66 protein-coding genes and 5 tRNA genes are annotated in these 56,463 nt (G+C 35.2%); 62 read left to right on the top strand and 9 right to left on the bottom strand.

Annotated features, from left to right (window positions below; genetic code table 11):
• Window positions 1–14: 14 nt before the first annotated feature.
• The 48 genes from HOG71_09420 (at window position 15) to HOG71_09185 (ending at window position 32,058) form a co-directional block, all read left to right on the top strand.
• Window positions 15–97, top strand: a tRNA-Tyr gene (locus tag HOG71_09420).
• Window positions 98–309: 212 nt separating this feature from the next.
• Window positions 310–382, top strand: a tRNA-Gly gene (locus tag HOG71_09415).
• Window positions 383–422: 40 nt separating this feature from the next.
• Window positions 423–495: transfer RNA gene (locus tag HOG71_09410), tRNA-Thr, on the top strand.
• Window positions 496–538: 43 nt separating this feature from the next.
• Window positions 539–1,726, top strand: a complete 1,188-nt coding sequence (gene tuf, locus HOG71_09405; protein ID MBT5991061.1) for an elongation factor Tu — start codon at window positions 539–541, stop codon at window positions 1,724–1,726.
• Between the two features lie 25 nt (window positions 1,727–1,751).
• Window positions 1,752–1,824 (top strand) — tRNA-Trp (locus HOG71_09400).
• A gap of 17 nt (window positions 1,825–1,841) precedes the next feature.
• Window positions 1,842–2,039, top strand: a complete 198-nt coding sequence (gene secE / locus HOG71_09395) for a preprotein translocase subunit SecE (GenBank protein ID MBT5991060.1) — start codon at window positions 1,842–1,844, stop codon at window positions 2,037–2,039.
• 9 nt (window positions 2,040–2,048) lie between these two features.
• Window positions 2,049–2,585, top strand: a complete 537-nt coding sequence (nusG, locus tag HOG71_09390; protein ID MBT5991059.1) for a transcription termination/antitermination factor NusG — start codon at window positions 2,049–2,051, stop codon at window positions 2,583–2,585.
• 4 nt (window positions 2,586–2,589) lie between these two features.
• Complete coding sequence (gene rplK, locus HOG71_09385; protein MBT5991058.1) at window positions 2,590–3,033, top strand: 50S ribosomal protein L11; 444 nt, start codon at window positions 2,590–2,592, stop codon at window positions 3,031–3,033.
• 11 nt (window positions 3,034–3,044) lie between these two features.
• Window positions 3,045–3,740, top strand: a complete 696-nt coding sequence (locus HOG71_09380) for a 50S ribosomal protein L1 (protein ID MBT5991057.1) — start codon at window positions 3,045–3,047, stop codon at window positions 3,738–3,740.
• 8 nt (window positions 3,741–3,748) lie between these two features.
• A complete protein-coding gene (locus HOG71_09375) occupies window positions 3,749–4,267 on the top strand; it encodes a 50S ribosomal protein L10 (GenBank protein MBT5991056.1) in 519 nt (172 codons plus the stop codon).
• Window positions 4,268–4,308: 41 nt separating this feature from the next.
• The gene (rplL, locus tag HOG71_09370) at window positions 4,309–4,689 is read left to right on the top strand and encodes a 50S ribosomal protein L7/L12 (GenBank protein MBT5991055.1); all 381 of its coding nucleotides are present in this window, start codon (window positions 4,309–4,311) and stop codon (window positions 4,687–4,689) included.
• 118 nt (window positions 4,690–4,807) lie between these two features.
• Window positions 4,808–8,620, top strand: coding sequence for a DNA-directed RNA polymerase subunit beta (gene rpoB / locus HOG71_09365; protein MBT5991054.1), 3,813 nt, complete (start codon window positions 4,808–4,810; stop codon window positions 8,618–8,620).
• A 22-nt stretch (window positions 8,621–8,642) separates the two neighbouring features.
• On the top strand, window positions 8,643–12,944 hold the full coding sequence (gene rpoC / locus HOG71_09360; protein ID MBT5991053.1) for a DNA-directed RNA polymerase subunit beta': 4,302 nt from the start codon (window positions 8,643–8,645) through the stop codon (window positions 12,942–12,944).
• Between the two features lie 16 nt (window positions 12,945–12,960).
• The gene (locus tag HOG71_09355; GenBank protein ID MBT5991052.1) at window positions 12,961–13,278 is read left to right on the top strand and encodes a DUF3467 domain-containing protein; all 318 of its coding nucleotides are present in this window, start codon (window positions 12,961–12,963) and stop codon (window positions 13,276–13,278) included.
• Window positions 13,279–13,371: 93 nt separating this feature from the next.
• Complete coding sequence (locus HOG71_09350; protein MBT5991051.1) at window positions 13,372–13,746, top strand: 30S ribosomal protein S12; 375 nt, start codon at window positions 13,372–13,374, stop codon at window positions 13,744–13,746.
• Between the two features lie 19 nt (window positions 13,747–13,765).
• Window positions 13,766–14,236: a 30S ribosomal protein S7 gene (gene rpsG, locus HOG71_09345; GenBank protein ID MBT5991050.1), complete on the top strand. Its 471-nt coding sequence runs from the start codon at window positions 13,766–13,768 to the stop codon at window positions 14,234–14,236.
• A 6-nt stretch (window positions 14,237–14,242) separates the two neighbouring features.
• Window positions 14,243–16,360, top strand: coding sequence for an elongation factor G (gene fusA, locus HOG71_09340; GenBank protein MBT5991049.1), 2,118 nt, complete (start codon window positions 14,243–14,245; stop codon window positions 16,358–16,360).
• An 8-nt stretch (window positions 16,361–16,368) separates the two neighbouring features.
• On the top strand, window positions 16,369–16,677 hold the full coding sequence (gene rpsJ, locus HOG71_09335) for a 30S ribosomal protein S10 (protein ID MBT5991048.1): 309 nt from the start codon (window positions 16,369–16,371) through the stop codon (window positions 16,675–16,677).
• Window positions 16,678–16,679: 2 nt separating this feature from the next.
• Window positions 16,680–17,315 carry a 50S ribosomal protein L3 gene (gene rplC, locus HOG71_09330; GenBank protein ID MBT5991047.1) on the top strand — a complete coding sequence of 212 codons (636 nt, stop codon included), beginning with the start codon at window positions 16,680–16,682 and terminating at the stop codon, window positions 17,313–17,315.
• A gap of 4 nt (window positions 17,316–17,319) precedes the next feature.
• Entirely contained in the window at window positions 17,320–17,949 is a 630-nt protein-coding gene (gene rplD, locus HOG71_09325; protein ID MBT5991046.1) for a 50S ribosomal protein L4, read from the top strand.
• A 7-nt stretch (window positions 17,950–17,956) separates the two neighbouring features.
• Window positions 17,957–18,247: a 50S ribosomal protein L23 gene (gene rplW, locus HOG71_09320; GenBank protein MBT5991045.1), complete on the top strand. Its 291-nt coding sequence runs from the start codon at window positions 17,957–17,959 to the stop codon at window positions 18,245–18,247.
• A gap of 4 nt (window positions 18,248–18,251) precedes the next feature.
• On the top strand, window positions 18,252–19,073 hold the full coding sequence (gene rplB, locus HOG71_09315) for a 50S ribosomal protein L2 (protein MBT5991044.1): 822 nt from the start codon (window positions 18,252–18,254) through the stop codon (window positions 19,071–19,073).
• A 3-nt stretch (window positions 19,074–19,076) separates the two neighbouring features.
• A complete protein-coding gene (rpsS, locus tag HOG71_09310) occupies window positions 19,077–19,340 on the top strand; it encodes a 30S ribosomal protein S19 (protein MBT5991043.1) in 264 nt (87 codons plus the stop codon).
• Window positions 19,341–19,344: 4 nt separating this feature from the next.
• The gene (rplV, locus tag HOG71_09305; GenBank protein ID MBT5991042.1) at window positions 19,345–19,734 is read left to right on the top strand and encodes a 50S ribosomal protein L22; all 390 of its coding nucleotides are present in this window, start codon (window positions 19,345–19,347) and stop codon (window positions 19,732–19,734) included.
• A 5-nt stretch (window positions 19,735–19,739) separates the two neighbouring features.
• Window positions 19,740–20,459 (top strand): 30S ribosomal protein S3, encoded by a 720-nt coding sequence (gene rpsC / locus HOG71_09300; GenBank protein MBT5991041.1) that lies wholly within the window; start codon window positions 19,740–19,742, stop codon window positions 20,457–20,459.
• Between the two features lie 23 nt (window positions 20,460–20,482).
• Entirely contained in the window at window positions 20,483–20,902 is a 420-nt protein-coding gene (rplP, locus tag HOG71_09295; protein MBT5991040.1) for a 50S ribosomal protein L16, read from the top strand.
• A 14-nt stretch (window positions 20,903–20,916) separates the two neighbouring features.
• Complete coding sequence (rpmC, locus tag HOG71_09290; protein ID MBT5991039.1) at window positions 20,917–21,111, top strand: 50S ribosomal protein L29; 195 nt, start codon at window positions 20,917–20,919, stop codon at window positions 21,109–21,111.
• Window positions 21,112–21,120: 9 nt separating this feature from the next.
• On the top strand, window positions 21,121–21,387 hold the full coding sequence (gene rpsQ / locus HOG71_09285; GenBank protein MBT5991038.1) for a 30S ribosomal protein S17: 267 nt from the start codon (window positions 21,121–21,123) through the stop codon (window positions 21,385–21,387).
• Window position 21,388: 1 nt separating this feature from the next.
• Window positions 21,389–21,757: a 50S ribosomal protein L14 gene (gene rplN, locus HOG71_09280; GenBank protein ID MBT5991037.1), complete on the top strand. Its 369-nt coding sequence runs from the start codon at window positions 21,389–21,391 to the stop codon at window positions 21,755–21,757.
• Window positions 21,757–22,101 (top strand): 50S ribosomal protein L24, encoded by a 345-nt coding sequence (gene rplX / locus HOG71_09275; protein ID MBT5991036.1) that lies wholly within the window; start codon window positions 21,757–21,759, stop codon window positions 22,099–22,101. Before rplN ends, rplX begins: the two co-directional genes overlap by 1 nt.
• Window positions 22,098–22,658 carry a 50S ribosomal protein L5 gene (gene rplE, locus HOG71_09270; GenBank protein MBT5991035.1) on the top strand — a complete coding sequence of 187 codons (561 nt, stop codon included), beginning with the start codon at window positions 22,098–22,100 and terminating at the stop codon, window positions 22,656–22,658. Before rplX ends, rplE begins: the two co-directional genes overlap by 4 nt.
• A 1-nt stretch (window position 22,659) precedes the next feature.
• The gene (gene rpsN, locus HOG71_09265; protein MBT5991034.1) at window positions 22,660–22,929 is read left to right on the top strand and encodes a 30S ribosomal protein S14; all 270 of its coding nucleotides are present in this window, start codon (window positions 22,660–22,662) and stop codon (window positions 22,927–22,929) included.
• An 8-nt stretch (window positions 22,930–22,937) separates the two neighbouring features.
• Complete coding sequence (gene rpsH / locus HOG71_09260) at window positions 22,938–23,336, top strand: 30S ribosomal protein S8 (protein MBT5991033.1); 399 nt, start codon at window positions 22,938–22,940, stop codon at window positions 23,334–23,336.
• Window positions 23,337–23,348: 12 nt separating this feature from the next.
• Complete coding sequence (gene rplF / locus HOG71_09255) at window positions 23,349–23,903, top strand: 50S ribosomal protein L6 (GenBank protein MBT5991032.1); 555 nt, start codon at window positions 23,349–23,351, stop codon at window positions 23,901–23,903.
• 12 nt (window positions 23,904–23,915) lie between these two features.
• Complete coding sequence (locus HOG71_09250) at window positions 23,916–24,278, top strand: 50S ribosomal protein L18 (protein ID MBT5991031.1); 363 nt, start codon at window positions 23,916–23,918, stop codon at window positions 24,276–24,278.
• Between the two features lie 14 nt (window positions 24,279–24,292).
• Window positions 24,293–24,811, top strand: a complete 519-nt coding sequence (gene rpsE / locus HOG71_09245; GenBank protein MBT5991030.1) for a 30S ribosomal protein S5 — start codon at window positions 24,293–24,295, stop codon at window positions 24,809–24,811.
• Complete coding sequence (gene rpmD, locus HOG71_09240; protein MBT5991029.1) at window positions 24,804–24,998, top strand: 50S ribosomal protein L30; 195 nt, start codon at window positions 24,804–24,806, stop codon at window positions 24,996–24,998. Before rpsE ends, rpmD begins: the two co-directional genes overlap by 8 nt.
• 2 nt (window positions 24,999–25,000) lie before the next feature.
• Window positions 25,001–25,450 carry a 50S ribosomal protein L15 gene (gene rplO, locus HOG71_09235; protein MBT5991028.1) on the top strand — a complete coding sequence of 150 codons (450 nt, stop codon included), beginning with the start codon at window positions 25,001–25,003 and terminating at the stop codon, window positions 25,448–25,450.
• Window positions 25,451–25,453: 3 nt separating this feature from the next.
• The gene (secY, locus tag HOG71_09230) at window positions 25,454–26,818 is read left to right on the top strand and encodes a preprotein translocase subunit SecY (GenBank protein MBT5991027.1); all 1,365 of its coding nucleotides are present in this window, start codon (window positions 25,454–25,456) and stop codon (window positions 26,816–26,818) included.
• Window positions 26,819–26,836: 18 nt separating this feature from the next.
• Window positions 26,837–27,055, top strand: coding sequence for a translation initiation factor IF-1 (infA, locus tag HOG71_09225; protein MBT5991026.1), 219 nt, complete (start codon window positions 26,837–26,839; stop codon window positions 27,053–27,055).
• A 4-nt stretch (window positions 27,056–27,059) separates the two neighbouring features.
• Window positions 27,060–27,176 (top strand): 50S ribosomal protein L36, encoded by a 117-nt coding sequence (gene rpmJ / locus HOG71_09220; protein MBT5991025.1) that lies wholly within the window; start codon window positions 27,060–27,062, stop codon window positions 27,174–27,176.
• Window positions 27,177–27,179: 3 nt separating this feature from the next.
• Window positions 27,180–27,560, top strand: coding sequence for a 30S ribosomal protein S13 (gene rpsM, locus HOG71_09215; protein MBT5991024.1), 381 nt, complete (start codon window positions 27,180–27,182; stop codon window positions 27,558–27,560).
• A 7-nt stretch (window positions 27,561–27,567) separates the two neighbouring features.
• Window positions 27,568–27,960, top strand: a complete 393-nt coding sequence (gene rpsK / locus HOG71_09210) for a 30S ribosomal protein S11 (GenBank protein MBT5991023.1) — start codon at window positions 27,568–27,570, stop codon at window positions 27,958–27,960.
• A 35-nt stretch (window positions 27,961–27,995) separates the two neighbouring features.
• The gene (gene rpsD, locus HOG71_09205; protein MBT5991022.1) at window positions 27,996–28,589 is read left to right on the top strand and encodes a 30S ribosomal protein S4; all 594 of its coding nucleotides are present in this window, start codon (window positions 27,996–27,998) and stop codon (window positions 28,587–28,589) included.
• Between the two features lie 17 nt (window positions 28,590–28,606).
• Complete coding sequence (locus HOG71_09200) at window positions 28,607–29,596, top strand: DNA-directed RNA polymerase subunit alpha (GenBank protein ID MBT5991021.1); 990 nt, start codon at window positions 28,607–28,609, stop codon at window positions 29,594–29,596.
• A gap of 4 nt (window positions 29,597–29,600) precedes the next feature.
• Window positions 29,601–30,320, top strand: coding sequence for a 50S ribosomal protein L17 (gene rplQ, locus HOG71_09195; GenBank protein MBT5991020.1), 720 nt, complete (start codon window positions 29,601–29,603; stop codon window positions 30,318–30,320).
• Window positions 30,321–30,479: 159 nt separating this feature from the next.
• Window positions 30,480–30,896, top strand: a complete 417-nt coding sequence (locus HOG71_09190) for a hypothetical protein (protein ID MBT5991019.1) — start codon at window positions 30,480–30,482, stop codon at window positions 30,894–30,896.
• 313 nt (window positions 30,897–31,209) lie between these two features.
• Window positions 31,210–32,058: a hypothetical protein gene (locus tag HOG71_09185; protein ID MBT5991018.1), complete on the top strand. Its 849-nt coding sequence runs from the start codon at window positions 31,210–31,212 to the stop codon at window positions 32,056–32,058.
• A gap of 35 nt (window positions 32,059–32,093) precedes the next feature.
• On the opposite strand, the gene HOG71_09180 is transcribed toward HOG71_09185, so the two are convergent.
• Both HOG71_09180 and HOG71_09175 read right to left on the bottom strand, forming a co-directional pair.
• Entirely contained in the window at window positions 32,094–35,024 is a 2,931-nt protein-coding gene (locus tag HOG71_09180) for a serine hydrolase (GenBank protein MBT5991017.1), read from the bottom strand.
• Window positions 35,025–35,030: 6 nt separating this feature from the next.
• Window positions 35,031–36,446, bottom strand: a complete 1,416-nt coding sequence (locus HOG71_09175; protein ID MBT5991016.1) for a tetratricopeptide repeat protein — start codon at window positions 36,444–36,446, stop codon at window positions 35,031–35,033.
• A 290-nt stretch (window positions 36,447–36,736) separates the two neighbouring features.
• Here HOG71_09175 and gdhA point away from each other — a divergent pair, with 290 nt between their 5' ends.
• The 3 genes from gdhA to HOG71_09160 all read left to right on the top strand — a co-directional run bounded on the left by gdhA (window position 36,737) and on the right by HOG71_09160 (window position 39,164).
• Window positions 36,737–38,074 carry an NADP-specific glutamate dehydrogenase gene (gene gdhA, locus HOG71_09170; protein ID MBT5991015.1) on the top strand — a complete coding sequence of 446 codons (1,338 nt, stop codon included), beginning with the start codon at window positions 36,737–36,739 and terminating at the stop codon, window positions 38,072–38,074.
• Window positions 38,075–38,187: 113 nt separating this feature from the next.
• A complete protein-coding gene (locus HOG71_09165) occupies window positions 38,188–38,637 on the top strand; it encodes a GatB/YqeY domain-containing protein (protein MBT5991014.1) in 450 nt (149 codons plus the stop codon).
• Complete coding sequence (locus tag HOG71_09160; protein ID MBT5991013.1) at window positions 38,634–39,164, top strand: CvpA family protein; 531 nt, start codon at window positions 38,634–38,636, stop codon at window positions 39,162–39,164. The genes HOG71_09165 and HOG71_09160 overlap by 4 nt, the downstream gene beginning before the upstream one ends.
• Here the strand turns inward: HOG71_09160 and HOG71_09155 are convergent, their stop codons facing one another.
• The gene (locus HOG71_09155) at window positions 39,165–40,115 is read right to left on the bottom strand and encodes a GNAT family N-acetyltransferase (GenBank protein ID MBT5991012.1); all 951 of its coding nucleotides are present in this window, start codon (window positions 40,113–40,115) and stop codon (window positions 39,165–39,167) included.
• Window positions 40,116–40,137: 22 nt separating this feature from the next.
• Window positions 40,138–40,989, bottom strand: a complete 852-nt coding sequence (locus tag HOG71_09150) for a glycerol acyltransferase (protein ID MBT5991011.1) — start codon at window positions 40,987–40,989, stop codon at window positions 40,138–40,140.
• 143 nt (window positions 40,990–41,132) lie between these two features.
• Between HOG71_09150 and HOG71_09145 the strand changes: the two genes are divergently transcribed.
• The 10 genes from HOG71_09145 (at window position 41,133) to HOG71_09100 (ending at window position 50,902) form a co-directional block, all read left to right on the top strand.
• Window positions 41,133–42,017, top strand: coding sequence for an NAD kinase (locus tag HOG71_09145; GenBank protein ID MBT5991010.1), 885 nt, complete (start codon window positions 41,133–41,135; stop codon window positions 42,015–42,017).
• 83 nt (window positions 42,018–42,100) lie between these two features.
• Entirely contained in the window at window positions 42,101–42,994 is an 894-nt protein-coding gene (locus tag HOG71_09140; GenBank protein ID MBT5991009.1) for a hypothetical protein, read from the top strand.
• Window positions 42,995–43,013: 19 nt separating this feature from the next.
• Complete coding sequence (locus tag HOG71_09135) at window positions 43,014–43,862, top strand: outer membrane beta-barrel protein (GenBank protein MBT5991008.1); 849 nt, start codon at window positions 43,014–43,016, stop codon at window positions 43,860–43,862.
• A gap of 101 nt (window positions 43,863–43,963) precedes the next feature.
• Window positions 43,964–44,794: a hypothetical protein gene (locus tag HOG71_09130; protein MBT5991007.1), complete on the top strand. Its 831-nt coding sequence runs from the start codon at window positions 43,964–43,966 to the stop codon at window positions 44,792–44,794.
• 60 nt (window positions 44,795–44,854) lie between these two features.
• Window positions 44,855–45,649 (top strand): hypothetical protein, encoded by a 795-nt coding sequence (locus tag HOG71_09125; GenBank protein ID MBT5991006.1) that lies wholly within the window; start codon window positions 44,855–44,857, stop codon window positions 45,647–45,649.
• 30 nt (window positions 45,650–45,679) lie between these two features.
• Window positions 45,680–46,435: an isoprenyl transferase gene (locus HOG71_09120; GenBank protein ID MBT5991005.1), complete on the top strand. Its 756-nt coding sequence runs from the start codon at window positions 45,680–45,682 to the stop codon at window positions 46,433–46,435.
• On the top strand, window positions 46,422–48,902 hold the full coding sequence (gene bamA / locus HOG71_09115; protein MBT5991004.1) for an outer membrane protein assembly factor BamA: 2,481 nt from the start codon (window positions 46,422–46,424) through the stop codon (window positions 48,900–48,902). Before HOG71_09120 ends, bamA begins: the two co-directional genes overlap by 14 nt.
• A gap of 52 nt (window positions 48,903–48,954) precedes the next feature.
• Complete coding sequence (locus HOG71_09110; protein ID MBT5991003.1) at window positions 48,955–49,488, top strand: OmpH family outer membrane protein; 534 nt, start codon at window positions 48,955–48,957, stop codon at window positions 49,486–49,488.
• A 62-nt stretch (window positions 49,489–49,550) separates the two neighbouring features.
• A complete protein-coding gene (locus HOG71_09105) occupies window positions 49,551–50,066 on the top strand; it encodes an OmpH family outer membrane protein (GenBank protein MBT5991002.1) in 516 nt (171 codons plus the stop codon).
• A gap of 5 nt (window positions 50,067–50,071) precedes the next feature.
• The gene (locus HOG71_09100) at window positions 50,072–50,902 is read left to right on the top strand and encodes a glutamate racemase (GenBank protein ID MBT5991001.1); all 831 of its coding nucleotides are present in this window, start codon (window positions 50,072–50,074) and stop codon (window positions 50,900–50,902) included.
• On the opposite strand, the gene clpX is transcribed toward HOG71_09100, so the two are convergent.
• The 5 genes from clpX to glmM form a co-directional block, all read right to left on the bottom strand.
• Window positions 50,884–52,098, bottom strand: coding sequence for an ATP-dependent Clp protease ATP-binding subunit ClpX (gene clpX, locus HOG71_09095; GenBank protein ID MBT5991000.1), 1,215 nt, complete (start codon window positions 52,096–52,098; stop codon window positions 50,884–50,886). The genes HOG71_09100 and clpX overlap by 19 nt on opposite strands.
• Window positions 52,099–52,103: 5 nt before the next feature.
• Window positions 52,104–52,784, bottom strand: a complete 681-nt coding sequence (gene clpP / locus HOG71_09090) for an ATP-dependent Clp endopeptidase proteolytic subunit ClpP (GenBank protein ID MBT5990999.1) — start codon at window positions 52,782–52,784, stop codon at window positions 52,104–52,106.
• Window positions 52,777–54,156, bottom strand: coding sequence for a hypothetical protein (locus HOG71_09085; GenBank protein MBT5990998.1), 1,380 nt, complete (start codon window positions 54,154–54,156; stop codon window positions 52,777–52,779). Before HOG71_09085 ends, clpP begins: the two co-directional genes overlap by 8 nt.
• 35 nt (window positions 54,157–54,191) lie before the next feature.
• A tRNA-Leu gene (locus HOG71_09080) sits at window positions 54,192–54,273 on the bottom strand.
• A 114-nt stretch (window positions 54,274–54,387) separates the two neighbouring features.
• Window positions 54,388–55,770, bottom strand: coding sequence for a phosphoglucosamine mutase (gene glmM / locus HOG71_09075; protein MBT5990997.1), 1,383 nt, complete (start codon window positions 55,768–55,770; stop codon window positions 54,388–54,390).
• A gap of 234 nt (window positions 55,771–56,004) precedes the next feature.
• Here glmM and HOG71_09070 point away from each other — a divergent pair.
• Window positions 56,005–56,463 (top strand): phosphatase PAP2 family protein (locus HOG71_09070; protein ID MBT5990996.1); only part of this gene is annotated, 459 nt, incomplete at its 3' end.

Genomic DNA, 56,463 nt, shown 5'->3' with positions numbered 1-56,463 from the left:
ATTTATAATAGTTTGGGGAGATTCCAGAGTGGCCAAATGGGGCAGACTGTAAATCTGTTGGCGTACGCCTTCGGAGGTTCGAATCCTCCTCTCCCCACATCGATCATCGAAGCCTTGGCATAGATGATCATTGACTTCCCCAGCCTTGGCAGAGGGAGTCATTGACTTTCAAGGCTTAGGCCAAGATGGTCATTTACTTTCATAGCTTTTGCTAAGAAAGTCGTTAGTTTTCCAAGCCTAGGCAAGGAAATTAGTATCGTTGACAAGGTTGGTGCATTTTGTACCTTATCCAAGGCTTCGGTGCACTATGCGGGAGTAGCTCAGCTGGTAGAGCGGCAGCCTTCCAAGCTGCAGGTCGCGGGTTCGAACCTCGTCTCCCGCTCAATCGTTGTTTGAGGCGGTTTGGGCTACAAACAGCATTTGCCGATGTAGCTCAGATGGCAGAGCGCGTCCTTGGTAAGGACGAGGTCACGGGTTCAAGTCCCGTCATTGGCTCGTTTTGTATTTAATGATTCGTAAATAATATAAGAAGTAAATTATGGCAAAAGAAAAGTTTGAACGGGGTAAACCACATGTTAATATTGGTACCATCGGACACGTTGACCATGGAAAAACTACATTAACTGCTGCTATTACAATGATTTTAGCAGAAGCAGGTGGTGCTGAGTTTAGGTCATTCGATTCAATTGACAATGCTCCGGAAGAAAAAGAGAGAGGTATCACTATCAACACAGCTCACGTTGAATATGCTACTGCAAACAGACATTATGCTCACGTTGACTGTCCAGGTCACGCTGACTACGTTAAAAACATGGTTACTGGTGCTGCCCAAATGGACGGTGCTATCCTTGTTGTTGCTGCTACTGATGGACCTATGCCTCAAACTAGAGAGCATATCCTTTTAGCACGTCAGGTTGGTGTTCCTGAATTAGTTGTATTCATGAATAAAGTGGATATGGTTGATGATGAAGAATTACTCGAACTTGTAGATATGGAAATCAGAGATCTCCTTACATTTTATGAGTTTGATGGTGATAATACACCTATTATTCAGGGTTCAGCATTAGGTGGATTAAATAATGAGCCAAAGTGGGTTGAGAAAGTTCTTGAACTGATGGCTGCAGTGGATTCATACATTCCTGTTCCTCCACGTGCTATTGACAAGCCTTTCTTAATGCCTATTGAAGATGTGTTCTCCATTACAGGAAGAGGTACTGTTGCTACAGGTAGAATTGAAAGAGGTGTTGTAAATGTTGGCGAAAAAATTCAAATCGTTGGCTTTATGGACAAACCACTTGAAACAACTTGTACAGGTGTTGAAATGTTTAGAAAATTATTGGATCGCGGTGAAGCTGGTGATAATGCCGGTTTACTTCTTAGAGGAATCGATAAAGATGAAATCAAAAGAGGTATGGTTATCGCAGCTCCAGGTTCTATAACACCACATACCAAATTCAAGGGTGAAGTTTATATCCTGAAGAAAGAAGAAGGTGGACGTCATACTCCATTCTTCACCAATTACCGTCCACAATTCTATCTGAGAACAACTGACGTAACAGGTGTTGTTCATTTACCAGAGGGTGTTGAAATGGTAATGCCAGGTGATAACATCACAATTTCTGTTGAACTTATTATGCCAGTTGCTATGGATAAAGGTTTACGTTTCGCTATTCGCGAAGGTGGACGTACTATTGGTGCTGGTCAGGTAACAGAAATAGTTGAATAGTTAGTTTCCGTAATCATTAAAGGACACGGGTGTAGCTCAATTGGCAGAGCATTGGTCTCCAAAACCAAAGGCTGGGAGTTCGACTCTCTCCACCCGTGCTTTAGGAGTTAATATTATGTTCTTAAGAATTAAAAATGCATTAGTAGTTACAGTGGATGAATTAGTTCACAAAGTAACTTGGCCTACGTGGGAAGAATTGCAATCAAGTGCTGTAATTACATTGGTTACATCATTGATTTTTGCCTTGATCGTTTTTGTCATGGATTCGGTTTTTAAGAACCTTTTCGAAATTTTTTACGAGCTTTTTCAATAAAAATCAAAAATGTCTGACTTTAAGTATTACGTAGTTAGAGTGATCAGCGGAAGAGAAATTAAGATCAGAGAGCATATTTTGTTCGAGATCGAAAAAAGTAATCTTCAGCATATGGTCAGGCAAATATTGGTGCCTGTTGAAAAGGTAGTTCAATTGAAAAATGGGAAAAAAGTTACGAAAGAAAAGAATTTTTATCCTGGTTATGTCATTATTGAAGCCCGACTTCAAAGCGAAGTTCAGCATGCAATAAGAAATGTAACCGGAGTATTTGATTTCTTGGGTTCGAAAGATGGAGCTGTGCCACTAAGGCAGGCAGAAATTAATCGCATATTGGGTAAGATTGAGCAAGCTACTGATATGGGCGAGCAAATTGAAGTTCCATTTTTGGTTGGTGAACCTGTCAAAATTATTGATGGACCATTCACTGGCTTTAATGGAATTATTGAAGAAATCAACGAAGAGAAGAAAAAACTTAAGGTAGTAGTTAAAATATTTGGAAGGAGAACACCTGTAGAGTTGAATTACATGCAGGTTGAAAAAGGTTAATTTTATGGCAAAAGAAGTAACAGGCTTTATTAAGCTTCAGATAAGAGGAGGAGCTGCTAACCCATCTCCACCGGTTGGCCCAGCATTGGGTTCTAAAGGTGTGAATATTATGGAGTTTTGCAAGCAGTTTAATGCCAGAACTCAGGCTATGGCAGGGAAATTAGTTCCTGTGGTGATTTCTGTATATGGAGACAAATCATTTAGTTTTGAGATCAAAACACCTCCTGCTGCAGCACAAATATTAGAAGTTACCAAATTAAAGAAAGGTTCTCCTGAGTCAAACAGAGCCAAAGTTGGTAGCATTAGCTGGGATCAAATTAAGGGAATTGCTGAAAGCAAGATACCTGATTTGAATACTGAAAAAGTTGAATCAGCAATGAGAATGGTAGCCGGTACGGCTAGAAGTTTAGGGGTTACTGTAAAAGGGAAAGCTCCCTGGGAAAATTAAAAAATAAGGCTGTGAAACTTACAAAAAACACAAAAGCATCTGCTGCTAAAATAGAAGCAGAGAAGTTATATGATCTTAAAGAAGCGTCACAATTAGTAAAAGATGTTACTTTTACGAAATTTGATGCATCCGTAGATATGGATGTCAGATTAGGAGTCGATCCTAAGAAAGCCAATCAAATGGTGAGAGGTATTGCAACGCTTCCTCATGGTACTGGTAAAGAATTGAAAGTTCTGGTCCTTTGTAATCCCGAAATAGTTGATGCCGCTATTGAAGCAGGCGCTGACTATGCCGGTTTAGATGAATATCTTGAAAAAATCAAAGGAGGATGGACCGATATTGATACAATTATCACTAGTCCTGATGTAATGCCGAAATTAGGTCGATATGGAAAAGTTTTGGGACCGAGGGGTTTGATGCCCAATCCAAAAGCAGGTACAGTTACAACTGATATCCCTAAAGCTGTGAAAGAAGTGAAAAGTGGAAAAATAGACTTCAAGGTAGATAAGTTTGGTATTATTCATACGCCTATCGCAAGAGCCTCTTTTGAAGCAATTCAAATAAGTGAAAATTGCGCAGAGTTATTACGCGTAATTAATAAACTTCGTCCAGCTTCAGCAAAAGGTACCTATTTCAAGGGCGTCACGATTTCAAGTACGATGAGCCCGGGCATTGATATTGACATTAAATCTGTTCCCGGATTATAAACAACGACATGAAAAGAGAAGAGAAAATAGAGTTAGTAGAACGGATTAGTGAGCGAGTTAAAGCTAGTGGCAACTTCTATTTGGCCGATGTTTCCGATTTAACAGTTAATCAAACAACTGAGCTGAGGAAGCTATGCCAGAAAAAAGGGATTGAACTAAGTGTTTCTAAAAATACATTTATCAGAAAAGCCTTGGAGAAAATAGGATTTACTGACGAAGAATTGTTAGACTCATTAAAAGGACCATCTTCTTTGATGTTTGCTGAGAGTATTAATGCTCCTGCTAAACTGATTAAGGAATTCAGAAGAACACATAAAAAACCATTGTTAAAGGCTGCTTATGTGGAAGATTGCATTTATATTGGTGATGATAAACTCGATGCTTTAGTTAATCTGAAGTCACGCGATGAATTAATTGCTGATGTATTGGCATTACTGAGTTCTCCAATGCACAATCTGATTGGTGCTTTGAATAGCGGTAAAAATAATATAACCGGTGTTCTAAAAACGTTATCAGAAAAAGAATAATTAATTAAGTAATTTAATAAACACCACTAAAAATTGGTATAATGGCAGATATTAAGGCAATAGCCGAAGAGCTAGTAAATCTTACAGTAAAGGAAGTAAATGAATTGACAGGTTTACTAAAAGACGAGTACGGAATAGAGCCTGCAGCAGCAGCTGTAGCTATAGCCGCACCGGGAGCTGGCGCAGGTGATGGCGCTGAAGTTGAAGAGCAAACCGAATTTGATGTAGTGCTTAAAGCTGCTGGAGGACAAAAACTTCAGGTAGTTAAAGTAGTTAAAGACATCACAGGTTTAGGCCTCAAAGAAGCAAAAGAAATAGTAGATTCAGCACCTAAAGCAGTTAAAGAAGGTGTTTCTAAAGAAGAAGCTGAAAGTTTCAAGTCCAGATTAGAAGAAGTAGGTGCAGAAGTTGAACTTAAGTAATTAAGTGACTTTTGTTCTGGCAAACATATTAGCCCTACATTACATACCTTTTACTGTTTTTTACAGTAAAAGGTATGCTTTATCTATTGAGCATCAAAATTCATTAAATTGATTTGTCTTGAAAGAGAATAATAAACGTATCAATTTCGGGACTATAGAAAGTCCCATTCCATATCCAGATTTTCTTGAAATACAGTTAAAGTCTTTTCAGGACTTCTTCCAGATTGAAACATTATCGGATGAGAAGAAAGAAGAGAACTTATATAAAGTTTTTCAGGAAAATTACCCTATAACTGATTCCAGGGGAATTTTTGTATTGGAATTTCTCGACTATTTTATCGATCCTCCGAAGTATTCTATTGAAGAATGCATTGAAAGAGGTTTGACCTATAGTGTAGCATTAAAGGCTCGCCTGAAGCTATATTGTACCGATGAAGAACACGAGGAATTCGAAACCACTGTTCAGGATGTGTATTTAGGAACCATTCCATACATGACCGTAAGAGGATCTTTTGTTATTAATGGTGCGGAAAGAGTAATTGTTTCTCAATTACACAGATCGCCAGGAGTATTCTTTAGTCAGAGTTATCATACTAGTGGTGTGAAGCTTTATTCAGCCAGGGTAATACCGTTTAAAGGTAGTTGGATGGAATTTGCTACAGATGTAAACAACGTTATGTTTGCTTACATCGATCGCAAGAAGAAGTTCCCAGTAACTACTTTGTTACGTGCCATTGGTTACGAAACTGACAAAGATATTTTGGAACTGTTTAACCTAGCTGAAGAAGTAAAGGTTAAAAAAACAGAACTGAAAAAAATCATCGGTCGCAGACTCGCTGCACGTGTATTGCGTAAGTGGGTTGAGGATTTTGTTGATGAAGACACTGGAGAAGTTGTTTCTATTGAAAGAAATGAGATTATTCTTGAACGTGATACCATCATTCAGGATGAACATATTGACTTAATCTTAAATGCAAATGCAAAAGTGGTTATTCTGCATAAAGAAAATACCAATACGCATGAGTATGAGATTATCTACAATACACTGCAGAAAGATCCATCGAACACAGGAAAAGAAGCGTTAGAATATATCTACCGACAATTGCGTAATGCTGATCCACCGGATGAAGAAACTGCCCGTGGAATTATTGAAAAGCTGTTCTTTTCAGATAAGCGTTATGACCTCGGAGATGTAGGGCGTTATAGACTGAACAAAAAGTTAAACCTCAACACTGATGAGGAAACGAAAGTTCTGACACAAGAAGATATTATTCAGATTATCAAATATCTGATTTTACTTAGTAATTCTAAGCAAGATGTCGATGATATTGACCATTTGAGTAACAGAAGGGTTAAAACAGTTGGAGAGCAACTGTATTCTCAGTTTGGAGTTGGATTATCCAGAATGGCTCGTACTATTCGCGAAAAGATGAATGTACGAGACAATGAGGTGTTTAAACCAGTTGATTTGGTTAACGCCAGAACATTGACTTCCGTTTTAAATTCCTTCTTTGGAACCAACCAATTATCTCAATTTATGGATCAAACCAATGTTTTGGCAGAGGTTACTCATAAAAGGAGATTATCAGCTTTAGGCCCTGGTGGTTTGTCAAGAGAAAGAGCTGGTTTTGAGGTACGTGACGTTCACTATACACATTATGGCCGTTTATGTACTATTGAAACACCTGAAGGTCCGAATATTGGACTTATCTCTACCTTATCGGTTTATGCAAAAATCAACAGCATGGGTTTCATTGAAACACCATATAAAAGAGTTGAAAAGAGTATCGTTAAGTCAGGAAAAGAAAATGTAGAGTATTTATCTGCTGAAGAAGAAGACTTGCATATTATTGCTCAGGCAAATGCACCTTTGGATATGAAAACTGGAAAATTCCAGAATGATAAAGTTAAAGCTCGTGAAGGTGGTGAATTTGTTATAACTGATACGGATAATATTCATTTCATGGATGTTTCTCCGAATCAGATTGTATCTATTGCTGCTTCACTGATTCCTTTCCTTGAGCATGATGATGCAAACAGAGCTTTGATGGGATCAAACATGCAACGTCAGGCAGTTCCTTTAATTCGTCCAGAATCGCCTATTGTAGGTACAGGAATCGAAGAAAGGCTTGCACACGATTCACGCATGTTCTATATTGCCGAATACGATGGTGTTATTGAGTATGTTGATGCCAATGAAATTGTTGTAAAGTATAACAGAAGCGAAGAAGATAAAATTGTTGACTTTGATGGCGATGTTAAAAAGTACAAATTAATTAAGTTCAAACGTACCAATCAAAATACCTGTATTAATATTACACCTATTGTTGCAAAAGGCGAAAAGGTTAAAAAAGGACAGATATTGTGTGATGGTTTCTCCACTGAAAAAGGAGAAATTGCACTAGGTCGAAACTTGATGGTTGCTTTTATGCCTTGGCAGGGTTATAATTTTGAGGATGCTGTTGTTATTTCAGAAAAAACAGTAAAGGAAGATTATTATACATCAATACATGTTACAGAATATGAACTGGATGTTCGCGACACAAAACGTGGAATGGAAGAATACACTTCCGATATTCCAAACGTTAGTGAAGAAGCAACCAGAAATCTGGATGAAAATGGTTTAATCCGAATTGGTGCAGAGGTTATTGAAGGAGATATATTGATTGGTAAGATTACACCAAAGGGTGAATCAGAGCCTTCTCCTGAGGAAAAACTTTTGAAAGCTATTTTTGGAGATAAAGCAGGTGATGTAAAAGATGTTTCATTACGTGTTCCTCCTTCAGCCAAAGGTATAGTTATTGAGAAAAAATTATTCGAAAGAGCTAAGCGAGATAAAGAGCTTAAAGTCAAGAATAAAGAAGAACTAACCAAACTTGAAAAATCGAATAGCAAAAATCTGGAAACATTCAGACAATTGTTGATTGATAAATTATTAAAACTTCTTGCTGGCGAAACTTCACGAGGTGTTGTCAATGAGTATAGTGATGTAATTATTCCAAGAGGAAATAGATTTACACAAAAATCGCTTCTTAAAATTGAAGATTTCAATTTATTAAGACCTGAGAAATGGTGTAATAATGAAGAAAAGAATAATCTTGTTAAGAGAATTCTTCAGAATTACAAAGCGAAGCACAACGAAGAAATTGGAATTTTCAGACGTGAGCAATATGCTTTAACTATTGGAGATGAACTTCCAACTGGTGTTGTTAAGCTTGCTAAAGTTTATGTAGCTGAAAAACGTAAACTGAAGGTAGGGGATAAAATGGCCGGACGTCATGGAAACAAAGGTGTTGTTGCTAAGATTGTTCCTGAAGAGGATATGCCTTTCCTAGAAGATGGAACTCCGGTAGATATCGTACTGAATCCACTTGGTGTGCCTTCAAGGATGAACTTGGGTCAAATTTACGAATCTATCCTTGGATGGGCAGGAAAAGAATTGGGTGTCAAGTTTGCCACGCCAATTTTTGATGGTGCATCTGAAGAGCAGATTGAAAAATACATGGTCGATGCTAAGATTCCTTTGTATGGTAAGACCTATTTATACAATGGATTAACAGGAGATCGTTTCCACCAGCCAACAACTGTAGGAGTAATTTACATGTTGAAATTGGTTCACATGGTTGATGATAAAATGCATGCACGTTCAATCGGGCCATATTCATTAATAACGCAACAACCTTTGGGTGGTAAGTCACAGTTTGGAGGCCAGCGTTTTGGTGAAATGGAAGTTTGGGCACTTGAAGCATTTGGAGCGTCTAATATTTTACGTGAGATACTGACCATAAAATCTGATGATATTGTGGGTCGTGCTAAAACGTATGAGGCTATTGTAAAAGGTGAGCCTATTCCTGAACCTGGAATTCCAGAATCAATTAATGTTTTGATTAATGAGCTTAAAGGACTGGCTCTCGATATTCAATTTGATTAACCTTAATATTTAAAGAGAAAATATGTCTCTTAGAAAGAATAAAAAGAAAATTGATAGCAATTTTACCAAGGTTAAAATTGGTCTTGCATCTCCAGAAACCATTTTAGATTGGTCTTATGGAGAAGTAACAAAACCGGAAACAATTAATTACAGAACATTCAAGCCTGAAATGGGCGGTTTATTCTGTGAGCGAATTTTTGGCCCGGTAAAAGACTATGAATGCCATTGTGGTAAATACAAGCGAATCAGATATAAAGGTATTGTTTGTGATCGTTGCGGTGTTGAAGTAACTGAAAAGCGTGTAAGGCGTGAACGAATTGGACATATTAATCTGGTTGTTCCTGTAGCACATATCTGGTATTTCAAATCACTACCAAACAAAATTGGATACTTACTTGGAATTTCTTCCAAGAAGTTGGAGATGATCGTATACTATGAAAGGTATGTTGTTATCCAGCCAGGTCTTAAAGAAGAAGATGGAGTAAATCGTCTTGATTTCTTAACAGAAGAAGAATATCTAGAGATTGTTGATTCATTACCTGAAGAAAATCATTACTTAGATGATAGTGATCCAAATAAGTTTATTGCTAAAATGGGTGGCGATGCATTGTTTAGTTTATTGATGCGCATCAATTTGGATGATCTTTCTTATGATTTAAGACATAAAGCAAATACAGAAACTTCTCAACAACGTAAAAATGAAGCTTTAAAGAGGCTGAAAGTAATTGAAAGTTTCCGCGAAGCAAATACAAAAGCTGAAAATCGTCCTGAATGGATGATGATTAAAATTTTACCAGTAATGCCTCCTGAATTAAGGCCTTTGGTGCCTTTGGATGGTGGTCGTTTTGCATCTTCTGACTTAAATGATTTATACAGAAGAGTTATCATTAGAAATAATCGACTGAAGAGACTGATTGAAATAAAAGCTCCTGAAGTTATTCTTAGAAACGAAAAGAGAATGCTTCAAGAAGCTGTCGATTCATTATTTGATAATTCACGTAAAGCAAGTGCTGTAAAAACGGAAGGTAACCGTCCTTTGAAATCTCTTAGTGATATGCTAAAGGGAAAGCAAGGACGTTTCCGTCAGAACTTATTAGGTAAAAGAGTTGACTTTTCCGGTCGTTCTGTTATTGTTGTAGGTCCAACACTTAAAATGCATGAGTGTGGTGTGCCTAAAGCAATGGCTGCTGAATTGTTTAAGCCTTTCATTATCAGAAAACTGATTGAAAGAGGTATTGTTAAAACAGTTAAATCGGCTAAGAAAATAGTTGAGCGTAAGGACAATATGATATGGGATATCCTCGAAAATGTATTGAAAGGCCATCCTGTTATGTTAAACCGTGCTCCAACTTTGCACAGGTTAGGTATTCAATCATTCCAGCCAAAATTAATTGAAGGAAAAGCCATCCAATTACATCCTCTTGTTTGTACTGGATTTAATGCTGACTTTGATGGTGACCAAATGGCGATTCACGTTCCATTGGGCCACGCTGCTATATTAGAGGCACAACTATTAATGCTTGCCTCGCACAACATTCTTACTCCTGCTAATGGATCTCCAATTGTAGTTCCATCTCAGGATATGGTTTTAGGTCTTTATTATCTGACAAAAGGTAAAAGATCGACTAAAGAAGAGCCTATTATTGGTGAAGGAAGTGTTTTCTATTCATTCGAAGATGCTTTAATTGCCCATAATCATAATAAGGCCGATCTGCATGCATATGTAAAGATTTCAGTCGAGAATATGCAGGATGATGGAAGCCTTAAGAAAGAAATAATTGAAACCACTATTGGTCGGATTATTCTGAATCAACACGTTCCAAAGGAAATGGGATTCTTGAATGAGCTTTTAACGAAGAAAGCTTTACGAGATATTATTGGAGATATTATCAGGAGAACTGGTTATGAAAAAACAGCCAAATTCCTTGATGATATTAAAGATATGGGTTTCCATTACTCATTTATTGGCGGACTTTCCTTTAACCTGAAGGACATACCTGTTCCTGTTGAAAAGGACGAACTTATTTTAAGTGCTCAGGCCGAAGTTGATGAAATTACCGATAACTATTTGAATGGTTTTATCACCAACAATGAAAGATACAATCAGGTTATCGATATCTGGACTAGAATTACAAATAGTGTCACCAAACATCTTTTAAGACACTTAGCAACAGATAGAGATGGGTTTAATCCGATTTTCATGATGCTTGATTCTGGTGCCAGAGGTTCTAAAGAACAGATTAGACAGCTTGGTGGAATGAGGGGATTGATGGCTAAACCACGTAAACACGTTTCTGGTGGTGGTGCAGGTGAAATTATTGAAAACCCAATTCTTTCTAACTTTAAAGAAGGATTGTCAGTTCTTGAGTATTTCATCTCTACTCACGGTGCTCGTAAAGGTCTTGCTGATACTGCCCTGAAAACTGCGGATGCTGGTTATTTAACTAGACGACTTCATGATGTATCTCAAGATGTAGTTATACGTGAAGATGATTGTGGTACTTTAAGAGGATTGAATATTTCTGCCCTTAAAGACAATGAAGAAATTGTTGAAACTTTATTGGAAAGAATACTTGGACGTGTTGCCTTACATGATATTTACCATCCTATTACAGGAGATAAAATTATTACTGCAGGGAATGAAATAACAGAAGAGATTTCAATTATAATAACAGAGAGCCCAATTGAAAGTGTTGAAATTCGTTCAGTACTTACATGTGAAGCTCGAAGTGGAGTTTGTGAGAAGTGTTATGGACGTAACCTGGCAACTGGTCGCATGATTCAGCGCGGAGAAGCTGTTGGAGTTATTGCTGCTCAATCAATTGGTGAACCTGGAACACAGCTTACACTTCGTACTTTCCACGTTGGAGGAACAGCATCTAAAATTGCATCTGAAAGTCAGATTAATGCAAAAGTTGATGGAAAACTGGAGTTCTCTGGAATACGTAGTGTTCAGTATGAAGTTGACGGACAAGAACGTAATATAGTTGTGAGTCGTTCTGGTGAAATCAGAATATTAGACACAAAATTAAATGTCATTGTATTTACTCATAATGTTCCTTATGGAGCTATTTTGGAAGTGAAAGATGGTGATAAAGTTGAAAAAGGACTCAAAATATGTAGTTGGGATCCGTATAATGCGCTGATTATTTCAGAATTTGATGGTACAATTAAGTTCAAGCACATTATTGAGAATATTACATTTAGAGAAGAAGCAGATGAGCAAACCGGTCACAAAGAGAAGGTGCTTATTGAAACAAAAGATAAAACAAAAATTCCTTCCATTATTATCGAAGATAAAGATGGAAATGTATTAAAAGATTATAATGCACCTGTTGGAGGTCACATTATGATTCAGGATGACATTAAAGTCACAAAGGGAACAACCTTGATAAAAATTCCAAGATCGACTAGTCGAACTCGAGATATTACAGGTGGTTTGCCAAGGGTAACCGAGCTTTTTGAAGCACGTAATCCTTCAAATCCTGCTGTTATTTCTGAGATTGATGGTGTTGTATCTTTTGGTGGAGTTAAAAGAGGAAATAGAGAGATCATTATTGCCTCAAAACAAGGCGATGTAAAGAAATATCTTGTTCCTTTGTCAAAACATATCCTGGTTCAGGAAAATGACTTTATCAAAGCAGGAAATGCATTGTCAGATGGTGCAATTACACCAGCTGATATATTGAAAATAAAAGGACCGTTTGCAGTACAGCAATATATATTGAATGGAATCCAAGAAGTTTATCGTTTGCAAGGTGTGAAAATCAATGACAAACACATTGAAGTTATCACTCGACAAATGATGCAGAAGGTGACCATAGTGAAGCCTGGAGATACCAGATTCCTTGAGAATGATGCAGTTGATAAGTTCAAAGTTATTGAAGAAAATAACTGGATCTACGATAAGAAAGTAGTCATCGAAGAAAACGATTCACCAAATCTTAAGAAAGGAATGATTATCAGTGCCAGAAGGTTAAGGGAAGAAAACTCTAACCTGAAGCGTAAAGATAAAAAATTGGTAGAAGCCAGAGATGCTGTTCCAGCTACGGTAAGTCCGTTACTACAAGGAATCACCCGAGCTAGTTTAGGTACTAGTAGTTTTCTGTCCGCGGCCTCGTTCCAGGAAACAACAAAAGTGCTTAACGAAGCGGCAATTGCAGGTAAGGTTGATCATATGCTTGGTATTAAGGAAAATGTTATTGTTGGACATAGAATTCCGGCCGGAACCGGATTAGATGAGTTCAATAATGTTTTGGTTGGCTCAAAGGAAGAATATGAACTTCTGGTAGGCGAATCTGAAAAAGAAGAAATAACAGAATAATCCTTAAAGTTTTATCATGGATGAAAATAAACCACAGCAAAATCAACTGAACATTGAATTGCCGGAAGAAATAGCGGAAGGGATATACTCGAATTTGGCGATCATAACGCACTCTAATCAAGAGTTTGTTATCGATTTTATCCGAATTATGCCAGGTATCCCTAAAGCTAAAGTAAAGTCTCGGATCGTGTTATCGCCACAACATGCTAAAAGATTACTTGGCGCTTTGCAGGAAAACGTAAATAAGTTTGAGTCCCTTCACGGAAAAATCAAGAATGAAGATGGTTTTGAAGGTATTCCTCTTAATTTCGGAGGACCTGCTCCAAAAGCGTAAAAAATTTTAAAATTTATTGAAGGTACTTTTCTATTAATAGAGAAAAGAGTTATACCTTTGCAGTCCTTTAAAAATTGAAATAATTATAGGTCTATGCCAACTATACAACAATTAGTAAGAAAAGGAAGGAAGCAAATTGTTAAGAAAAGCAAGTCTCCTGCACTGGATTCATGCCCTCAAAAGCGTGGTGTATGTACAAGAGTGTACACCTCTACACCTAAAAAGCCGAATTCTGCAATGAGAAAGGTTGCCAGAGTAAGATTAACGAATGGTAAAGAGGTGAATGTTTACATTCCCGGAGAAGGTCACAATTTGCAAGAACACTCCATTGTATTGATCAGAGGTGGTAGAGTAAAAGACCTTCCTGGTGTTAGGTATCACATTATTCGTGGTGCGCTAGATACATTAGGAGTAGATGGCAGAACACAATCCCGTTCAAAATATGGGACTAAGAAACCTAAAAAATAATTTATAAATCGAATAGCAAATGAGAAAAGGGCGTCCAAAGAAACACGAAATAAAGCCAGATCCAAGATATGGTGATGTTCTGCTGACAAAGTTTGTAAATAACATGATGTTTGACGGTAAAAAAGCAGTCGCATTTAAAGTTATTTACGATGCGTTGGATATCGTGAAAGTGAAGAATAAAGAGAAGGAAGAACTCGAAATTTGGAAAATTGCCCTGAACAATATTATGCCTGCTGTAGAGGTTAAAAGTAGACGTATTGGAGGTGCCACTTTCCAAATTCCTACAGAGGTAAAAGAAGGAAGACGTGCTTCATTAGGTATGAAATGGATGTATACTTATGCACGCAAAAGAGGTGGGAAATCAATGGCTGACAAATTAGCTGCTGAAATTCTGGCCGCATATAACAATGAAGGAGCTGCCGTTAAAAAGAAAGAAGATACACATCGTATGGCAGAAGCAAACAAAGCATTTTCACACTTTAGATTCTAAATGGCAATGGCAAAAGCAGAAAATACAAGTCTTGTCTTTAATCGTAACATCGGTATCATGGCACACATTGATGCTGGTAAAACTACGACTACTGAGCGGATATTGTATTATGCCGGTGTGAATTACAAACTAGGTGAAGTACACGAAGGTGCTGCTACCATGGACTGGATGGTTCAGGAGCAGGAAAGAGGAATCACCATTACTTCAGCTACCACAAAGATTTTTTGGAAGTATAAGGATAATGCTTATGCTATAAATATAATAGATACTCCAGGACACGTTGATTTTACTGTTGAAGTAGAACGTTCACTACGAGTTTTGGATGGTGCAGTTGCGCTTTTCTGTGCTGTAGGTGGTGTAGAGCCCCAATCAGAAACAGTATGGAAACAAGCAAATAAGTACAATGTTCCCCGAATCGCATTTGTAAATAAAATGGATAGGGCAGGTGCCGATTTCTTTTCAGTTGTTGACCAGCTGAAGAATAAGTTAGGAGCGAATCCTGTTCCAATTCACATACCAATTGGTGCTGAAAACGAGTTTGTAGGAAGTATTGACCTGATCAAACAAAAAGCATTAATTTGGAATGATGAAGATTTTGGTATGTCATTCGAAGTTCAGGACATTCCTGAAGATATGATCGAAATAACAAGTGAATGGCGAGATAAGTTATTAGAAGCAATTTCTGATAATGACGACCTTTTACTCGAAAAATATTTAACAGATCCTGATACAATAACAGAAGAAGAAATTGAAAATGGTATTCGCAATGCTGCTGTTACCATGAACATTACTCCTGTTTTTTGTGGTTCTGCATTTAAAAATAAAGGAATTCAGCCTTTATTGGATTCAATTATTAAATATTTACCCTCCCCGGTAGATTTACCACCCATCTGTGGGATTAATCCTGATACAGACGAAGAGGAATTCAGAAATTCAGATCCTAAAGAGCCATTCAGTGCGCTTGTTTTTAAAATTGTGACGGATCCTTTTGTAGGTAAATTAGCTTATTTCAGAGTCTATAGTGGAACATTGAACGGAGGCGAAGCTGTATTGAATATTCGAACAAGCAAGAAAGAACGCATGTCCAGAATATATCAGATGCATGCGAATAAACAAAACCCTATTGAATCGATTAAGGCAGGAGATATTGGTGCTGGTGTTGGATTCAGGGATATTAAAACCGGAGATACCTTAACCGCATTAAAAAGTCCAATTCTTTTAGAATCCATGGATTTTCCAGATCCAGTTATTGGTATTGCCGTAGAGCCTCGTACACAGGCAGATATGGATAAACTCAGCATTGCTTTAAGCAAATTAGCAGAAGAAGATCCAACATTTACAGTACGAACGGCTATTGATACAGGTCAAACAGTTATTTCAGGTATGGGTGAATTACATCTGGAAATAATTGTAGATCGTTTAAAAAGAGAATTTAAAGTAGATTGTAACCAAGGAGCACCGGAGGTTTCATATAAAGAAGCTATTACGACTTCAGTTACATATAAAGAAGTATATAAGAAACAAACTGGTGGTAGAGGAAAATTTGCTGAAATAGAGTTTGAATTAATTCCAGCAGAAGAAGGAGTGAAAGGAGTTCAGTTTGTTAATGAAATTGTTGGAGGATCTATTCCTAGAGAATTTATTCCAGCAGTTGAAAAAGGATTCAATATAGCGTTGACAAATGGTGTTATTGCTGGCTATCCTTTAGAAGGTGTTAAAGTTCGGGTTTTTGATGGTAGTTATCATGCTGTTGATTCTGATTCACTTTCTTTCGAAACAGCTGCAAAATTAGGATTCAGAGAAGCCGCAAAAAAGGCTAACCCGGTCTTGATGGAGCCATTTATGAATGTGGAAGTCGTTACACCTGAGGATTATCTTGGGGATGTAATTGGTGATTTGAATAGAAGACGTGGACAAATGGAAGGTGCAGACATGAGAGGAAATTCTCAAATTGTTAAAGCCAAAGTTCCATTGTCAGAAATGTTTGGATATGTGACCACTCTGAGGACATTAACTTCAGGGCGAGGTCTTTCAACAGTAACATTTTCTCATTACGACAGAGTTCCTGACGCAATTGAGACTAAGTTATTAGCGAAAATTAAAGGTGAGACATTAAAAGTATAACTAATAGAATGGGCACTCAAAAAATTAGAATAAAGTTGCGTTCTTACGACCATAGCCTGGTTGACAAGTCAGCAGAAAAGATTGTCAAAACGGTGAAAACAACTGGTGCAGTTGTTAATGGTCCGATTCCTTTACCATCGAGGAAGAAGATTTTTACGGTATTAAAATCTCCTCACGTAAATAAGAAGGCAAGAGAGCAATTTGAACTTTGTTCACATAAAAGAATGATTGACATTTATAGCACAAGTGCTAAAACTGTTGATGCTCTAATGAAACTGGAATTGCCAGGTGGTGTTGATGTAGAAATAAAAGTATAATCATGGTAGGTATTATAGGGAAAAAACTGGGAATGACCAGTATTTTTAATGAGAATGGGGATAATATTCCCTGCACTGTGATTCAAGCTGGTCCTTGTGTTGTAACACAATTGAAAAACAAGGATGGCAAGGATGGCTATAATGCTGTACAGTTAAGTTATGGTGAGCGTAGACTTAAGTCCACAAACAAGCCAATGGCAGGGCATTTTAAAAATGCGAATACAACTCCAAAAGTTTTTGTTGCTGAATTTAAAAACCTGAGAAGATACGAAGGTGTTGAAAACCTCAAATTAGGTGATACATTGGATATTGGAATTTTTAATGTTGACGAGTGGGTGGATGTAACAGGAACTTCTAAAGGAAAAGGTTTTCAGGGAGTTGTAAAACGTCATGGTTTTCATGGAGTTGGAGGTCAAACACACGGTCAGCATAACAGAGGTCGTGCACCTGGTTCAATTGGTGCTGCATCTTACCCCGCCCGAGTTTTCAAAGGAATGAGAATGGCCGGTCGAATGGGTGGAGATAAAGTCAAGGTATTTAACTTGATTATTGCCAAATTAGATCACGATAATAATTTGATCTATTTAAAGGGTGCTGTTCCTGGATCAAAAGGTTCATACATAATTATTGAGAAATAGTATTATGAAAGTAGATGTATATAATATAAAGGGTGAAAAAACTTCAAAGAAGATTGATCTTCCAAAAGAAGTTTTTGGTATTGAGCCAAACGATCATGCTATATATCTGGATGTAAAACGGATAATGGCCTCCATGCGTCAGGGAACTCATAAAGCTAAAGAAAGAGCCGATATAACAGGTTCAACCAAAAAATTGAGAAAGCAAAAAGGAACTGGAGCTGCCCGAGTTGGAAGTATTAAGAATCCAATTTTTCGTGGAGGGGGACGAGTTTTTGGTCCACGCCCGAGGAACTATGATATTAAGCTGAACAAAAAAGTGAAAGAATTAGCTCGTAAATCAGCCCTTTCATACAAATTAGCAGAAAAGAAAGTGATCGTAGTTGAGGATTTTAATTTCGAAGATCCTAAAACAAAAGAGTACATTTTATTCTTGAATAATTTGAAAATTGATAATAAGAAGAGTCTCGTTATCACTTCTATTGAGAATATCAATGTATATCTTTCAGCCAGAAATGTTCCCGATGCTTACATCTGCCCTCCTGAAAATGTTAACACATATGAGATTCTGAATAACGATTCTATCGTATTGACGGAAAGTGCGGTTGAAGTTATTAATAAAATCTTACTGAATTAAAGGACTGATGAATATAATTAAAAAGCCATTGATTACGGAGAAATATTCTGCTTTAGGAGAAAGTCAGAATAAATACGGTTTTATTGTTGATAAAAAAGCATCCAAAGATCAAATCAAGTATGAAGTTGAAAAACTTTATAGTGTTGAAGTAACATCAGTAAACACAATGATTTATTTAGGTAAGCCAAAAACAAGATACACTAAACGTAATATCGTTAATGGTAGAACAAACAGCTTTAAGAAAGCTGTCGTTTCGTTAAAAGAAGGACAAATTATAGATTTCTATAGTAATATCTAAAGTCATGGTATTAAAAAGATTAAAACCGATTACACCAGGTCAACGATTTTCAGTATTGAATGCATATGCTGAAATCAGTACCAATAAGCCAGAAAAAAGCCTGACAAAACCACTGAAAAAATCAGGGGGTAGAAACAATCAGGGCCGAATGACAGTAAGATACATAGGTGGTGGTCATAAGAAACTTTACAGGATTATTGATTTTAAAAGAGATAAATTGAATATCCCTGCTATTGTTGAGTCCATTGAATATGATCCGAACCGCTCTGCTTTTATTTCTCTTTTGAAATATAAAGATGGGGAGAAAAGATACATGCTTACTCCGCAAGGTATTAAAATTGGTCAAGAGGTAATAAGTGGAAAAGTAGCACCTGAAATTGGTAACTGCTTGAAATTAAGCGATATTCCTTTAGGTACTTATATTCATAACATCGAGTTACATCCAGCTAAAGGAGGCGAAATTGTTAGAAGTGCCGGAACTTTTGCACAGTTAGTGGCGAGAGAAGGAAAATATGCTACTATCAAATTGCCATCTGGTGAGGTTCGTAATATTCTGGTTACTTGTTGTGCAACAATTGGCGTAGTTTCTAATTCTGATCACAATCTGGTTAAATTAGGAAAAGCAGGTAGAACACGCTGGCAGGGACGCAGGCCTAGAACAAGAGGTGTTGCTATGAATCCAGTCGATCACCCAATGGGTGGTGGTGAAGGTAAATCTTCCGGTGGACATCCAAGATCAAGAAAAGGTTTGTATGCTAAAGGTAAAAAAACCAGAAGCAGAACTAAACCATCGAATAAACTTATCATAGAGAGAAGAAAAAAATAAGATATGGCTAGGTCAATTAAGAAAGGTCCATACGTGTTTTGGAAATTAGAGCTGAAAGTTCAGAAAATGAACGAAGGCAGTAAAAAAACTGTGATTAAGACTTGGTCAAGACGATCAATGATTATCCCTGATTTTGTAGGACATACGTTTGCGGTGCATAATGGAAGTAAGTTTATCCCTGTTTATGTTACAGAAAATATGGTGGGACATAAATTAGGAGAATTTTCACCAACAAGAAATTTCCGAGGACACCCAGTTAAAAAGTAAGTAAATGGAAGCAATAGCAAAACTAAATAATTGCCCTTACTCACCAAGAAAGATGAGGTTGCTTGCTGATATTATCAGAGGCAAAAGTGTAGAGGATGCATTAAATATTGTGAAGTTTCATCCGAAGAAACCGTATGGTCTTAAATTGGAGAAATTAATTTTATCTGCAATTTCTAATTATCAGGTGAAGAGCGAGGAAGTTAAAATTGATGAGAGCAATCTTTTTGTTAAGTCAATTACAGTAGATAATGCTCGTCAATTAAAACGGATCAGACCTGCACCTCAAGGAAGAGCGCATCGTATCAGGAAAAGATCAAATCATGTGACCCTGATTATAGGTTCACATGAAGCTAAAATTGAAACAGAAAAAATTGAAGATAACACTGCAGAATAATTAATATGGGACAAAAAGTAAATCCGATAGCATTACGTTTAGGTTATATCAGGGGATGGGAGTCTACCTGGTATGCGGAAAAAGACTATGCTGTAAAACTGATGGAAGATAATCAAATCAGGCAGTATGTTTACGCCAGATTATCAAAAGGTGGAATTGCAAGAGTAGTAATTGAAAGAACACTGAAGCGAATTACTGTTACCGTTCACACATCAAGACCAGGTTTGGTTATTGGAAAAGGCGGTAATGAAGTGGATAAACTTAAAGAGGAATTGAAGAAACTTACAGGTAAAGATGTTCAAATTAATATCTATGAGATTCGCAGACCTGAGATGGAAGCAAAATTGGTGGCAGAAAATATTGCCAGCCAAATTAAAGCCAGAATGAGTTACAGAAGAGCGATGAAAATGGCTATTGCTTCAACCATGAGAATTGGTGCACAAGGTGTTAAAATTAAGTGCAGTGGTCGTTTAGGTGGTGCTGAAATGGCACGTACCGAACAATACAAAGAAGGACGTATTCCTTTACATACATTTAGATCTGATATTGATTATGCTTTGGTAGAGTCCCATACCATATATGGTACAATCGGTGTTAAAGTTTGGATTTGCAAAGGCGATGTTTATGGAAAAAGAGATTTATCTCTGAATTTCGGAGCTGGTACAGACAAACCTAAAAAAGGACCAAAGCGCTCCTCGCATTCACAACAAAGAAGAAGAAAGTAAACTTGGATATTAAATAAAATAAAATGTTACAGCCAAGGAAAACAAAATATAGGAAAGTCCAGAAAGGTAGAATTAAGGGTATGGCAATCAGAGGTTCTCAAATTGCATTTGGAACATTTGCCTTAAAAGTTCTGGAACCAACACGCATTACTGCCAATCAAATTGAAGCAGCACGTGTAGCTATTACCAGACATATGAAGAGAGAAGGGAAATTATGGATTCGTATTTTTCCAGACAAGCCTATTACCAAAAAGCCTGCTGAAGTTAGAATGGGTAAAGGTAAAGGAGCTCCTGAATATTGGGTAGCTATCTGTAAGCCAGGTAGAGTAATTTTTGAAATTGATGGTGTCGATATTGATCTCGCAAAAAGTGCGATGGCTCTGGGTGCACAAAAATTACCGGTGCTTACCAAGTTTGTTGTTAGAAAAGATTATGTAGGTTAATAAATAACTCAAAAATGAAATATACAGATATACAAGAGTTAACTACAAAAGAGTTGAAAGAATTAGTCTCTGAAGAGAAGGAGAGATATACAAAAATGAAGATCTCTCATGCAGTTTCTCCACTTGATAACCCAATGAGAATTACGGTTTCAAGAAAATTAATTGCGCAACTTAAAACAGAACTCAGAAAGAGACAACTAAGTAAATAATCTCGATAGATGGAAAACAAAGTTCAAAGAAATAGCCGTAAGGAAGTAATTGGTCGCGTTGTAAGTAGCAAAGCCGATAAATCCATATCTGTCCTGGTAGAAAGAAGAGTCAAGCACTCTATGTATGGTAAAACCATTAAGAAATCTACCAAGTTCATGGCTCATGATGAGAAGAATGAATGTGGGGAAGGCGATACTGTTCAAATTATGGAGACAAGACCTTTGAGTAAAAGTAAAAGGTGGCGTTTAGTTAAAATCTTAGAAAAGGCTAAATAAAATGATACAGAAAGAATCCAGATTAAAGGTAGCAGATAATAGCGGTGCAAAAGAAGTACTCTGTATTAGTGTACTTGGTGGTACCGGTAAAAGATATGCATCTGTTGGCGATTTAATTACAGTAACTGTAAAATCAGCCATACCTACTAGTAGTGTAAAAAAAGGTGCTGTATCAACAGCTGTTATTGTAAGAACCAGAAAAGAAGTCAGAAGAAAAGACGGTACTTATATCCGATTCGATGACAATGCTTGTGTTCTAATTAGCGAGACAAAAGAACCTGTCGCTACTAGGATTTTTGGTCCGGTTGCAAGAGAATTGCGCGAAAGACAATTCATGAAAATTGTTTCATTAGCCCCTGAAGTTGTATAATGATGAAAAAAGTTGATACGAATTATAAACTAAAAATCAAAAAAGGAGATACAGTTATGGTTATCTCTGGAAATGGTAAAGGTAAATCTGGCCGTATTCTTAGTCTTTTAAAAGAAAAGGATCGGGCAATTGTTGAAGGTGTTAATATTATTACAAAACATTCAAAGCCAACACAAGATAATCCCGATGGTGGTATTATTAAGAAAGAGGCATCCGTTCATATGTCTAATTTGATGCTGATTGATCCTAAGACATCAGAACCAACTCGGATAGGACGTAAGTTGAATGATAAGGAAAAATTAGTCAGATATTCAAAAAAATCTGGGGAGGTTATTGACAAATGAAATACGTACCGGAATATAAAAGAAAGTACATCGAGGAAGTAAGTCCCGTACTTTTCGAGAAATTGGGATATACAAATAAAATGGAAATCCCAAAATTGCAAAAGATTTCACTGAATCAGGGTGTAAATGGCGCAGTTGCCGATAAAAGATTGGTTGACAAAGCTGTTGATGAATTAACGCTTATTGCTGGACAAAAAGCGGTTCCAACCTACGCACGAAAATCAGTTTCTAATTTTAAACTCCGCGAAGGCATGCCAATTGGTGTTAAAGTAACACTTAGAGGTGATAGAATGTGGGAGTTTTTAGAGAGACTTGTTTCTGTCTCACTTCCTCGTGTTAGAGACTTTAGAGGAATTAATGATAAAGGATTTGATGGACGTGGAAATTATTCATTTGGAATATTAGAGCAAATTATTTTCGCAGAAATCGATATCGATAAAGTGTCAAAAATTAACGGTTTGGATATCACTTTGGTGACATCTGCTAAAACGGATAAGGAAGCACATTTATTATTATCTGAATTGGGTTTACCATTTAAAAATAAAAATCAGGAATAACATGTCAAAACTTTCAGTTAACGTTCGTAACAAGAAGAGAAGAGAGCTGGTAGCAAAGTATGCACAAAAGCGTGCAGAATTAAAAGCTGCGGGTGATTATGCTGCACTCGACAAGTTGCCAAAAAATGCATCACCGGTAAGAGTAAGAAACCGTTGTCAAATTTCAGGTAGACCAAGAGCATATAGCAGGCAATTTGGAATTTGCAGAAACTTATTTAGAGAAATGGCTCATCAGGGACTAATTCCTGGCGTGAAAAAATCAAGCTGGTAAAAGAGAGAATTATGGATACCATTGGAGATTATTTGACAATTATCAGGAATGCAATCAAAGCAAAGAAAAAGATTGTAGAGGTTCCTCGTTCAAATGTCAAAGTAGAGATAACCAGAATATTATTCGAACAAGGTTACATACTAAATTATAAAGTTGACGAAGAAAAAGGCGTTCAGGGTGCAATAAAAATTGCATTGAAGTATGATCCTTCAACAGGATTGCCTGCAATAAAAAAATTAGGACGTATTAGTACACCCGGATTAAGAAAATATTCAGGTGCAAAAGATCATCCTAGAATTATTAATGGTTTGGGAATATCCGTCATATCAACTTCAACAGGGATTTTGACAGATAAGGAAGCTCGCAAGGCAAATGTTGGTGGAGAAGTACTTTGTTACGTTTATTAAAAAATTTGTTTTATGTCAAGGATAGGTAAAATGCCCATTGCAATTCCTGATAAGGTGCAAGTGGATATCACAAAAGGGAATCTGGTTTCTGTAAAAGGACCAAAAGGAGAAATGCAAAGACAAATTGATACAGAGATGATTCTGAAGATTGAAGACAATACAATCTTTGTAGATCGTCCAACTGAGCAAAAAAGGCATAAAGCCATGCACGGTTTATCAAGAACTCTTGTTGGTAATATGGTTGAAGGTGTTTCTAACGGATTTAAAATTCAGCAAGAATTAATTGGTGTAGGATATAAAGTTTCCAATCAAGGGCAACGCTTAGAATTATCCTTAGGGTTTTCTCATGATGTTATTTTTGTTATTCCAGATGAAGTTAAGGTTGAGACCGAAACCGTTAAAGGAAAAAGTCCTGTTATTAGACTGGAAAGTTGTGATAAAGAATTACTGGGATTGATTGCAGCAAAAATTAGAGCGCTTAGAAAACCAGAGCCATACAAAGGCAAGGGAATTAAGTATACAGGTGAAGAAATTAGAAGAAAAGCAGGTAAAACAGCTGCTGCTTAAAATATTTAGAAAATGAGTACAACGAATAAAAAAAGTCTTCGTAGGTCAAAGATAAAAATGGGTATCCGAAAAAAAATTAAGGGTACACAGGAAAGACCAAGGCTTAGTGTTTTTCGCAGCAATAATGAAATTTATGGTCAACTCATTGACGATGTTAATGGTTCCACAGTTGTTGCGATTTCATCTATAGCTAAAGATGTAGAAAGGAAAGGCAAAACAAAAACAGAAGTTGCCAAATTAATGGGGATAAAATTTGCGGAAAAAGCCAAGGAAGCAAAAATAGATTCGATAGTTTTCGACCGGAATGGATACTTGTATCATGGCCGTATTAAAGCTTTTGCTGAAGGAGTTCGCGAGGGTGGTCTGCAATTTTAATAGATAAAGATATACTGATGGATCGAAATATAAAAAGAATTAAAACAAGCGATATTGAATTATCCGAACGCGTTGTTAGCATTAATAGGGTAACCAAAGTAACCAAAGGGGGTAGAACTTTTAGCTTTTCAGCAGTTGTTGTTGTTGGAAATGGTGAAGGTGTTATTGGATATGGCTTAGGGAAAGCCAGAGAAGTAACAGAAGCTATTACCAAGGGTGTAAATGATGCCAAGAAAAACTTGTTGCAAGTGCCTGTTTCTAAAGGAACAGTGCCTCATGAGCAAGAATCTAAGTTCGGTGGAGCTAGAGTTTATTTGCAACCTGCATCACCTGGTACTGGAGTAGTTGCCGGAGGAGCTATGCGTGCAGTTCTTGAAAGTGCAGGTATATCTGATGTACTGGCAAAATCAAAAGGATCATCAAATCCACATAATGTGGTAAAAGCAACTGTAAAGGCTCTGATGGAAATGCGTGACGCTTATACAGTAGCAAAAATGAGAAATATCGACATTGATAAAGTATATAATGGTTAATCCCATGAAGGAAATAGAGATAACATTAGTTAGAAGCCTGATTAAAAGACCTCAAAAACAGAAGGACACAGTTAAAGCACTGGGATTGGGTAAAATAAATAGTTCAATTGTTCACAAAGAGACTCCTCAGATTCTTGGAATGATTGAAAAGGTGAAACATTTGGTTAAATCAGAATATAAGAAATAGCAATGGATCTTAGTAATCTTAAACCTGCAGAAGGTTCAATACATAAGCAAGGTAAGCGACTGGGTCGTGGTGAAGGTTCCAAAAAAGGTGGAACATCAGGACGTGGTCATAAAGGAGCTCAGTCAAGATCAGGATATAGTAGAAAAGTTGGTCATGAGGGAGGTCAAATGCCATTGCAGAGAAGAGTACCAAAATTTGGTTTTACAAATCCAAATAGGGTAGAATATACTCCGGTTAATCTTGATGTACTTCAAAAATTGAGTGAAACTCATAAAATTGAAAAGTTCAGTCCTGAAGTATTGATAGAGCATGGATTAATTTCAAAAAGAGATTTAGTAAAAGTTTTGGGTCGTGGGGAATTGAAAGCCAAACTGGAAGTAACTGCGCATGCATTTTCCAAATCAGCCATTGAAGCTATCGAGAAAAACGGTGGTAATACCATAAAACTATAATAGATGCTTAAGTTAATTCAGACAATCAAGAACATTTGGAAAATTGAAGACCTAAGAGTACGTCTTCTATTTACCGCAGGTTTCATAATGATCTATCGTTTAGGTTCATACATTGTACTACCAGGTATTGATCCTAACGCATTAGCTGAATATTCAAAACAGGCAAACGAGGGTCTTCTCGGTCTGATTAACATGTTTGCAGGAGGCGCATTCTCAAGAGCATCCATATTCGCATTGGGTATCATGCCTTATATTTCTGCCTCTATTGTTATTCAACTTTTAGGAATTGCAGTTCCATATTTTCAAAAACTGCAGAAAGAAGGGGAATCTGGAAGAAAGAAAATCAATCAGATTACACGTGTTCTTACCATTGCGGTAACAGCTGTTCAGTCCGTTGCGTTTTTAAGAAATTTGAATGTTCAGGCTGGCATGGCCATCGTGTCACAAACTAATCCGGATGCATTAAGCCCTACGATTTTCTTTATTACAAGTATTACCTTATTAACCACAGGAACTATGTTTGTGATGTGGTTGGGTGAAAAAATAACGGATAAGGGAATTGGAAATGGTATTTCTATTTTGATTATGATAGGTATCATCGCTCGTTTACCACAATCCTTATTCGCAGAATTTGATACACGTTTAGGAGAAGCAGGTGGAGGTTTAATTATTTTCTTCCTTGAAATTGTAGCTTTGCTTTTCGTTATTTTAGGAACTGTATTGTTAGTTCAGGGTACACGAAGAATTCCTGTTCAATATGCCAAGCGAATTGTTGGAAACAGACAATATGGAGGGGTACGTCAGTATTTACCACTTAAAGTTAACTCTGCTGGAGTAATGCCAATTATTTTTGCACAAGCATTAATGTTCATTCCTCCAACGGTAGCTCAGTTTTTCCCAAATTCAGCTTCTTGGTCAGGAATAGCTGGTTCCTTTAATAACTATGCGAGTTTTGGATATAATTTTACATTTGCAATTTTGATTATATTGTTTACGTATTTCTATACGGCAGTAACCATTAATCCTGTTCAAATTGCTGATGATTTAAAAAGAAATGGTGGTTTCATTCCCGGGATAAAACCAGGAAAGAAAACTGCAAATTATATAGATTCAATAATGAGTCGAATTACATTTCCAGGATCAATTTTCCTAGCATTGGTAGCTATAATGCCTGCTTTTGCTATGATCATGAATGTGAATTCGCAATTTGCCCAGTTTTTTGGAGGTACATCTTTGTTGATTATGGTTGGTGTAATATTAGATACACTACAGCAAATAGAAAGTCATTTGCTTATGAGACATTATGATGGACTGATGAAGTCTGGACGAATTAAAGGTAGAACTGGGGGTTCTAGCAGTGGATTATAACCAATTAGACTGAATAAAATGGCAAAACAAGCAACAATAGTTCAGGATGGAGTGGTAACAGAAGCATTACCTAATGCAATGTTTCGAGTAAGGTTAGAGAATGGACATGAGATTTTAACTCATATTTCAGGTAAAATGAGAATGTATTATATCCGAATTTTACCAGGAGATAAAGTAAAGGTAGAAATGTCACCCTATGATTTGACAAAAGGAAGAATAACTTTTAGATATAAGTAAGAATATGAAAGTCAGAGCATCAATCAAAAAGAGAAGTGCGGATTGCAAGATTGTGAGGCGCAAAGGCCGACTGTATGTTATTAATAAAAAGAATCCAAGATTTAAACAAAGACAAGGATAGAATATGGCACGTATTAGAGGTATTGACCTTCCAGGAAAAAAAAGAGGAGATATAAGTTTAACTTATATTTATGGTATTGGATTATCTACTGCTCGCGAAATACTGGATAAGGCAAATGTTGAACATTCAGTCAGAGTCGATGAATGGACAGACGAGCAACAAGTTGCTATTCGTAACATCATTAGTGAAAATTATAAAACCGAAGGTGAACTAAGAGCCGAAGTTCAAATGAATATCAAGCGTTTAATTGATATTGGATGTTACAGAGGCGTTCGTCATAGAAAAGGTTTACCAACACGTGGGCAGCGTACTCATACCAATGCAAGAACACGTAAGGGACGTAAAAAAGGTGCTGTTGCCAATAAGAAACAAGTAGGTAAATAATAGATAAATGGGAAAGAAACGAGTAAGAGCGACTAAAAAGCGTAAAGTAGTTATTGAGCCTATTGGGATTGCATTTGTTAAAGCAACATTCAATAATGTGATTATTTCGATTACGAATTCAAGTGGTCAGGTAATTTCATGGTCATCTGCTGGAAAAATGGGATTTAAGGGTTCTAAAAAGAACACTCCTTATGCCGCTCAAAAAGCAGCTGAAGACTGTGCAAAAGTAGCTTTTGATTTAGGAGTTCGTAAAGCAACTGTTTATGTAAAAGGACCAGGTTCAGGTAGAGATGCAGCCATACGATCCATTAACAATACTGGAATTGAAGTAACCAAAATTCATGATGTTACACCACTTCCACACAATGGTTGTCGTCCTCCAAAACGAAGAAGAGTCTAATTTTAAGCGAATAACGAATAATAATATTAGTACAAATGGCAAGATACATTGGCCCAAAGTCAAAAATTGCAAGGAGATTTAAAGATCCAATTTTTGGACCTGATAAGTCTTTAGGAAAGAAAGCTGCTTCAACTGGAAGACGTAGAGGAAAAACTACTGAATACGGTATTCAGCTTACTGAAAAGCAAAAAGCAAAATATACATATGGATTGCTCGAAAGACAATTCCGTAACTTATTCGATAAAGCTGCAAGAAAACAAGGTAAAACAGGTGATAATCTGTTGAAATTTCTTGAAGCAAGATTGGATAATGCAGTATTTAGATTAGGTATTTCTCCAACCAGAGCTGGTGCTCGTCAACTCGTGTTGCATAAGCATATAGTTGTAAATGATAAAGTTGTAAATATTGCTTCTTTTAGTTTACGTCCTGGAGATGTGGTTGGTGTGCGCGAAAAGTCAAAGTCACTGGAATGTATTCAGGACTCCTTAGCAGCAAGAAAAAATGCTGTTAGCTGGTTTGAGTGGGATCTGGATAGCAAATCAGGTAAATTTGTTAGCTATCCTGAAAGAGGAGATATTCCTGAAAACATCAGGGAAAACTTAATTGTCGAGTTTTATTCTAAGCAATAATTTAATAAAAAAAAATTATGGGATTAATTCCATTTCAAAAACCTGACAAGGTTGTCATGCAAAAAGCATCCGATTTTCACGGATTATTCGAATTTTATCCTTTGGAAAAAGGTTATGGAGTAACTATTGGAAACGGATTGAGAAGAGTTCTTCTTTCTTCACTGGAAGGTTTTGCTATTACCAATGTAAAAATCAATGGTGTTGAGCAAGAGTTTTCGACCATTACTGGTGTTGTTGAAGATGTCGTAAATATTATTCTCAATCTGAAGCAAATTAGATTTAAGCCGATTACTGATGAGCAAGAAGAGCGTGTTTTTGTTTCTTTGAGTGGCAAAAAGCAATTTACTGCAGAAGATATCGGTAAAGCTTCCAATAGCTTTAAAGTTTTAAATCCCGAAATGGTGATTTGTAACATGGAGCCAAGTGTGAAGCTTGAAATGGAAATCACTGTTAAAAGGGGTAGAGGTTATGTTTCTATTGAAGAAAACAAACCAATTGATGCACCTATTGGGATGATTACTATCGATTCTATTTTCTCACCTATTAAGCATGTGCAATATAGTGTGGAAAATTATAGAGTTGGACAAAATACAGATTTTGAGAAATTGTCTTTCGACATCAAAACAGATGGTTCTATTCATCCTGAAGATGCTCTGAAAGAAGCTGCAAAAGTATTAATGCAGCATTTTGTTCTATTTTCTGATGAGAAAATTACGCTTGATGAAGAATTGAAAAAAGAAGAGCGTAAAGTAGATGAGAAGTTCTTACAAATGAGAAAACTTCTGAAAACACCTTTGACAGATTTGGATCTTTCTGTTAGAGCTTACAATTGTTTAGCTGCTGCAGGAATCAAAACATTAGGCGAATTGGTTCAGTATGATGTTGGAGATTTGTTGAAATTCAGAAATTTCGGTAAGAAATCACTCATTGAAATAGAAGAATTAGTAAGAGAAAAAGGTTTGACCTTTGGAATGGATGTAGTAAGCTATAAATTAGATCAGGAGTAAGGAAATGAGACACGGAAAGAAGTTTAAACACTTAAGTAGAAAATCAGCTCACAGAAAGGCTATGTTGTCTAATATGGCAACATCGCTTATTATGCATAAACGAATCTCAACTACAGTTACAAAAGCTAAAGAGTTGAGGAAGTATATTGAACCACTTATTACCAAGTCAAAGACTGATTCAACGCATTCAAGGCGTATAGTATTCAGTTATTTGAAGCAGAAGGAGGCAATTACAGAATTGTTTTCAACAGTAGCTGATAAAGTCGCTGAAAGACCAGGTGGATATACTCGAATAATAAAAACGGGTACACGGTTGGGTGATAATGCTGAAACATGTATTATTGAGTTAGTTGATTTTAATGAGCTATATGTAAAAGAGGTTACGAAAAAATCAACCAGAAGACGTTCAAGATCTGGTTCTAAAGCTGCCGCAACAACAGTTGCTGCAACAGATACTGCTGTAGCTGCAGAAAATGATGTTGAAGAAGTAATAGTAGAAAAAGCTGATTCAACTGAAAACGAAGCTCCAAAAGAAGAAGCAAAAGTTGAAAATACGCCAGAGAAATCTGATGTTGAAGAAGTTAAGAGTGAAGTAGTCGAAGAGGTGAAAGAAGAGAAGAAAGAAGAAGAGGTGAAGGAAGAGAAAGTTGAGGAGAAGAAAGAGATTACCGAGGAAAAGAAAGAAAAGAAGGGAGACGATAAAAACGAGAAAGAGGAAAAGTAGACGATTAATCATTCTTAGATATAAGCCTCTCCTTCCTATATAATGGGAATGGAGAGGCTTTTTATTTTGTGAGTAAGTTAATAACCAAAAAATGAACATCTTTTCACAATTTTTATAACTTTGATCTAATCAATTACAATTTAAAAAAAATCTAATTGTATGGTTATAGAAAAAAAGCCCCTCCATTATTTTGGTTACATTTTTGTCGGTTTTGCCCACCTGACGGATAACAAATTTACGCAAGACGAGCACCGAAAGGTGATTGAATTTGTAAACGATTGGGCTGGAAAAGAACGATATACCAATGGTGACTTTGCCATTTTAATGGCTGAAATTATGCTATGGTACGAAGAAATTAAGGATTTAACTGCCAAAGAAGTGGAGTTCAGAAAGCATGTTGACCTTGTAAACAAAAATAATTGGTTGACTCTTGAACAAAAAGAGAAATTTTTACTTCAACTAGTTCAGTTAGCGTTGGCGGATGGTGACTTAAACAAAAATGAGGTTGATTGGATAAGGATGATAACGAATGCATGGGGAGTTAAAGTTAATCTGAGTTTTGACGAAGAGGATTAAGTTTTTGTCATAGTTTTTTTTGATTGTCATAATTTTGATAACGAAATGCTTTTGCTGAAGTGTTTTGCATCTATAAATCGGAAAGTCTTTTCTTTCTTAAAATGAATGATTAGAGATTTGCTGAAACCATTGGAGGGCAAAAATAGGCCTGTTGGTCAAACGTTGTCTATTGATAATTTCGATCAGCAAAATTCGAAATAATGTCGTGAAAATATTCGATACGGTAAAAACAAATAAAGAGTTTTTTTAACAAGATACATCATTCTTATTTGATTCTTTTTAATATATTCGTATCCAACTCAAAATACAAATTATGAACTATTTTAAACTTCTTCCTATTCTTTTCATTCTTCCACTATTTATTGTTAACTGTGATAAAGAACCAAATGAGCCTGAATCAAAGGGTTTAATGACAGCTCAAATTGATGATGTTGCTTGGGAAGCAAAAACTAAAACTGCAAATTATGTAGGTGAGTTTCTTACAATAAAAGGAGTTGCTGAAAATGGTCAAACTATAATTGTCGAAGCTAAAGTCGATAAAATAGGTTCGTATAATTTAAATTGGGCGTATTCAGGAGATGGATTTTATATGCCTGTTGAAGATGGATCTCAAGGACAATATACAACCAGCGATGCTCTATCTCCTGGTGGAACACTTAAGGTAACAAAGCTTGACGCAACTAATAAACTTGTAAGCGGAACGTTCACATTTACAGGCATTAATCTATTTGATATGGTTGAAGTAACCAATGGCGTTTTTACTGACATCCCTTTTGAAGGGGAAGTTTATAATCCTTCAAATACAGATAATTCAATAACATGTAAAATTGATGGGCAATCATGGAAGCCTATATCAGTTTATGCTATGGAATCATTGGGACAAATTGTGGTATCCGCAACTAAATCAAGCAATAGTATTCTTGGTTTATCAATTGTTTCTTCAATAAATGTCGGCTCATATACCCCAAGTTCATTCGGAGATAAAAGAATCCAATATGTATCAAACTCTGAAACATTTATGATTGAAAATGGAAGCTTGGTAATTACCGAGCATAATAAAACAGGCAAGGTGATTAAAGGTACTTTTAATGGAACTGCTGAATCAGTTACAGGTTCAGCAACGCATTCCATAACTGATGGTAGTTTTTTGCTAAAATATTAAATTCAAATGAACTTAGGAGTATTGACTATATAAAACTACTTTAAAAGTTCATTATAAATTACTTCTTGAATTTTTGCCCTGGTTTTGTTGTGCCAGAGTTTTTTATTTTCAGATGTTGGAAAGGTGCGATTGGATAAGAAAATATATATAATATCATTTTCTGGATCAGCCCATGCACAAGTGCCAGTAAAACCAGTATGTCCAAAAACAGAGGCTGGCACATTACGACTGGTAGGGCTGTAGTTTTTGAATGTGTCCATTTCTGGTTTGTCAAAGCCAAGAGCTCTTCTGCTTACTTTTGAACTTCGATTTGTAAACTTGTTTATTGTGGAAGCATGGAAATACTTTTGTCCTCCGTACTCTCCACCATTAATGAGCATTTGAAGTAATTTAGCTAAGTCGTTGGCGTTCATAAATAGTCCGGCATGACCTTCAACTCCTCCTAAAAGTGCTGCGGCAGGATCATGTACAAACCCCTGAACAGTATCAAACCTAAAATAATTCTCAACTTCGGTAGGTGGAATATCCAGAATATTGAACCAAGTAGAGGGATTAAAACCAGTACTAGACATACCCAATTGCAAATAATAATCTCTCGCTAATAGGCTTTGGAAAACTTCACCACTAGCCCTTTCTACGATCTGTTTTAAGAACATGAAATCAAGATCGCTATAGGCATAATCTCCCTTTTTCTTGACTTCAGTATTATAGATCATATCCCAAATAGTATCAATAATTGCTTTATTTGCAAAGAGATTTTTATTTGCATGAATGCTAAAACTATCATTCGATACGTTTGAATAATAATAGGGCATTTGCATTTTATTCTCATCTATTGTTGTTTTGTAAAATGCTATCCAGGGTTTAAATCCGGCTTCATGTAATAGCATTTCACGAATTGTAGCTTGTCCGTATTTGTGTTTTGAACTTCGGCTAACATATTTTCCAAGTGTGTCGTTAAGGCCAATCTGCTTATTTTCATACAGCTTCATTATTGGAAGTAATGTAGCAGCTATCTTGGTTATACTTGCTACATCGTATATGTGAGAATTTTCAACTTTTACTTCCTTTTTATATGTGTGAAATCCAAAAGACTTGCTATAAAATACTTTTCCTCCTTTTGCGATGAGTAGCTGACATCCGGGAGTTTCTTCATTTTTAATAGCATTTTCAATTATTTTTTCAATAAATGCAATTGACTTAGTCGAGAAATTAAGCTCATCAGGAGTTGAATATTTTAGGCGTATCGCTTTCTTAATTGATATTCCGCTTCCATATGGAATACTTGTGTTTACAGTAACCGGCAATTTGCCAGTAATGGGTATTCCTCCAAATAGAGCTTGTGCAGCTACTTGCTGAAATTCTATATCTTGCTCACCTATTTGCAATATAGTTTGAACTTTATCAAAATATTTTAATGCATAAGGACTCCCGAAATTAACCAGGATAACATTCTTTTCTTTAGCAACAGAGTTAATAAAATGAATCACTCGTGGATCAATGTTGAAATTTCGGATATTGTATTTTGCAACATCTTGAATGCTTATTATAAGTGTATTGTATTTATTTACAATATGTTCTAGTTTATTGAGTAATTCATAATTGCAACTTGCGGGATAGGAAAATGTGTTAATTTGCGTATAAAGCTGCAAGTGCTCATGAAAATCATTGTTCGAATCACCTCCGAAGTTTATAGCTGCTATATGTCTATTTTCCAGATTAATGAATGGAATTGTCAGGCTATCATTCTTCACCAATGTAACTGCCTTTTCGGCTAGTTGTCTTTTCAATAAACGTGTTCTGGAATTATTTAAATCTGAGGTTAGGTTTTCAAGGATAATTTTCTTCTCAGCAAACAAACCATGATTGATTTTTGAAATCAATACTTTTTTAACCTTGTAATTTATTAATTCCTCAGATATAAGGCCTTTTGCAATTGATTTTTTGATTGCAGATACTGCTTTTTCGATATCTTCAGGAAAAAGCAAAATATCGTTTCCTGCCTGCAAGGCTTTAACTTCCTTAATCCCTGATTTAAAATCACGGGAAACTCCCTTCATATTCAATGCATCAGTAAAAATCAAACCTGAAAAACCGATGTCATTAACCAAAAGTTTGTTAATAGCATTTTCCGATATTGAAGTTGGTAATTTATTGTTTTTATCGATAGCAGGAACATACAGATGGGCTACCATGATACCTTCTACTCCACCTTTTACCAATTTATAAAAAGGGTATAATTCGTTTCGCTCTAAATCTTCAATAGATTTACTAATAACTGGTAGATCCTTGTGAGAATCAACATCAGTATCTCCATGACCAGGGAAATGCTTGGCTACAGCCATTACATTATTGTCTTGCATTCCCCTCATATAGGCTAAGCCTTTTTGCGTAACTAATTCTCTGTTTTCTCCAAACGAGCGAAGATGTATGATTGGATTTTTAGGATTGATATTAATATCGATTACTGGTGCAAAATTAATATGAACTCCTATTCGCTGGCATTGATAAGCCACCTCTTTCCCCATCTGGTATATTAATTCATTATTTTGAATAGCGCCAAGAGTCATTTGCCTGGGGAAATTCAATACGCTGTCCATTCGCATACTAATCCCCCATTCTGCATCCATGGCAATAAAAAGAGGGATGTTGGAAATTGATTGGAGTTTATTTGTGAGTTTTGCTTGTTTATAAGGTGATCCCTGGAAGAATAGAACGCCCCCAACATGGTAGTTCTTAATGAATTTGACTAATTCTTCATCATTTTCTTTCTCATCAGTATATGCATTAATCATGATCAATTGTCCGATTTTCTCTTCTAAAGACAATGAATCAAGAAGCAGTTGAGCTTTATCGGCTGTTTGATTTTTTTCGATAAATTCTTCGTAATTAAACTGATTTCCTGAGTTTGAAATCACTGAAATGGCACAAACAGTAAAAATAATTGCCAGAAAATATTGCTTCATTAATTGCTAAGAATAAAGGGTTATCGAGCCTCCATGAGAATCGATTATATTTACAATTTTTTCTTCTGAAAAAAGAAAAGGAAAATATTCAAAAAGAAGGCCCGCTTTATTGGAGTCAAGTTTCAATGCTTTTTCGAGATAAAAATCCGCATCCTCATGCTTATTATCATACATTATTCCCGAAAGAATATAGTAGAGTTCTGCATTTTTATCGTTGAAAGTAATAGCATCTATTAAGCGTTCTATAGCAGAAGCAGTTTTTTTATGATCATTTAAGTATAAACTGAAATCAATAACTGCTTCAGTATGGTAAGGGTTTAATTCAAGAACCTGAACAAAGGCATCATGTGTTTTGGCAAAATTATCAAGGTAGGAATAACAAGTTGCCAGTTCAAACCAATATTTGTCATTGAAAGGAAATAATTTGATCGCCTTTTCAAGATGCGAAACGGCTTCCTCGTATTTTTCATTATTGGATAATGATAAACCCAAGCCAAACCATGTGTCAGGAAATTCAGCATTTAATTTTAAGGACTTTGTAAAAAATAAATTAGCCTTCTCATTCTCCTCAAGGAAGAGGTAGGAATATCCAAGTTGTAGATATACTAAAAAATCCTCTCGACCAAATCGAATGGATTCTTTGTAAAACTCGACAGCTTTTTCGTATTTTGTTTGATCGAGGAAGTTGTTTGCTAAATTAAAATAGGTATTCGGATTATTTGAATTCAGTGCCAAGGCCAAATCGAATGCTTCAAAAGCTTTTTCATAGTGGCTTTGAAAATTGTAAATCAAGCCTAAGTTGTTCCATAATTGGTCTGAATACGGATTTTTGTCAACAATTTTTTGATATGCTTTCACAGCATTTTCAGCTTCGTCAATCACCTCATAGCATTGCGCAAATTCAATAATTGCTTCTTCGTTTTTGATATCTTCTTGAACTGTTTTTTGCAATAAGTGCATCGCTTCTCCAAAGTTTTCATGTTGCAGATAAACGAGGGCTTTCATGTATGTTAGTTCAAGTCTATTCGTATTATCTAATCTTAATGCATGGTCAAGGTGTTGTATGGCATCTTCTTTTTCGCCAAGTTCAAAATAGACCTTACCTAATAAAAACTGAATTTTTGGATTATTGGAAGAAATTAATTCAGCACGTTCCAATAAATCTAAAGCCTCTTCATGTTCTGTTTTCGAAATGAGCAACTCTGCTTTGGAAAGTAACAATGGAATACTATAGGGATAGTTTTTTAGGGCAACAATAGCAGTTGCCAATGCTTTATCTTTATTGTTTAAATTGAGGTAATATTTAATAATGGATTGAAAATCCGATATTTCAAAAAAAGAATAATCGTCAGCTTTAGATTGCTGTTCAAAAAATCTAATTAGTTTTTTAAGGGATGAACCGTTCTGGTCAATTAAATCCATAGTTGATTATCTGATGTAATACCAATTTTTTTGTAGTCCACAAATTAACAAATAATCAGTTAATCTTAATCGCTTGTTTTCCACATATTTTTCAATATTTTTAAATTATTTCTGATTAATTATCAGAGATGAATCATATGCAATTTACAATGTTTAAATATTCAGAATATCAGTTGTTTGCATACTGTTATCGAATTAACAATAATAATTCTATATTATTCTTGTTTGTGAAAATAAATTTATAATATTGTTGCTCGTTTTTTAACACATTAAAATTAAATCATATTAAAATGGATAACAAGGTTAAAGAATTTATGGCAAAAATTATTGCCAAAAATCAAGGTGAAGTAGAGTTCCATCAGGCAGTTGAAGAAGTTGCTGAAACTCTTGTCCCTTATATTGAAGAAAACCCAAAGTACAAGTCTGCAAAAATTCTTGAAAGAATTGCAGAGCCTGAAAGAGTAATTATATTTCGTATTCCTTGGTTGGATGACAAGGGCGAAGTACAAATTAATCGAGGTTTCAGAATTGAAATGAATAGTGCAATTGGACCTTATAAAGGTGGAATGAGATTTCATCCAACTGTAAACCTGGGTATTCTTAAGTTTCTTGCATTTGAGCAAGTACTAAAGAACAGTTTGACAACATTACCAATGGGTGGTGGTAAAGGTGGATCTGATTTCGATCCTAAAGGTAAATCAGACAATGAAGTAATGCGTTTCTGCCAAAGCTTAATGACTGAGTTATGTAGGCATATTGGTCCTAATACTGATGTTCCTGCAGGAGATATTGGTGTAGGTGGAAGAGAAATTGGATTCATGTTTGGTCAGTACAAAAGAATCAGAAATGAATTTACTGGAGTTCTTACAGGTAAAGGAATTGAGTGGGGTGGAAGTTTAATTCGCCCAGAAGCTACAGGTTATGGTCAGGTATATTTTGCAAAAGAAATGCTTAAAACTCGTGGTGATAGCTTTGAAGGTAAAATTGTTACAGTATCTGGTTCAGGTAATGTTGCACAATATGCAACACAAAAAGCAACTGAGTTTGGTGGTAAAGTAGTTACATTGTCCGATTCAGCTGGTTACATTTATGATCCAGCAGGAATTGATGCTGAGAAACTTGCTTTTGTTATGGAGCTTAAAAATGTTAAGCGTGGACGTATTAAGGAATATGCTGACAAATATGGCTGTACATACGTTGAAGGTAAAAGACCTTGGGAAGTTAAATGTGATGTTGCTTTACCAAGTGCAACACAAAATGAAATCGATGGTGATGATGCTAAAAAACTTATCGCTAATGGTTGTTTCGTTGTATCAGAAGGAGCTAACATGCCTTCTACTCCTGAAGCTATTCTTGTATATCAAGATGCTAAGATCCTCTTTGGTCCTGGTAAAGCAGCTAACGCTGGTGGTGTAGCAACTTCAGGTTTAGAAATGAGCCAAAACTCACTTCGTTTATCATGGACAAGAGAAGAAGTTGATTCAAAACTTCATCAAATCATGATCAATATTCACGAAACTTGTGTGAAATATGGCAAGGAAGGTGATTATATTGACTATGTAAAAGGTGCTAACATCGGTGGATTTGTGAAAGTTGCTGATGCTATGCTTGCACAAGGTGTAGTTTAATCATTTGTAATAATATCTATACAGGGTTGTCTTAACAGGCAACCCTTTTTTTATTAATAATAGGATTGTTATTTTCAGATTGAATGAATTAATTTTGTATTAAAAGAAAGATTATGACATTAAGTGATACTATTAATACTGATCTTAAAGAGGCAATGAAAGCTAAAGATCAAGCAGGATTGCGTGCTATTAGAGCAATTAAATCTGCTATATTGTTGTTAAAAACTCAGGGAACTGGAGATGAGATATCAGAAAAAGATGAAATTCAATTGTTGCAGCGTTTGGTAAAACAAAGGAAGGAATCAATTGAGGTATATAAAAAACAAAATAGAGAAGATTTAGTGCAGGAAGAATCGGACGAGCTGGAAGTGATAACAAAATATTTACCGAAACAAATTTCGCTAAAAGAAATCGAAGATATTGTTAAAGTAATAATTTCTGAAACGGGAGCTTCAAGCATGGCTGACCTAAAGAAAGTTATGCCCTTGGCAATGGGAAAACTTGCTGGTAGGGCCGATGGTAAAACAATTTCAGAAGTCGTAAAAAAGTTGCTCTCAGCATGAACACACTAGATATAATTTTCTTGATTCCTTTGCTTTATTTCTTGATAACAGGATTTCGAAAAGGTCTTATTATTGAAGTTTTATCGGTTTTGGCTTTTATTATTGCAATAATTGGAGCTATGCAACTTTCGAATAAGTTGCTAATCAATTCTGGTATGGAATTAAATTCAAAATGGCTCCCTTATATTGCTTATATCGTAGTTTTTCTGGGCATTTTTCTCGCCATAATTACACTAGCTAAGCTTCTCCAGCGAATAATAAAAACTGCACAGTTGAATATCTTTAATCGACTTGCTGGTGCTTTATTTGGGTTCGTTAAAGTTGTTTTATTATTTAGTTTGTTATTATGGATTACGGATCAGGTGGATGTGATTCCAGCGAAAATGAAAAATGAATCCATTAGTTATCGCTATTTGGAGCCGGTCTCACCTCAAATAATCTCTTTCTTTACTGGATATAAAGAGGATGCAAAAGGAAGCATAGAACAGGTTGAAGATTTCTTTGAAAATATAGCTAATTCGCTTTAATTAAACTTTGCTAGCAGGTTTATCTTCTTTTTTATATGTTGAAAGGTGACGATCTTTTTTAATATCATAAATATCGTCAATTGCAATTATAATTCCCGATTCTTCAACATCACCAAATGAGTTATTGATGGCAGTTCCAAAATAATGCATGGTCGCAGAAAGATTCATGTATGCATTAACGAGTGGAGGAATGTTTTCCTTCAATCGTCTTACTTCCTGAACCAATATTTTATAATCATCCTGAAAAGTCTCCCCATAAAATGTATGTTCTAATTTTTTAATCTCAGTTTGAAAGGTTATTGGATTAATCGGTATTACTAGTTTGCTTTTATCTTCAAAATATTTTGACAAGAAAAAAAGAATCATATCTCGTGCACAAATATTAAAACGAGGATACATGGTAATTTTACCAAAGTAGTATTTAATTTGTGGATCATTAACAACAATAGCACCTAAGCCATCCCACAAATTATCAAGAGAATACATCCCTTTTCTAAAATTGTAAGTGAGTTGATACAAAGGCTGCACGAAAGAACGCCCGAGCTCAACAGTGTAAGGGATATAGTCTTTAATAAATGTTTCACTGAAATTAAATAATCCTGAAGTAGCTAACAGGGGTTGCCCATTTGAATCAAGTGCTACATCTTTACAATGAATAAATCGATAACCACCTACAATTTCTTCATCCTCAGGATCCCAGACAATAAGCTGCTTGTAAGGTGTTTGAGCAGTATCATAATCATCTAAATCGATGCTTTTACCTGTTCCCCCGCCCGCATCTCGAAAACTTATTTCCCTTAGTCGTCCAATTTCCTGTAATGTATTTGGGGAGTCATGATGTGTGATAATATAAATCTCATTGTTCCCATTATTTGTATTTCTGAGAAACCTGTCTTCGTTCAATTCTTTTTTTAGAAGACTCTTTTCTATAGGTTGAATAATTTCTTTCATAAGTTCGTTAAAATTTCACCGATTAAGCTTGAAAGGATTTGCCAGGATCGATTGCTAAATCATACACAAACTTACGTAATTTCTCAGCCCATTCAGTCTCACTATATGTATTATCAAATGTTGATATAGGAATAGGTTTACCAAAGGTGATGGTAATATTCTGATCTTTTTGTTTATACATTTCATTGACCAAAAAAAACATTTCTATATTTATTTTAATTTTTAGAAATCTTCTAAGGTTTGATAAATTATAGAAAAAATTAGAATTCCGTCCGTTTATATGGATAGGTATAATATGTCTGCTGGTTTGCTTTGCTTTGGTAATAAAACTTTTTTTCCATTCGAGATCTTGAATAATGCCTTTTTTTCGTCTGGATACCAATCCAAATGGGAAAGTTAACAACAATTCATTTGATTGATAAGCATTATTAATGATCCTTAATGCTTCTTTGGGACTTGATCCAATTTTATTAACAGGTAGAAATACGTTTTTAAGATTCTCAACAAATAATAAAAGGTCATTCACTATAAATTTTAAATCTTTTCGGATTTTTCCAATAGTGGCAATTAGCGCCAAGCCGTCCAATCCTCCAAGGGGATGATTGGAAACCATAATGAATCTTTCATTTAAGGCTTTTGGTAATTCTCCTTTAATAAATAGTTTTGCTCCAAATTCATCACATATGGCTTGTGCAAAGTCGTGCCCATGTTTGTCAATATTATTTTTAATAGCAGAATTTAAATCTTCTTCATGCAAAACTCTTCTAATCCAACGAATAATAATTTTAGGCGTAATTTTCAGTAAAAATTCGCTTTTCGACTTAATAACGTCTTCAATATCTATAAATTTCTTATACCTGCTAATTCTACTCATAAACTGAGTTCTCTTGTATTCTCATTTAATACAAAGTTAAAAAATAAAAGGACTATTTTAATTAAAAGCAGATGGTTGAATGAACTTTCTTTTACTTAAATTTGGAGTTATCAGAAGTGAGGAATAATTAGATCAGAATTGTGATGAAAGTAGCACTTTATTCAAAAGGGATTTTAGAAAATAATATTCAAGTTTATATGGATATTATTAACTGCCTGACAACAAACAATATAGAGTTGGTTTTGCATGAAGATTTACAAGTAGCATTAACTAATAATTTTAAGGCTAAGGATGATCGTATTGTTTATAAAAACTATTCAGAACTAATTCGACATAAAGTAGATTTTATGATCAGTATTGGAGGAGATGGTACTTTTCTGAATACATTACTTTTTGTTAAAGATTCTAATATTCCAGTTCTTGGATTCAATATTGGGCGATTAGGATTCCTTGCGAATAATTCTATTGATGAAATAGACAGTGTTATCCAAGCTTTAATTAATAATAAATTTATTATTGAAAGCAGATCTGTTATTGAATTAGAAACGTCAGCTCCTTTATTTAAGGAAGATCGCTATGCCTTAAATGATTTTACAATTCATAAAAGGGACAATTCATCTTTAACAGCTATTACTACGTATTTAAACGGAGAGTTTTTTAATAAATATTGGGGCGATGGTCTGATCGTGGCAACTCCAACCGGATCAACTGCTTATTCAATGAGTTGTGGTGGCCCTATTGTATACCCAGAAGCAAGTAATTTTGTCATTACACCTGTGGCTCCACATAACTTAAACGTTAGGCCTGTCATCGTTCCAGACAATGTTGAGCTTTCATTTGAAATAAATAGCAGAGAAGGCGGTTTTTTAATTTCATTGGATTCAAGATATAAAATAGTCGATGAAACATATAAATTAAAATTGAAGAAAGCCCCCTTTAATATTCAATTAGTAAGGCTTAATGATATGAAATTCAGTGATATAATAAGAGAAAAACTTAATTGGGGAATTGATAGTAGAAATGTTTGAATTATTAATAATTTGTTTTTATTTTTGTTATAATTCTATTCTGTATTATTTTTGTTAAATCTAACAGTCGTAAAAATAAAGTGATGAAACAATTATTGAAAGTATTTGTTGCGATTATATTTGTAATAGGAATGAGCCATAATGTTCATTCTCAAGATAAAGAAGTCGGTGTTTACCTGGGTGTAACTGAGTATTTAGGAGACCTGACATGGAAGCATGTTTCCTGGAATCAGAGTAAATTAGGCGGAGGAGCCTTTTTTAGATATTATTTTACTCCTAGATTTAATTTCAAAGGTGGATTGTATTATGGTAAAATCGAAGGCTATGATGGAGATAAAGATCCTGCACAAGTAGGAGCTGCCTGGAGTAGAGAAGGTCAGTTTTATTCTCACTTACTGGATTTTCATGGTCAGATTGAATATAACATTTTGCCCTTTATAAGTGGTAATAAATTAAGAAACTGGTCTCCCTATATTTTTACTGGAGTTAGTGTGTTTAATTTTAATCCAAAAGGCGTATTAAACGGTACCGTTTATGAATTACAGCCTTTAGGCACGGAAGGTCAAGGCAAGCCTGGCTACGAAGCTAAATATGCTCTAACCCAGATTTCTATACCTTATGGTTTTGGAGTTAAATATAGTTTCAAAAGGCCAAGAAGCAGTAAACAATTGAATCTCTATTTATGGAATATTGCATTGTATGTAAGTCAGAACAAAACATTTACAGATCATTTAGATGATTTTGGAGGTGAATGGCCAGATTATACTGATTTTAATATGGCAGATCCAAATGATGCAGCAGCTGTTCAATTGTCTGATAGACTTGGGACAATAGCTGGTGGTGTATTTACTTCATCACGTCCAAATGCTGCTAATGAAGCTTTTCCAAGAGGTAACCCGGAAGCTAACGATGCTTATATGTGGTTTGGATTCTCCATTTCAAAAACATTCAGAAAAAATACTTGTTTCTGTTTCTAATAATTCATAGACCATTTTCGTGCGAAAACTCCTACTGTTAATCCTACTAAGTATTCCTTTTATTTCCAATGCCCAATATTGGGAGGTAGGCGTATTTGGTGGCGTCAGTAGTTATTCTGGTGATCTTGTACAATCTGGAATTGACATCAAGGAGCTCCATCCTGCAACAGGAGCCATTGTTAGGTATAATGTAAATCAATGGTTTTCTGTAAAGGTAAATGGGTTCTATGGAACTATTTCTGGAGATGATGCAAATTCTTCTAGCCTTCAGCAAAAAACGAGGAACCTAAGTTTTAAATCATCTTTGCTAGATGTAGGAGTTCAGACTGAAATCAATTTATTAGGCTATAGCTCTCCGCATCCCAGGTATAATAGTTCACCCTATTTGCTTTTTGGAGTATCTGTTTTTCGATTTAATCCAAAAGCAGAATATCGGGGTGAGTGGTTTAACCTTCAACCATTGGGTACTGAAGGACAAGGAACAACCAAATATAACGATAGAGAAAAATATGCATTGACCCAATTGTGTATCCCAATGGGATTCGGATGGAAATATGCTATTAATCGTTATTGGAATATTGGTTATGAACTTGGGGTCAGAGTTACATTTACAGATTATCTGGACGATGTAAGTAAAACCTATGTAGAACCAGAAATATTAAGTGCTACTCATGGATTGGTTGAAATTAATGGCGAGAATATAGCAATTGCTGATGTTCTCGCTAATCGTACTGAAGAATTTCTTGGTACAAGATTGGATTTCAGTTCGGCTGAAGACAGAGGTGATCCAACTAATAATGATTTTTACATTTTTACTGGATTTACTATTTCTTATTCTATACTACCGAACGCTTGCTATAGATTTTAATTAATCTAATTGCCTCCCCATTCAAATCATTTTATTATTGTTTCTGGAATTATTGCTTAAAATTAATTTATCTTTGTTTTTGGTAAATTAAATACTGATTCATGAAAAAAATCGTTCTGTCAGCTTTCCTTTTTTTTCCAGTTTTTTTATATGCTCAATTTTGGGAAATTGGTGTATTTACAGGTGCATCCAATTATAATGGTGACTTTTCAGAAAGTGCCATTAAAATGAATGAAACTCATTTTGCATATGGTGGAATTATTCGATATAACATTAACCGCTATCTCACTCTAAAAGGAAATATTATCAAGGGAATGATTTCTGGTTCAGATGAAAATGCAAAGAAGTATTATCATCGGCAGTGGTCGCGTAATTTAAGTTTTAGATCAACAGTTTTAGATATTGGCATTCAACCCGAGTTTAATATTTTGGGATATAGAACTAATCATTTTACCTATAAGTCATCGCCCTATATTTTTGCTGGTGTTTCGCTGTTGAGATTCAACCCTCAAGCATTGTATAATGAGAAATGGACTAATTTGCAGCCATTAGGCACAGAAGGTCAATATTTGAATGTTCCTGAATATTTCGACAGAAGGTATAAACTAACGCAAATAGTGATTCCGTTTGGCTTTGGTTGGAAATACTCAATTGGAAAAAACATTAATATTGGCTGTGAATTAAGCGCTCGTAAAACGTTTACAGATTACTTAGATGATGTTAGTACTAACTATGTAGACTTAAAAGACTTACTGTATAGAAATGGGCTTATAGCCGTAAAGCTTTCTAATCGAACTGGAGAAATAGGAGATGAGTTGATTGAAAAGTCAGAAGATGATCCTCGAGGAAGCCCAGACGCAAAAGATTGGTATTATTTTGCTGGATTTACATTTACTTATTCTTTGCTACCCAGAGGCTGTTTAGGATATTAGGACAAAAATAATTAACATAAATAGTAATATTTTTCATTATCTGATGTTATTGGAAATAGTATGTTCAAGATAAAAATAACATTACTAATTCTGATGCTTCCAGTTTTTGTGAATGCACAAAACTGGGAAGTTGGTTTTCAGCTTGGAGGCGCTAATTATATTGGTGACTTAGCACCTGAAATCGTTTTTTCTGAAACGAAGATGGCCAGTGGCCTATTCATAAAGAAAAATGTTAATCCATTTATTTCGCATACATTCGCTTTTGTTCAAGGGCAAATTTCAGGAAATGATAATAATTTCAAACATCTTGAGATTCGAAATCTAAGTTTTTTTACAACTATTACAGAGTTTTCCTATCTATTTGAGTTTAATTTTTTCCCTTTTGGACTGGGAATTCATCCCAATAAGTTTACTCCATATGCCTTTATTGGAGGAGCTGGTTTTTTGTATGAACCACGCACACAGTACAATCAAAACATTATTAAGTTAGCTGGCCTTGACACTGAAGGAGTGCATTTAGAATCAAACAAAAGTGCATATTCCTTATATCAATTTGCTATTCCTCTAGGAGGAGGTATTAAATTCAAAGTGAATAAGTCCATAAATCTAACCATTAGTTATGGCTTTAGATATACGTTTACTGATTATTTGGATGACGTAAGCACCACCTATTATAATATAGATATACTTCAAAATGCGTATGGTCCAATAGCATCTGAGTTGTCTGACAGATCTTCGACCTCCATTGGTTATGACGGAAAACAGCGCGGGAGGCCTGATTTAATTGATTGGTATATGTTTACCGGAGTCGGTTTATCTTTTCAAATCAGAAACAAGGTTTGTTTCGAATTTTAGTACATTTGCGCTTCAAAGTTACAGGTCCAAATGATCCCAAATTATTTAAATAAAATCAATTTAGAAAAGCTTCCAAATCATATTGCTATCATTATGGATGGCAATGGAAGATGGGCTAAAGAAAATAATAAAAATCGGATTTTTGGTCATCAAGCAGGCGTAAAAACTGTTCGTCAAATTATTGAAGCAAGTGTAGAACTGAAACTGAAATATTTAACTCTTTATACCTTCTCCAAAGAGAACTGGAAAAGACCTCAGAGAGAAGTGAGTGCTTTAATGAATTTGTTGGTGGTTACCATTCGAAAAGAATTAGAAGAATTGAACAAAAACAATGCATCAATTCATGTTATTGGCGATCTGGACAAAATTCCCAAAAAAACATTGGAAGAAGTTCAAAATGCGATTGAATTAACCAAGAATAATACTGGCTTGAAAGTTGTAATAGCATTAAGCTATAGCTCCAGATGGGATATAATGAATGCGGTAACAAAAATAAAAAATGACTCTTCTGTGAATGAGAATCAACCTATTACTGAGGATTTATTTAAAAGTTACCTTTCTACTGCTGATTTTCCTGATCCAGAGCTTTTAATACGGACTAGTGGAGAATATAGAATCAGCAATTTTTTACTCTGGGAATTAGCTTACTCAGAGTTTTATTTCACCTCAAAAAAGTGGCCTGAGTTTTCAAAGGAAGACTATTACCAAGCTATTGTTGACTACCAAAATCGAGAAAGAAGGTTTGGTAAAGTAAGTGAACAATTATTATCTCATGATGAAAGTTAAATTAGCCCTTTTAGTTTTTACCTTTATTTGTGTAAAAAGTTTTACTCAGGTTAGTGTCGAAGATTTCGATTACACATTTCCTAAAAAGTATAAAATTCAATCTATTAATGTTAGTGGAGACGCTAATATTGATCGGGTTATTATTGTAGCATATTCTGGTCTTTCAGTCGGAAAAGAAGTTTATATTCCAGGTGATGAAATAAGCCAGGCCATTCGGAATTTATGGAAACAGAAATTGTTTTCAAATGTTATTTTATATGTCGATAGCCTAAGTGGCGAAAATGTATATTTAACCATTGATGTTAAAACACGACCTCGACTTAGCCGATACTCTCTAGATGGTGTTTCAAAATCCGAAGCTGAAAAAATCAAGGAGAAAATTTCTTTGGTTCAGGGAGAAATCGTTACACAACAGCTGTTGCAAAATGTCACGAATCAGGTTAAAGAATATTTTATTGACAAAGGATATTACAATCCATCTATAGAAATAAGTCAAACAGGGGATACCCTCTTTGCTAAAAATAGTGTTCAATTAAATATAAAAATAGCCAAAAATAGTAAGATTCGGATTGGGGAATTAATTGTGGAAGGCAATTCCATTGTTAAAGATCGAAAGATTAATAGCTTACTCAAGAAAACAAAACAATACAATAAATGGAATATATTTCGTACGTCAAAATATATAGAGACTCTGTATGAAGAAGACAAAGAGCGTATTATTGGACATTATAATACTTTAGGCTATCGGGATGCAAGAATTGTCTATGATTCTGTTTCGTTTGTAAATAATGAGTTTATTCGAATCAAAATACAAATTGAAGAGGGTGGGCAATATTATTTCAGGAATATTGTATGGACAGGAAATACAAAATATACAGTAAAGGATTTGGACGCAGTTTTAGGGATTATGAAGGGTGATGTTTATAATCCTGATTTATTAGAACAAAAACTTCACATGAGTCCAACCGGTATTGATATATCTTCCCTATATATGGATAATGGATACTTGTTTTTCTCAGTAGTACCTGTAGAAATAGGTGTTGAAAAAGATAGTATTGATTTGGAAATACGATTATTTGAAGGCCCTCAGGCCACAATAAGCTCAGTAACTATTTCTGGTAATTTACGTACAAGCGATCATGTTATTCTCAGAGAATTAAGAACGAGACCGGGTGAAAAGTTCAGTCGTGCGGATATTATTCGTTCTCAAAGAGAATTAAATCAACTGGGTTATTTTGATCCTGAACAAATGAATGTTATTCCAACTCCTGATCCTGAAAACGGTACGGTTGCTTTGGAGTATAAAGTGGTAGAAAAACCTTCTGATCAATTCCAGTTACAAGGAGGATGGGGTGCCGGTCAGTTTGTTGGTAGTTTAGGATTCGTGTTTTCCAACTTTTCTACAAAAAAGATGTTTAAACCAAAAGCCTGGAGACCTTTGCCTGCAGGTGATGGACAACGTTTAAGTATTCGTTTTCAATCCAATGCAAAATATTATAGTTCATTCAACTTTTCATTTACAGAGCCATGGTTTGGTGGTAAGAAGCCAAATTCATTTACTTTGAGTTTGTATCAATCTTTTCAATCAAACGGTATAAGTAAAGATAATCCTGATTTTCAACAGATTAAAATTACAGGTGCTACAGTAGGATTAGGTAAAAGACTAAAATTTCCAGATGACTTCTTTACTTTATATTCGGCAATTACCTATCAACGCTATGATCTGAATAATTATCAATATGAATTTACGTTTACTGATGGTTATTCAAATAATTTGAATGCAAAAATTGTTTTAGCCAGAAATTCCGTTGATCCACCAATATACCCTAGAAAAGGTTCTTCATTTTCTTTATCAGCTCAAGCTTCTCCGCCATATTCTTTATTTTCAAATAAGGATTATACAAATGCCTCTCAACAAGAGAAATTTAGATGGATGGAATATCATAAATGGCGTTTTGATGCTGCTTGGTATTTAACTGTTTTTGACAAATTAGTCGCACATGTTGGTATCGATATGGGATTTTTGGGAATGTACAATAGATCGATTGGTATTACACCCTTTGAGCGTTTTTACGTTGGAGGTGATGGTTTGTCAGGATATAATTTGGATGGACGTGAGCTAATCGCTTTAAGAGGCTATGAGAACAATTCACTTACTGCTGAAAAAAATGATGAAATAGGTGGAACTATTTTTAATAAATACACATTGGAAGTCCGATATCCATTTTCATTAAATCCAAGTGCAACAATATATGCTCTCGTATTTGCTGAAGCTGGTAATAGCTGGATAAATTTCAAGGAGTACAATCCATTTAGCGTCTACAGGTCTTTAGGAGCAGGTGTCAGGATCTTTATGCCTATGTTTGGATTACTTGGCTTTGACTGGGGATATGGCTTTGATGACGTTCCTGGGAGTCCTGCTGCCAACAAAGGTCAGTTCCATATTTCTATCGGCCAGCAATTCTAAATTTTGCTTTGGCACTTTTTATGTACTTTTAGTAAATAAAAATAACACAATCATGAAGTCACTCAAAATTACAACCTCCATTTTATTATTAGCTCTCTTTACATCAAACATTTCTTTTGCACAAAGTTTTTCCTATGTGGATACAGAATATATACTGGATAAAATACCAGAATATAAATCAGCCCAAAAGCAGTTAGATGAATTAGCTGAAAATTGGAAAGCTGAAATTCGTGTTAAAGTTCAGGAAGTGGACAATCTTTATAATGCCTATCAAGCTGAACAAGTTTTGCTCCCAGACGAAATAAGAAAAAAGCGTGAGAACGAAATCTTAAAGAAAGAGGATGAATTAAATAAATTAAAGGAAGCCAAATTTGGTAAAGAGGGTGATTTATTTAAAAAGAGAAAAGAATTAATTAAACCTATCCAAGATAAGGTATTTGATGCTATTCAAAAACTTGCTCAAAACGAAGGAATTGATTTCGTTTTCGACAAATCTGGTGCAGTAACAATGCTTTTTGTTAATGCGAAGTATGATCGAAGTGATGAGGTTCTGGAAATTCTTGGGATTGAAAATATCGAGAAATAAACTATATAAATTTCTCATAATAAGTCCTATTTTTGCCTTTTCAAAAAAATAAAAATCAAAATATGAAAGCCATTAAGAATGTAATTGCAGTAATGCTCATTTTATTTAGTATAGGTGTTAGTGCCCAAAATATTAAAATTGGACATATTAATACGTCACAGCTGCTTGCAACACTTCCTGAGGTCGAAACTGCAAAACAAAGTTTAATGGTATATCAAAAAGAACTGGAAGCGCAGGTGGATGTTTTGGTTAATGAGTATCGATTGAAAATTGCTGATTACGAGCAAAAGGCACCAAATTGGACCAATGCTGTTAAGAAAGATAAGGAAACTGAGATTATGCAATTAGAAGAGCGAATTAAAGTATTCCAGGAAGAAGCAACAAATGAATTGTCCGAAAAAGAAAAAGCGCTATTGCAACCAATTTTGGATAAAGTTAAAGCTGCAGTAGAAGAAGTAGCTAAAGAGAAAAATTACGATTATATTCTTGACACATCTGGAGGATCCGTATTGTTTTCCAAAGATTCTGATAATGTTACTTCTTTTGTTAAGAAGAAACTCGGTCTTGAAAATAAATAGTATCTGTGCCTTCGAATAAGCCAATTGGAATATTTGATTCTGGAATAGGTGGCTTGACCATAGCACATTCCATCTCAAAGCTCTTGCCAAATGAAGAGATTATTTTTTTTGGCGATACAGCTCACCTACCATATGGAAATAAATCTGCAAAAGCAGTAAAACATTATTCTGACAAAATAGTTGAGTTACTGCTTAAACGTTCTTGTAAAGTGGTGGTTATTGCGTGCAATACGGCATCTTCTGTCGCTTATACGGCAGTTAATAAAAAATACGGTGATCGTAGTATTATCATGAATGTAATTGATCCGGTTGTTCAGTATGCAGTGCACAAAATTCAATCACAATCTATTGGGATAATCGGAACAAAACGAACTATTTCTTCGAGGGCATATCCAAAAAAAATCAAGGAGTTAGATTCTACAATTGAAGTATCGAGTATGGCTACTCCTCTTTTAGCACAAATGATAGAAGAGGGCTTTTTTAATAATAATATAAGCAAGGCTGTTATTAATGACTATTTATCGCGAAAAACTATTCGTGATGTTGATAGTCTGATTTTAGGCTGCACGCATTATCCTTTGATTAAAAAAGAAATTAACGCTTACTATAAAGGTAAGGTAGAAGTGTTAGATAGTACGGATATTGTCGCTCAAGAAGTTAAAAGTATCTTGACAAAATACGATATCATGAATGAATCAGGTAGCGCTGTTGAGCATAATTTCTATGTTTCAGATTATACCAGCTCTTTTCAGGAAACGACAAAAATCTTCTTTAAGGAACAAGTTCCATTAAAAGAATTTCCGATTTGGGATTTTGATCAGGCTTCGTTTGATTGAACAAGTTTTAACTCATCCAATTTCTTTTTTACGTAATTCAAATTCACTTTGAATTCTTTCTTAGTGGAATCTGATGGAAGTTCATACATTGCATCAAGCATGATGTGCTCACATAATGATCGTAGACTTCTGGCACCTGTTTTCATGTCAATAGCCGTTTTTGCAATATATTCCAATGCATTCTGATTGATTGAAAACTTAACATCTTCCAGTGCAAATAACTTATGATACTGCTTTGTTAAAGCATTCTTTGGCTCGGTAAGAATTTTAAACAATGCCTCTTCATCCAATGGGTTCAAATATGTTACAACAGGAAGTCGCCCAATGAGTTCAGGTATTAAGCCAAAACGCCTTAAATCATGAGGCGTGGTATAGCGAAATGGATTGTCAAAGTTGTTCTTTTCTTTAACAACTGATTTGAATCCTATACTTTGCTTGTTAATACGATCCAAAATAATGCGCTCAAGACCATCGAAAGCACCACCACAAATGAAAAGTATGTTCTTGGTGTTGATTTTAACAAACTCCTGCTCAGGATGTTTACGTCCTCCTTTAGGAGGGACATTGATAACATGACCTTCCAATAATTTCAACAAAGCTTGCTGAACACCCTCTCCTGATACATCGCGGGTAATTGAAGGATTGTCACTCTTACGAGCTATTTTGTCTAATTCGTCTATGTATACGATGCCCGTTTCGGCTGCTTTAGGATTGTAATCAGCAGATTCCAGCAAACGTGTTAGAATTGCTTCAACATCTTCACCAACATAACCAGCTTCGGTAATTATAGTAGCATCGGCAATACAAAAAGGAACATCTAGCATTTTGGCAATTGTTTGTGCCAATAACGTTTTACCTGTTCCCGTACTACCTACTAAAATTATATTTGACTTATCAATTTCTATCTCATCTTCTGAGAAATTGTTTTGCAACCTTTTAAAATGATTGTAAACAGCTACGGAAATAACTTTCTTTGCATGATCCTGACCAATGACATACTGATCCAAAAATTCTGTAATTTCCTTTGGTTTTGGGATGTTTTTGGAAAAATCTCTTTGTTGGTTTCTGCCAATTTCGGTTTTAGCAATTTTATCTGCCTCGCCAGCACAAAAATTGCAAATATGACCTTCTTTTCCTTTAATAAGGATGTTAACATCATTTCGGACTCTTCCACAAAAGGAACATTGATCAGCCATTCTTATTACTTTCCTTGACTCTTTGTGAGAATTTCATCGATCATACCATAAGTCTTTGCTTCTTCCGATTTCATCCAGAAATCTCTATCAGCATCACCTTCAACTTTCTTTACATCCTGACCGGTGTGTAAAGACAAAATTTGATATAGCTCGTCTTTCAATTTAAGAATCTCTCGGGCTGTTATTTCAATATCTGTTGCCTGTCCTTGAACTCCTCCCATGGGTTGATGAATCATAACTCTGGAATGCTTTAAGGCAAAACGTTTGTCTTTTGCACCTGAACTCAATAATATGGCTGCCATTGATGCGGCCATACCCGTGCATATAGTAGCAATCTCTGGATTGATATACTGCATGGTATCATAAATACCCAAGCCAGCATACACAGAACCCCCAGGGCTATTGATGTATATTTGAATATCGCGCTTTGGATCAATTGATTCCAGAAAAAGAAGTTGTGCCTGGATAATGTTTGCAACATCATCATAAATAGGAACACCTAAAAAGATAATTCTATCCATCATTAATCGTGAAAATACATCCATAGTAACAATGTTTAATGGACGTTCTTCAATGATATTTGGTGTAATATAGCTATTTACTTTGTGAAACTGATCAAGTGTACTTCCACTTATTCCAGCATGTTTTATAGCGTAATTATCAAACTCTTTTTTATAATCAGTCATGTTGATGTTTTTCTTCGTGAATTTTCTTAAACTCCTCGATGGTTACTTGTTTTGCTTTAAACTCATTGTCAGCTTTGAGTTTCTCAAGCACTTTGTTAACCATTACTCTTTCTTTCATATACATTACGTTATTTTGGTTTTTCAGATAATCTGTCAAATAATTTTGCATCTGATCATCTGTAATACCGGTCATTCCGTATTGCATAAAGTAACTATTGATAAATAAGTAGGCCTCTTGAACAATTTCCTGTTCATTTATTTCGATTTTGTTTTTCTCAGAAATGTTTTTTGTAATGAGTGACCATTTTATTTTCTTACCAAATTCTGCTCTTTCTTTCTGCAAGTCTTCTGCCGAAAGATCTTTTTTCTTGTCTTTAAATTCTTCGTCAAACAATCTGTCCAGAAATTTAACAGGCATATCCAGCTTAACTTTGTCAATCATTACTTGGGTAATGTCATCAAAAAGCATGTTTTCACTACTCTTAACGTAGTTTGCCATTAACATTTCTTCAACATGAGCTCTAAACTCTTCCAGTGTTTTAGCCTTGCCAGCTGTTGCTTTATCAAATAAATCCTCATTGATTTCAGCTTTAATATGATGACTAATTGACATGATTTTTACATTAAAATCAGGATTTGCATCTTCAGCAGTTAGCTTCTCAATATTAAGGAAGGTAGCCATTTCATCTTTATCCGTGAAGATTTCATGTAAATTGACTTTTACCAGATCATCCTTCTTTTTACCCAGTACTGCTTCTTTTAGTTTGGGATTTAATTCTTCAATATTTTTGGCTACTTTCTGACTGATTCCATCTTCCAAAGCTTCATTATCTTCACCTAATTCAGTGATTTCCAAGAAAACTCTGTAATCATTTACATCATCAATTTGTTCTGGTTGTTTGTTTTCTCCATACGTAAACTGAATTTTATCAATTTCTTTATCGAGATCTTTATCCTCAATTTTAATGTCAAGAGAATTCAACTTCTTGAATAATTTTTCTTCTTCAATAATTATTTCATCTACTAATCCGATATCATATTTGAACTCAAACTCAGTGTCATTCTTTAGATCAATAGGATTGTCGGGTGCGATAGGTAAGGCGGGCTTTATAATTTCGATTTTATTATCATCAAAATAGCTATTAATGGTGTCTTCCAACTTGGCTTCTAATGCATCTTTCACCACATGTTCCCATAAATATTTTTTTGCTACACTATTAGGAACCATCCCTTTACGAAAACCAGGAAGATTTAATTTTTGTTTTTCAGCTTTTAATTTTGTGTTCGCCTCTTCTTCAAAGTCTTGAATTGATAGATTGACTGATAAAACAGCATCAAAACTTTTTTCCTCTTTAATCAATTTAATTTCCACTACGATCGTTTTTAGATTTTATAATCATGAAAAAGTGCGGAAGGGGGGACTCGAACCCCCACGCCTCGCGGCACTAGATCCTAAATCTAGCGCGTCTACCAATTCCGCCACATCCGCAAAATGGGTGCAAATTTAGGAATATTTCTATAGAAAAAATGATAATTTGTTGTTGAATATGAGTCTATAGAATGCAATTTGCACGGGTGTTAATTTTTTTAAATATATGTAGACTTATTGCAGTAATTCTTTAATATCAGACATTAATTTCCTGGCAAGATTTTCAGATGTTGTTTGCGATTTGCTTTCAGAATAAATACGGATAATAGGTTCTGTATTTGATCTGCGTAAATGAACCCAATCATTATCGAATTCAATTTTTACTCCATCAATGGTCGTAACAGGATAGTTCTTGTATTTTTTTTGAATTTCTGATAATATGAAATCCAGATCTGTATTTTCTTTTAGTTCAATTTTATTTTTTGAAATATAATAATTTGGATATTGTGCTCTTAACTGGCTGGCACTTTTTCCAGTTTTTGCCAAATAGGTTAAAAACAAAGCAATTCCAACCAAGGCATCTCGTCCATAATGTAATTCAGGAAAAATAACTCCTCCATTTCCTTCACCACCAATAATGGCTTTCTCATCTTTCATCTTTTTAACAACATTTACCTCTCCAACTGCTGCTGGAAAATAGCTGCAACCATATTTCTCTGTTACATCTTTTAATGCTCGTGTAGAAGAAAGATTGGAAACTGTTGTTCCTTTATTGTTTTGAAGAATATAATCTGCTATGGCAACCAATGTGTATTCTTCCCCAAAAAACTCACCATCATCCTTTACAAATGCCAATCGATCGACATCAGGGTCGACAACAATGCCTAAATCGGCATTCTTTATTTTTACTTCACTGGCCAAAAGAGATAAATTCTCAGGTAAAGGTTCTGGATTGTGAGGAAATTTACCATCAGGTGTACAATATAACTCATGAACTTTTTCAACGCCTAAAGCTTTTAGCAGTTGAGGTATTGAAATCCCTCCTGTTGAATTAACGCAATCAATGACCACCGAAAAATCAGCTTTTTTAATGGCATCTATATCTACTAATGGAAGTGCTAAAATTAAATCAATATGCTTTTGTATATAGCTGTCGTCTTGAGAATAGGTTCCCAATTCTTCAACTTGTGCATACTCATAAACGGCATTATCTGCATTCAATAGGATTTCTTTTCCTACTTCATCAGAAATAAATTCTCCCTTATGATTAAGGAGTTTAAGCGCATTCCATTGTTTTGGGTTGTGGCTTGCTGTAATAATTATTCCTCCGCCAGCATGTTCCGCAGGAACTGCTATTTCAACAGTAGGAGTGGTTGATAAACCTAAATCTACCACATCAATACCCATAGCCAATAAGGTATTTGTAACAATGCCAGAAACTATTTCTCCAGAAATGCGTGCGTCACGTCCAATAATAATTTTTCGATTTTGCTTATTGCTCAAAACCCAGTTGCCATAAGCAGCTGTGAATTTTACAATATCATCAGGTGTTAAGCCTTGGCCCACTAAACCTCCAATCGTTCCGCGTATTCCTGATATCGAAGTTATTAACGTCATTTCTATACTTTTTTTGGACGGCAAATATACCGAATTTAAATTCTTTACTGAATTAAATATTGGCATGAGTATATTAATCTATTCTCAATGCCCTTGAATTAAATATTATAATTGCTTTATTTTCGTCATGAAAAACACAATTTTTTATTCTTATAAGGTTAGTTCTGGAAATATGGATAATCATATAAAATTAATTATAAAAAAATTATGTAGGTTTGTTTTTAATTGATGGATATGAGCGAAAGTTTATTGAATTGGGATTTGCAGTCATTTGTTATAATTAATAGTCATTTAACATCTACTTTCCTCGACTTCCTCTGTCCTTTATTAAGAAACAAATATTTTTGGGCTCCTTTATATGCTTTTCTATTTTCCTTTTTGATCATAAACTATAAGGGAAAAGGTTTGTTGATGATTCTCTTTTTAGTTTTGGTTGTTGTCCTTGCCGATCAATTGTCCAGTGAATTAATAAAACCTCATGTTCGAAGGTTGCGGCCTTGTAACGATCCTTTTGTTAAGGAATATGTCAGGTTGTTAGTTGGTTGTGGAGGCGGCTTTAGCTTTCCATCCTCACACGCCACCAATCATTTTGCGGTTGCTGTTTACCTGACCACCTTGTTTTATTCGAAATGGAAATGGATATTGCCACTAAGTATTTTGTGGGCTTTCTCCATTTCATATTCGCAAATTTAT

The sequence above is a fragment of the Bacteroidota bacterium genome, from assembly GCA_018698135.1.
Lineage (GTDB): Bacteria > Bacteroidota > Bacteroidia > CAILMK01 > JAAYUY01 > JABINZ01.
Note: the sequence above shows the minus strand (reverse complement) of the source record. Positions and strands in the feature narration are given on the sequence as shown.

Coding starts and splice junctions, on each gene's coding strand:
- rplD (MBT5991046.1), top strand. CDS start 17,320: ATGAAAGTAGATGTATATAATATAAAGGGTGAAAAAACTTCAAAGAAG.
- rplQ (MBT5991020.1), top strand. CDS start 29,601: ATGAGACACGGAAAGAAGTTTAAACACTTAAGTAGAAAATCAGCTCAC.
- HOG71_09160 (MBT5991013.1), top strand. CDS start 38,634: ATGAACACACTAGATATAATTTTCTTGATTCCTTTGCTTTATTTCTTG.
- HOG71_09180 (MBT5991017.1), bottom strand. CDS start 35,024: ATGAAGCAATATTTTCTGGCAATTATTTTTACTGTTTGTGCCATTTCA.
- rplO (MBT5991028.1), top strand. CDS start 25,001: ATGGATCTTAGTAATCTTAAACCTGCAGAAGGTTCAATACATAAGCAA.
- rplE (MBT5991035.1), top strand. CDS start 22,098: ATGAAATACGTACCGGAATATAAAAGAAAGTACATCGAGGAAGTAAGT.
- HOG71_09150 (MBT5991011.1), bottom strand. CDS start 40,989: ATGAGTAGAATTAGCAGGTATAAGAAATTTATAGATATTGAAGACGTT.
- HOG71_09120 (MBT5991005.1), top strand. CDS start 45,680: ATGATCCCAAATTATTTAAATAAAATCAATTTAGAAAAGCTTCCAAAT.
- rpsC (MBT5991041.1), top strand. CDS start 19,740: ATGGGACAAAAAGTAAATCCGATAGCATTACGTTTAGGTTATATCAGG.
- glmM (MBT5990997.1), bottom strand. CDS start 55,770: ATGACGTTAATAACTTCGATATCAGGAATACGCGGAACGATTGGAGGT.
- HOG71_09355 (MBT5991052.1), top strand. CDS start 12,961: ATGGATGAAAATAAACCACAGCAAAATCAACTGAACATTGAATTGCCG.
- rpsK (MBT5991023.1), top strand. CDS start 27,568: ATGGGAAAGAAACGAGTAAGAGCGACTAAAAAGCGTAAAGTAGTTATT.
- HOG71_09110 (MBT5991003.1), top strand. CDS start 48,955: ATGAAGTCACTCAAAATTACAACCTCCATTTTATTATTAGCTCTCTTT.
- HOG71_09175 (MBT5991016.1), bottom strand. CDS start 36,446: ATGGATTTAATTGACCAGAACGGTTCATCCCTTAAAAAACTAATTAGA.
- fusA (MBT5991049.1), top strand. CDS start 14,243: ATGGCAAAAGCAGAAAATACAAGTCTTGTCTTTAATCGTAACATCGGT.
- HOG71_09350 (MBT5991051.1), top strand. CDS start 13,372: ATGCCAACTATACAACAATTAGTAAGAAAAGGAAGGAAGCAAATTGTT.
- rpoC (MBT5991053.1), top strand. CDS start 8,643: ATGTCTCTTAGAAAGAATAAAAAGAAAATTGATAGCAATTTTACCAAG.
- rpsS (MBT5991043.1), top strand. CDS start 19,077: ATGGCTAGGTCAATTAAGAAAGGTCCATACGTGTTTTGGAAATTAGAG.
- secY (MBT5991027.1), top strand. CDS start 25,454: ATGCTTAAGTTAATTCAGACAATCAAGAACATTTGGAAAATTGAAGAC.
- rplL (MBT5991055.1), top strand. CDS start 4,309: ATGGCAGATATTAAGGCAATAGCCGAAGAGCTAGTAAATCTTACAGTA.
- HOG71_09250 (MBT5991031.1), top strand. CDS start 23,916: ATGAGTACAACGAATAAAAAAAGTCTTCGTAGGTCAAAGATAAAAATG.
- rplX (MBT5991036.1), top strand. CDS start 21,757: ATGATGAAAAAAGTTGATACGAATTATAAACTAAAAATCAAAAAAGGA.
- HOG71_09140 (MBT5991009.1), top strand. CDS start 42,101: ATGAAACAATTATTGAAAGTATTTGTTGCGATTATATTTGTAATAGGA.
- HOG71_09130 (MBT5991007.1), top strand. CDS start 43,964: ATGAAAAAAATCGTTCTGTCAGCTTTCCTTTTTTTTCCAGTTTTTTTA.
- rpmD (MBT5991029.1), top strand. CDS start 24,804: ATGGTTAATCCCATGAAGGAAATAGAGATAACATTAGTTAGAAGCCTG.
- rplN (MBT5991037.1), top strand. CDS start 21,389: ATGATACAGAAAGAATCCAGATTAAAGGTAGCAGATAATAGCGGTGCA.
- nusG (MBT5991059.1), top strand. CDS start 2,049: ATGTCTGACTTTAAGTATTACGTAGTTAGAGTGATCAGCGGAAGAGAA.
- rpmC (MBT5991039.1), top strand. CDS start 20,917: ATGAAATATACAGATATACAAGAGTTAACTACAAAAGAGTTGAAAGAA.
- rpsQ (MBT5991038.1), top strand. CDS start 21,121: ATGGAAAACAAAGTTCAAAGAAATAGCCGTAAGGAAGTAATTGGTCGC.
- rplV (MBT5991042.1), top strand. CDS start 19,345: ATGGAAGCAATAGCAAAACTAAATAATTGCCCTTACTCACCAAGAAAG.
- clpP (MBT5990999.1), bottom strand. CDS start 52,784: ATGACTGATTATAAAAAAGAGTTTGATAATTACGCTATAAAACATGCT.
- rplF (MBT5991032.1), top strand. CDS start 23,349: ATGTCAAGGATAGGTAAAATGCCCATTGCAATTCCTGATAAGGTGCAA.
- HOG71_09190 (MBT5991019.1), top strand. CDS start 30,480: ATGGTTATAGAAAAAAAGCCCCTCCATTATTTTGGTTACATTTTTGTC.
- HOG71_09375 (MBT5991056.1), top strand. CDS start 3,749: ATGAAAAGAGAAGAGAAAATAGAGTTAGTAGAACGGATTAGTGAGCGA.
- clpX (MBT5991000.1), bottom strand. CDS start 52,098: ATGGCTGATCAATGTTCCTTTTGTGGAAGAGTCCGAAATGATGTTAAC.
- bamA (MBT5991004.1), top strand. CDS start 46,422: ATGATGAAAGTTAAATTAGCCCTTTTAGTTTTTACCTTTATTTGTGTA.
- rplK (MBT5991058.1), top strand. CDS start 2,590: ATGGCAAAAGAAGTAACAGGCTTTATTAAGCTTCAGATAAGAGGAGGA.
- rplB (MBT5991044.1), top strand. CDS start 18,252: ATGGTATTAAAAAGATTAAAACCGATTACACCAGGTCAACGATTTTCA.
- rplW (MBT5991045.1), top strand. CDS start 17,957: ATGAATATAATTAAAAAGCCATTGATTACGGAGAAATATTCTGCTTTA.
- rpsM (MBT5991024.1), top strand. CDS start 27,180: ATGGCACGTATTAGAGGTATTGACCTTCCAGGAAAAAAAAGAGGAGAT.
- HOG71_09200 (MBT5991021.1), top strand. CDS start 28,607: ATGGGATTAATTCCATTTCAAAAACCTGACAAGGTTGTCATGCAAAAA.
- rpsG (MBT5991050.1), top strand. CDS start 13,766: ATGAGAAAAGGGCGTCCAAAGAAACACGAAATAAAGCCAGATCCAAGA.
- HOG71_09145 (MBT5991010.1), top strand. CDS start 41,133: ATGAAAGTAGCACTTTATTCAAAAGGGATTTTAGAAAATAATATTCAA.
- infA (MBT5991026.1), top strand. CDS start 26,837: ATGGCAAAACAAGCAACAATAGTTCAGGATGGAGTGGTAACAGAAGCA.
- rpsJ (MBT5991048.1), top strand. CDS start 16,369: ATGGGCACTCAAAAAATTAGAATAAAGTTGCGTTCTTACGACCATAGC.
- rpmJ (MBT5991025.1), top strand. CDS start 27,060: ATGAAAGTCAGAGCATCAATCAAAAAGAGAAGTGCGGATTGCAAGATT.
- HOG71_09185 (MBT5991018.1), top strand. CDS start 31,210: ATGAACTATTTTAAACTTCTTCCTATTCTTTTCATTCTTCCACTATTT.
- rplP (MBT5991040.1), top strand. CDS start 20,483: ATGTTACAGCCAAGGAAAACAAAATATAGGAAAGTCCAGAAAGGTAGA.
- gdhA (MBT5991015.1), top strand. CDS start 36,737: ATGGATAACAAGGTTAAAGAATTTATGGCAAAAATTATTGCCAAAAAT.
- rpsN (MBT5991034.1), top strand. CDS start 22,660: ATGTCAAAACTTTCAGTTAACGTTCGTAACAAGAAGAGAAGAGAGCTG.
- HOG71_09125 (MBT5991006.1), top strand. CDS start 44,855: ATGTTCAAGATAAAAATAACATTACTAATTCTGATGCTTCCAGTTTTT.
- HOG71_09165 (MBT5991014.1), top strand. CDS start 38,188: ATGACATTAAGTGATACTATTAATACTGATCTTAAAGAGGCAATGAAA.
- HOG71_09105 (MBT5991002.1), top strand. CDS start 49,551: ATGAAAGCCATTAAGAATGTAATTGCAGTAATGCTCATTTTATTTAGT.
- rplC (MBT5991047.1), top strand. CDS start 16,680: ATGGTAGGTATTATAGGGAAAAAACTGGGAATGACCAGTATTTTTAAT.
- tuf (MBT5991061.1), top strand. CDS start 539: ATGGCAAAAGAAAAGTTTGAACGGGGTAAACCACATGTTAATATTGGT.
- rpsD (MBT5991022.1), top strand. CDS start 27,996: ATGGCAAGATACATTGGCCCAAAGTCAAAAATTGCAAGGAGATTTAAA.
- secE (MBT5991060.1), top strand. CDS start 1,842: ATGTTCTTAAGAATTAAAAATGCATTAGTAGTTACAGTGGATGAATTA.
- HOG71_09155 (MBT5991012.1), bottom strand. CDS start 40,115: ATGAAAGAAATTATTCAACCTATAGAAAAGAGTCTTCTAAAAAAAGAA.